Origin of the sequence: Ruegeria sp. HKCCD6119 (genome assembly GCF_013110585.1) — a bacterium.
Taxonomy (GTDB): Bacteria; Pseudomonadota; Alphaproteobacteria; order Rhodobacterales; family Rhodobacteraceae; genus Ruegeria.
Genome location: NZ_WVQV01000001.1, coordinates 339817 through 397487, shown reverse-complemented (window position 1 = coordinate 397487; position 57671 = coordinate 339817). Strand labels below are relative to the sequence as shown.

General features: G+C 58.7%; 55 protein-coding genes (2 of these 55 only partly in view). 24 read left to right on the top strand and 31 right to left on the bottom strand.

Annotated elements, in window-relative coordinates; translation table 11 throughout:
• From GS611_RS01990 to GS611_RS01980, 3 genes are all read left to right on the top strand, one after another.
• Positions 1-366 carry the 3' portion of a tetratricopeptide repeat protein gene (locus GS611_RS01990; protein ID WP_171631438.1) on the top strand. The gene continues 177 nt to the left of window position 1, outside the view, so the window shows 366 of its 543 coding nt (coding positions 178-543); its start codon lies off the left edge, out of view; it ends in the stop codon at positions 364-366.
• A gap of 96 nt (positions 367-462) precedes the next feature.
• Entirely contained in the window at positions 463-1536 is a 1074-nt protein-coding gene (locus tag GS611_RS01985) for a flagellar motor switch protein FliG (protein ID WP_253284963.1), read from the top strand.
• Between the two features lie 138 nt (positions 1537-1674).
• Positions 1675-2598, top strand: coding sequence for a lysophospholipid acyltransferase family protein (locus GS611_RS01980; protein ID WP_171631433.1), 924 nt, complete (start codon positions 1675-1677; stop codon positions 2596-2598).
• Here GS611_RS01980 and GS611_RS01975 read toward each other — a convergent pair whose 3' ends face one another.
• Entirely contained in the window at positions 2599-3300 is a 702-nt protein-coding gene (locus GS611_RS01975) for a thioredoxin family protein (RefSeq protein WP_171631431.1), read from the bottom strand.
• Positions 3301-3524: 224 nt separating this feature from the next.
• On the opposite strand from GS611_RS01975, the gene acnA reads away from it, so the two are divergent.
• From acnA to GS611_RS01960, 3 genes are all read left to right on the top strand, one after another.
• Positions 3525-6215, top strand: coding sequence for an aconitate hydratase AcnA (acnA, locus tag GS611_RS01970; RefSeq protein WP_171631429.1), 2691 nt, complete (start codon positions 3525-3527; stop codon positions 6213-6215).
• A 120-nt stretch (positions 6216-6335) separates the two neighbouring features.
• Positions 6336-7838 carry a BCCT family transporter gene (locus tag GS611_RS01965; protein ID WP_171631427.1) on the top strand — a complete coding sequence of 501 codons (1503 nt, stop codon included), beginning with the start codon at positions 6336-6338 and terminating at the stop codon, positions 7836-7838.
• A gap of 139 nt (positions 7839-7977) precedes the next feature.
• On the top strand, positions 7978-8679 hold the full coding sequence (locus GS611_RS01960; RefSeq protein WP_171631424.1) for an SDR family NAD(P)-dependent oxidoreductase: 702 nt from the start codon (positions 7978-7980) through the stop codon (positions 8677-8679).
• Between the two features lie 29 nt (positions 8680-8708).
• On the opposite strand, the gene GS611_RS01955 is transcribed toward GS611_RS01960, so the two are convergent.
• The 10 genes from GS611_RS01955 to yajC form a co-directional block, all read right to left on the bottom strand.
• Positions 8709-9248, bottom strand: coding sequence for a DsbE family thiol:disulfide interchange protein (locus tag GS611_RS01955; RefSeq protein WP_171631422.1), 540 nt, complete (start codon positions 9246-9248; stop codon positions 8709-8711).
• Positions 9241-9399: a heme exporter protein CcmD gene (gene ccmD / locus GS611_RS01950; protein ID WP_171631420.1), complete on the bottom strand. Its 159-nt coding sequence runs from the start codon at positions 9397-9399 to the stop codon at positions 9241-9243. Before ccmD ends, GS611_RS01955 begins: the two co-directional genes overlap by 8 nt.
• Positions 9396-10169, bottom strand: a complete 774-nt coding sequence (locus GS611_RS01945; protein ID WP_152458361.1) for a heme ABC transporter permease — start codon at positions 10167-10169, stop codon at positions 9396-9398. The genes ccmD and GS611_RS01945 overlap by 4 nt, the downstream gene beginning before the upstream one ends.
• A gap of 61 nt (positions 10170-10230) precedes the next feature.
• Complete coding sequence (ccmB, locus tag GS611_RS01940; RefSeq protein WP_171631417.1) at positions 10231-10887, bottom strand: heme exporter protein CcmB; 657 nt, start codon at positions 10885-10887, stop codon at positions 10231-10233.
• Positions 10884-11498, bottom strand: coding sequence for a heme ABC exporter ATP-binding protein CcmA (gene ccmA, locus GS611_RS01935; RefSeq protein WP_171631399.1), 615 nt, complete (start codon positions 11496-11498; stop codon positions 10884-10886). The genes ccmB and ccmA overlap by 4 nt, the downstream gene beginning before the upstream one ends.
• A gap of 144 nt (positions 11499-11642) precedes the next feature.
• On the bottom strand, positions 11643-11996 hold the full coding sequence (locus GS611_RS01930) for an Mth938-like domain-containing protein (RefSeq protein ID WP_171631397.1): 354 nt from the start codon (positions 11994-11996) through the stop codon (positions 11643-11645).
• 12 nt (positions 11997-12008) lie between these two features.
• A complete protein-coding gene (locus tag GS611_RS01925) occupies positions 12009-12773 on the bottom strand; it encodes a sulfite exporter TauE/SafE family protein (RefSeq protein ID WP_371732213.1) in 765 nt (254 codons plus the stop codon).
• Entirely contained in the window at positions 12754-13722 is a 969-nt protein-coding gene (secF, locus tag GS611_RS01920) for a protein translocase subunit SecF (RefSeq protein ID WP_171115306.1), read from the bottom strand. Before secF ends, GS611_RS01925 begins: the two co-directional genes overlap by 20 nt.
• 1 nt (position 13723) lies before the next feature.
• On the bottom strand, positions 13724-15385 hold the full coding sequence (gene secD, locus GS611_RS01915; protein WP_171631395.1) for a protein translocase subunit SecD: 1662 nt from the start codon (positions 15383-15385) through the stop codon (positions 13724-13726).
• Positions 15386-15418: 33 nt separating this feature from the next.
• Entirely contained in the window at positions 15419-15706 is a 288-nt protein-coding gene (gene yajC / locus GS611_RS01910) for a preprotein translocase subunit YajC (protein WP_117868574.1), read from the bottom strand.
• 201 nt (positions 15707-15907) lie between these two features.
• Between yajC and GS611_RS01905 the strand changes: the two genes are divergently transcribed.
• Together GS611_RS01905 and serS are read left to right on the top strand one after the other, a co-directional pair.
• Complete coding sequence (locus tag GS611_RS01905; RefSeq protein WP_171631392.1) at positions 15908-17572, top strand: mechanosensitive ion channel family protein; 1665 nt, start codon at positions 15908-15910, stop codon at positions 17570-17572.
• 72 nt (positions 17573-17644) lie between these two features.
• Positions 17645-18937, top strand: coding sequence for a serine--tRNA ligase (gene serS / locus GS611_RS01900; RefSeq protein WP_171631389.1), 1293 nt, complete (start codon positions 17645-17647; stop codon positions 18935-18937).
• A gap of 57 nt (positions 18938-18994) precedes the next feature.
• On the opposite strand, the gene GS611_RS01895 is transcribed toward serS, so the two are convergent.
• The gene (locus GS611_RS01895) at positions 18995-19636 is read right to left on the bottom strand and encodes a helix-hairpin-helix domain-containing protein (protein ID WP_171631387.1); all 642 of its coding nucleotides are present in this window, start codon (positions 19634-19636) and stop codon (positions 18995-18997) included.
• A gap of 93 nt (positions 19637-19729) precedes the next feature.
• Positions 19730-20713 (bottom strand): fatty acid desaturase, encoded by a 984-nt coding sequence (locus GS611_RS01890; protein WP_171631384.1) that lies wholly within the window; start codon positions 20711-20713, stop codon positions 19730-19732.
• A 502-nt stretch (positions 20714-21215) separates the two neighbouring features.
• Here GS611_RS01890 and GS611_RS01885 point away from each other — a divergent pair.
• Genes GS611_RS01885 through GS611_RS01875 form a run of 3 tightly spaced genes read left to right on the top strand, consistent with a single transcriptional unit; the run spans position 21216 to position 22460 of the window.
• Complete coding sequence (locus GS611_RS01885) at positions 21216-21551, top strand: hypothetical protein (protein WP_171631382.1); 336 nt, start codon at positions 21216-21218, stop codon at positions 21549-21551.
• Positions 21548-22012 (top strand): hypothetical protein, encoded by a 465-nt coding sequence (locus GS611_RS01880; protein ID WP_171631379.1) that lies wholly within the window; start codon positions 21548-21550, stop codon positions 22010-22012. The genes GS611_RS01885 and GS611_RS01880 overlap by 4 nt, the downstream gene beginning before the upstream one ends.
• The gene (locus tag GS611_RS01875; protein WP_171631377.1) at positions 22005-22460 is read left to right on the top strand and encodes a hypothetical protein; all 456 of its coding nucleotides are present in this window, start codon (positions 22005-22007) and stop codon (positions 22458-22460) included. Before GS611_RS01880 ends, GS611_RS01875 begins: the two co-directional genes overlap by 8 nt.
• Before the next feature lie 44 nt (positions 22461-22504).
• Here GS611_RS01875 and der read toward each other — a convergent pair whose 3' ends face one another.
• The 3 genes from der to GS611_RS01860 are packed head-to-tail and all read right to left on the bottom strand — an operon-like array spanning position 22505 to position 26056.
• Positions 22505-23968: a ribosome biogenesis GTPase Der gene (der, locus tag GS611_RS01870; RefSeq protein ID WP_171631375.1), complete on the bottom strand. Its 1464-nt coding sequence runs from the start codon at positions 23966-23968 to the stop codon at positions 22505-22507.
• A 49-nt stretch (positions 23969-24017) separates the two neighbouring features.
• Entirely contained in the window at positions 24018-25340 is a 1323-nt protein-coding gene (locus GS611_RS01865; RefSeq protein ID WP_171631372.1) for a PQQ-like beta-propeller repeat protein, read from the bottom strand.
• 44 nt (positions 25341-25384) lie between these two features.
• Positions 25385-26056 (bottom strand): hypothetical protein, encoded by a 672-nt coding sequence (locus tag GS611_RS01860; RefSeq protein ID WP_171631369.1) that lies wholly within the window; start codon positions 26054-26056, stop codon positions 25385-25387.
• A 226-nt stretch (positions 26057-26282) separates the two neighbouring features.
• Here GS611_RS01860 and GS611_RS01855 point away from each other — a divergent pair, with 226 nt between their 5' ends.
• A complete protein-coding gene (locus GS611_RS01855; RefSeq protein WP_171631366.1) occupies positions 26283-27509 on the top strand; it encodes an efflux RND transporter periplasmic adaptor subunit in 1227 nt (408 codons plus the stop codon).
• Positions 27506-31294, top strand: a complete 3789-nt coding sequence (locus GS611_RS01850; protein WP_171631363.1) for an efflux RND transporter permease subunit — start codon at positions 27506-27508, stop codon at positions 31292-31294. Before GS611_RS01855 ends, GS611_RS01850 begins: the two co-directional genes overlap by 4 nt.
• A 44-nt stretch (positions 31295-31338) precedes the next feature.
• Here the strand turns inward: GS611_RS01850 and GS611_RS01845 are convergent, their stop codons facing one another.
• Genes GS611_RS01845 through GS611_RS01835 form a run of 3 tightly spaced genes read right to left on the bottom strand, consistent with a single transcriptional unit; the run spans position 31339 to position 35050 of the window.
• Positions 31339-31737 carry a DUF2147 domain-containing protein gene (locus tag GS611_RS01845; protein ID WP_171631361.1) on the bottom strand — a complete coding sequence of 133 codons (399 nt, stop codon included), beginning with the start codon at positions 31735-31737 and terminating at the stop codon, positions 31339-31341.
• A gap of 57 nt (positions 31738-31794) precedes the next feature.
• Positions 31795-33618 carry an ABC transporter ATP-binding protein/permease gene (locus GS611_RS01840; RefSeq protein WP_171631358.1) on the bottom strand — a complete coding sequence of 608 codons (1824 nt, stop codon included), beginning with the start codon at positions 33616-33618 and terminating at the stop codon, positions 31795-31797.
• 58 nt (positions 33619-33676) lie between these two features.
• Positions 33677-35050: a LysM peptidoglycan-binding domain-containing protein gene (locus GS611_RS01835; protein WP_171631356.1), complete on the bottom strand. Its 1374-nt coding sequence runs from the start codon at positions 35048-35050 to the stop codon at positions 33677-33679.
• Positions 35051-35177: 127 nt separating this feature from the next.
• On the opposite strand from GS611_RS01835, the gene GS611_RS01830 reads away from it, so the two are divergent.
• The gene (locus GS611_RS01830) at positions 35178-35729 is read left to right on the top strand and encodes a TIGR00730 family Rossman fold protein (protein ID WP_171167536.1); all 552 of its coding nucleotides are present in this window, start codon (positions 35178-35180) and stop codon (positions 35727-35729) included.
• Between the two features lie 43 nt (positions 35730-35772).
• On the opposite strand, the gene GS611_RS01825 is transcribed toward GS611_RS01830, so the two are convergent.
• From GS611_RS01825 to GS611_RS01815, 3 genes are all read right to left on the bottom strand, one after another.
• The gene (locus GS611_RS01825; RefSeq protein WP_171631353.1) at positions 35773-36234 is read right to left on the bottom strand and encodes a host attachment protein; all 462 of its coding nucleotides are present in this window, start codon (positions 36232-36234) and stop codon (positions 35773-35775) included.
• A gap of 218 nt (positions 36235-36452) precedes the next feature.
• Complete coding sequence (locus tag GS611_RS01820) at positions 36453-37331, bottom strand: metallophosphoesterase (RefSeq protein ID WP_171631349.1); 879 nt, start codon at positions 37329-37331, stop codon at positions 36453-36455.
• 4 nt (positions 37332-37335) lie between these two features.
• Positions 37336-37935 (bottom strand): superoxide dismutase, encoded by a 600-nt coding sequence (locus GS611_RS01815; protein ID WP_171631347.1) that lies wholly within the window; start codon positions 37933-37935, stop codon positions 37336-37338.
• 100 nt (positions 37936-38035) lie between these two features.
• Here GS611_RS01815 and GS611_RS01810 point away from each other — a divergent pair, with 100 nt between their 5' ends.
• Both GS611_RS01810 and GS611_RS01805 read left to right on the top strand, forming a co-directional pair.
• Positions 38036-38797: an FkbM family methyltransferase gene (locus GS611_RS01810; RefSeq protein ID WP_171631344.1), complete on the top strand. Its 762-nt coding sequence runs from the start codon at positions 38036-38038 to the stop codon at positions 38795-38797.
• 63 nt (positions 38798-38860) lie between these two features.
• Complete coding sequence (locus GS611_RS01805; RefSeq protein WP_171631340.1) at positions 38861-39292, top strand: hypothetical protein; 432 nt, start codon at positions 38861-38863, stop codon at positions 39290-39292.
• 34 nt (positions 39293-39326) lie between these two features.
• On the opposite strand, the gene GS611_RS01800 is transcribed toward GS611_RS01805, so the two are convergent.
• The 4 genes from GS611_RS01800 to GS611_RS01785 form a co-directional block, all read right to left on the bottom strand.
• Complete coding sequence (locus tag GS611_RS01800) at positions 39327-39893, bottom strand: sarcosine oxidase subunit gamma (protein ID WP_171631338.1); 567 nt, start codon at positions 39891-39893, stop codon at positions 39327-39329.
• Positions 39886-42900 carry a sarcosine oxidase subunit alpha family protein gene (locus GS611_RS01795; protein ID WP_171631335.1) on the bottom strand — a complete coding sequence of 1005 codons (3015 nt, stop codon included), beginning with the start codon at positions 42898-42900 and terminating at the stop codon, positions 39886-39888. Before GS611_RS01795 ends, GS611_RS01800 begins: the two co-directional genes overlap by 8 nt.
• A gap of 67 nt (positions 42901-42967) precedes the next feature.
• Positions 42968-43297 (bottom strand): sarcosine oxidase subunit delta, encoded by a 330-nt coding sequence (locus GS611_RS01790; protein ID WP_171631333.1) that lies wholly within the window; start codon positions 43295-43297, stop codon positions 42968-42970.
• 75 nt (positions 43298-43372) lie between these two features.
• Positions 43373-44617, bottom strand: a complete 1245-nt coding sequence (locus GS611_RS01785; protein WP_171205004.1) for a sarcosine oxidase subunit beta family protein — start codon at positions 44615-44617, stop codon at positions 43373-43375.
• A gap of 176 nt (positions 44618-44793) precedes the next feature.
• On the opposite strand from GS611_RS01785, the gene ccmI reads away from it, so the two are divergent.
• Genes ccmI through GS611_RS01770 form a run of 3 tightly spaced genes read left to right on the top strand, consistent with a single transcriptional unit; the run spans position 44794 to position 46726 of the window.
• A complete protein-coding gene (gene ccmI / locus GS611_RS01780; protein WP_171631330.1) occupies positions 44794-46014 on the top strand; it encodes a c-type cytochrome biogenesis protein CcmI in 1221 nt (406 codons plus the stop codon).
• Entirely contained in the window at positions 46011-46475 is a 465-nt protein-coding gene (ruvX, locus tag GS611_RS01775) for a Holliday junction resolvase RuvX (RefSeq protein ID WP_171631328.1), read from the top strand. Before ccmI ends, ruvX begins: the two co-directional genes overlap by 4 nt.
• A 17-nt stretch (positions 46476-46492) precedes the next feature.
• Positions 46493-46726 (top strand): DUF1289 domain-containing protein, encoded by a 234-nt coding sequence (locus tag GS611_RS01770; RefSeq protein WP_171631325.1) that lies wholly within the window; start codon positions 46493-46495, stop codon positions 46724-46726.
• Positions 46727-47379: 653 nt separating this feature from the next.
• On the opposite strand, the gene GS611_RS01765 is transcribed toward GS611_RS01770, so the two are convergent.
• The 5 genes from GS611_RS01765 to GS611_RS01745 form a co-directional block, all read right to left on the bottom strand.
• Positions 47380-48108: an STAS/SEC14 domain-containing protein gene (locus tag GS611_RS01765; protein ID WP_171631323.1), complete on the bottom strand. Its 729-nt coding sequence runs from the start codon at positions 48106-48108 to the stop codon at positions 47380-47382.
• Between the two features lie 36 nt (positions 48109-48144).
• Positions 48145-48900 carry a hypothetical protein gene (locus tag GS611_RS01760; RefSeq protein ID WP_371732212.1) on the bottom strand — a complete coding sequence of 252 codons (756 nt, stop codon included), beginning with the start codon at positions 48898-48900 and terminating at the stop codon, positions 48145-48147.
• A gap of 23 nt (positions 48901-48923) precedes the next feature.
• Positions 48924-49748, bottom strand: a complete 825-nt coding sequence (locus tag GS611_RS01755; RefSeq protein ID WP_171631319.1) for a sulfite exporter TauE/SafE family protein — start codon at positions 49746-49748, stop codon at positions 48924-48926.
• 15 nt (positions 49749-49763) lie between these two features.
• On the bottom strand, positions 49764-50759 hold the full coding sequence (gene dusA / locus GS611_RS01750) for a tRNA dihydrouridine(20/20a) synthase DusA (RefSeq protein ID WP_371732211.1): 996 nt from the start codon (positions 50757-50759) through the stop codon (positions 49764-49766).
• A 138-nt stretch (positions 50760-50897) separates the two neighbouring features.
• A complete protein-coding gene (locus tag GS611_RS01745) occupies positions 50898-51500 on the bottom strand; it encodes a TetR/AcrR family transcriptional regulator (protein WP_171631314.1) in 603 nt (200 codons plus the stop codon).
• A gap of 141 nt (positions 51501-51641) precedes the next feature.
• Here GS611_RS01745 and GS611_RS01740 point away from each other — a divergent pair, with 141 nt between their 5' ends.
• The 5 genes from GS611_RS01740 to GS611_RS01720 all read left to right on the top strand — a co-directional run.
• Positions 51642-52106 (top strand): (2Fe-2S)-binding protein, encoded by a 465-nt coding sequence (locus tag GS611_RS01740; protein ID WP_171631310.1) that lies wholly within the window; start codon positions 51642-51644, stop codon positions 52104-52106.
• Between the two features lie 3 nt (positions 52107-52109).
• Positions 52110-54296 carry a xanthine dehydrogenase family protein molybdopterin-binding subunit gene (locus tag GS611_RS01735; protein ID WP_171631308.1) on the top strand — a complete coding sequence of 729 codons (2187 nt, stop codon included), beginning with the start codon at positions 52110-52112 and terminating at the stop codon, positions 54294-54296.
• 133 nt (positions 54297-54429) lie between these two features.
• Positions 54430-55749 carry a glutamine synthetase family protein gene (locus GS611_RS01730; RefSeq protein ID WP_171631306.1) on the top strand — a complete coding sequence of 440 codons (1320 nt, stop codon included), beginning with the start codon at positions 54430-54432 and terminating at the stop codon, positions 55747-55749.
• A gap of 58 nt (positions 55750-55807) precedes the next feature.
• On the top strand, positions 55808-56488 hold the full coding sequence (locus GS611_RS01725) for a type 1 glutamine amidotransferase (protein WP_171631303.1): 681 nt from the start codon (positions 55808-55810) through the stop codon (positions 56486-56488).
• On the top strand, positions 56488-57671 hold the 5' portion of the coding sequence (locus tag GS611_RS01720; protein ID WP_171631301.1) for a glutamine synthetase family protein. It continues 175 nt past the right edge of the window; 1184 of the gene's 1359 nt are visible here — the first part of the coding sequence; the start codon lies at positions 56488-56490; the stop codon falls past the right edge of the window. The genes GS611_RS01725 and GS611_RS01720 overlap by 1 nt, the downstream gene beginning before the upstream one ends.

The window sequence follows — 57671 nt, the reverse complement described above, 5'->3', positions numbered from 1 at the left end:
AACCTGTCGGAAGATCAGCTTTACGACGCCGTCCGCGAACTGGCCTTTGACGGGCAATACGGGCACGCGCAGGATATCCTGCGGATCATGGATCAGGACGACGACCGTGTGCTGACCTATTGGGGCTTTACCTACCGCAAGATGGGCGAGCTGGAGCTGGCGAACGTCTTTTACCAGAATGCCATCAATGCCAATCCCGACAATCTTCTGGCGCGCAGCTACATGGCGCAAGGCTTTGTAACCGAAGGAAAAACCGATCTGGCGATCGAGCAATGGCGTGAGATCAAAGCCCGCGGCGGCGAAGGGACCTGGGCCGAGACGTCTCTGCGCGAGGCTATCCGGACAGGGTTTACCTACAGCTACTGAGCTTCAGGGTTATTTAACCCGACTCCCGTTAATCTGCCCGTGGTTCGGAAAATTTGGCACTACGGGCAGATGCAGGACACAAACGCTTTGATACAAATGGCAAATGGGGGGTCTGCCCCACTTGCCGCGGGGGATGAACACGCGCCGCAAGTTGTTCCGCGCACATTGACCGGTCAGCAAAAAGCGGCCGTTGTCGTGCGCCTTCTGTTGAACGAGGGCGCCGATATTCCACTTGAGGAACTGCCTGACGACCTGCAAGAGAAATTGACCCATCAACTTGGGCAAATGGGCCTTGTGGATCGTGTAACCCTGGGCGCAGTGGCCCAGGAATTCAGCGACGCTCTGGACAATGTCGGGCTGGCTTTTCCACATGGGCTTGCAGGTGCATTGGATGCGGTGAACGGAAAGATCGCACCATCGACGGCCGCGCGCCTGCGCAAGCTTGCCGGGGTGCGCCAGATCGGCGATCCTTGGCAACGCCTGCGTGACATACCCGTTGAGGATCTTGCCAAAATGGCCCAAGCGGAAAGCACCGAGGTGGCGGCCGTCATGCTTTCAAAGATGGATACCGCACAGGCGGCGCAGATGCTGGCCCATATGCCGGGCCCGGTTGCGCGGCGCATTACCTATGCCATCTCGAAAACAACAATTGTCACCCCCGAAGCGGTTGAACGTATTGGCTGGTCGCTGGCCGCGCAACTGGATCAGCGGCCTGCTCAGGCTTTCGACAATGGTCCGGGCGCACGCGTGGGCGCGATCCTGAACCAGTCGGCGGCCGCGACACGCGACGACTTGTTGAACGCATTGGACGAGGACGACGCCGAATTTGCGGATCTGGTACGCCAGTCGATCTTTACCTTTGCCCATATCCCAAGCCGTATCACGGCCCGCGATGTTCCCGCCATCCTGCGTGAAGTGGAACAGCCGGTTCTTGTCACCGCACTGGCAGGTGCCGCCGCGGATGATGACAAGGCATCCGTTGAATTCATTCTGTCAAACATTTCGTCCCGCATGGCCGACAATCTGCGCGAGGAAATGGCCGAACGTGGGCGCGTCAAACAATCGGAAGCCGAAGATGCCATGACACAGGTGGTGGCCGCCATTCGCATTCTGGTCGATGCCGGTTCCATTGTTCTGATCGAAAACGATGACGAGGAAGATGCAGCTTGACCCCGCGAACCCGCGGGTATTGCGCGATCCGGCCACCTGCTGCGGGTTCAGGTTTTCCGCCCGTCTGAGCGCTTGAGCTTGCAGGCATCGGGCTGTATGTCTTTCTCAGCAATTCGCAACACGCGGTGAGACACCTCCATGCCCGTTGAAAAGTCGGAGCTCAGCCGGTTTGAGCTTGGGAAATACTATGTCGCCAACCTGTTTCTTCAGGGGGTCATCCGCGTTATGCGCATGCTTCCCTATGAGCGGCGTATTGCAACGATGGGGGCTATCGTGCGGTTTCTGGCACCTGTTGTCGGGTTTCGCAAACGTGTCCGTCGGAATCTGAAGCTGACTTGCCCGGACTTGCCTGAAGCCGAAGTCAGGCAGATCTGCCGCGATGTGCCGGACAATGCCGGTCGTGCGATCATGGAACATTTTTCTCCGGAAGACTTTATCGAACGGCAGAGCAAGGCCAAGATTTCTGGGCCAGGTATCGCTGCATTTGACGCGGCTGTTGCCGAGGGGCGCCCGGTCATGATGATTACGGCGCATTTCGGTCACTACCTTGCAGCGCGCATCGCCTTGCAGACATACAGCGGTCAGCCCATCGGCTGCCTGTATCGGCGGATGGCCAACCCGTATTTCAACGACGCTTATGTCGAAGCTTTCTACAAGACAGGCGCCCCGATGTTCGAACAGGGGCGGCGCGGTATGGTCGAGATGGTGCGCTCGTTGAAAAAGGGTGGGATCATTGCCATCGTTTCAGATCTTCACGCAATGGGCGGTGAAGAATTGATGTTTTTCGGTAAACCCGCAGTGACATCCGTGCTGAACGCCGAGTTGGCCATCAAGTACAATGCCGAGCTGATTCCGTGTTACGCAGTACGTCAGCCCAACGGTCTTGATTTTGAGATCGTTCTGCACGAACCGGTTCCGCACACCGACCCAAAAACCATGACCCAGTTCACCAATGACGATCTGGAAAAGATGGTGCGGCAGCATATGGGGCAATGGTTCTGGATTCACCGCCGCTGGAAACACTGGAACGGGTTGGGCATCAAACCGGAAGAGATGCCCTGATCACCTGACCCGGGTGGCGGCAACAATCGGCCCTTCCCCGGCCCTTTGAACCAGAACGACAGCAGGCAGGTCCAAACCAAGCTGAACCGCGAAAGTTTGCTGCGCAGTTCCATCCCACTGCCCTGCAATCTGCCAGGCCTCAACAACATTGGCATAGTCCAGCTCGTGCCCGGCCAGTTCTCCACGACGGATCGAAGCGTGCCGCATGGGCGAATACTGAACCACATGCACGTCATAGGTGTCGCCTTTCGGCAACTCGACGGGCGTCACATCCACTGTCACCTCATCGGCTGAGCGCACGGCCGTCACAAGCGCTTCGGGTGCTGCCTTCAGATGTGCTTCGATCAATCGATCAAGCTCCCGGGCTTGCGCTCCGACGATGTCGTGCTGCCCGTTGATCACCATCTGCGGGGTGTAGATCATGGAACGCCCCCCCTCGCGGGCATAAGCTCGCTGCCGAAGCGTATGATCGGGGTCTGCGTATTCGTCCTTCCACCCGATATAGTCCCAGTAGTCGACATGCAAAGCCAGCCCTATGACATCGTCGCGCTTGGCCAGATCATGCATGATCCGATCTGCCGGCGGGCAGGATGAACACCCCTGAGACGTGAACAGCTCGACCACAACCGGGTCTTCCTCGGCCGCAGCCTGTGCCGCCACAAGGCAGGAAAACACGGTGGTCAAGGCAATGGATCTGAACATGAGAACTCTCGGGTTGGGCGGTTGGATCTCAGGGATAGCTGCTTTGTCACTCAACGGCCAATCAAGGTTTCTTGAGGCTTTGACGCATTCCCTCCGCGAAAAAGTGTACAATAGTATACAAATTTCCCTTCCGGCGCGTGTTCAACCTTGAACACGGGGCCTTGGTGATGCAGATAACACTCAGCAAATCCCAATATCCAAGTCATTTGAGAGGGAGGCCACAGATGCCCATCAAAGTCGGACAGGATACCGCCAATACGCGCCGCAGTCTGAGCGTGAATGGTAAATCCATTTCCTATTATTCGATCCCCGCCGCGCAAGAGGCCGGTCTGGGCGATTTCTCGAAACTGCCTGCCGCACTCAAGGTGGTGCTGGAAAACATGTTGCGGTTCGAGGATGACGGGTTCTCGGTCTCGGTCGATGACATCAAGGCTTTTGCCGAATGGGGTGCCAACGGTGGCAAAAACCCTCGTGAAATCGCCTATCGCCCTGCCCGGGTACTGATGCAGGATTTCACCGGTGTTCCCGCCGTGGTGGATCTGGCCGCGATGCGGGACGGCATCAAGGCGTTGGGCGGCGACGCGCAAAAGATCAACCCGCTGAACCCTGTCGATCTGGTCATCGACCATTCGGTGATGATCGACGAATTCGGCAACCCGCGCGCGTTCCAGATGAATGTGGACCGTGAATACGAACGCAACATGGAACGGTACCAGTTCCTGAAATGGGGTCAGGGTGCATTCAACAACTTCCGCGTTGTCCCCCCCGGCACCGGCATCTGCCACCAGGTGAACCTTGAATATTTGGCCCAGACCGTCTGGACCGACACCGACCAGAACGGTGAAGAAGTCGCCTATCCCGACACGCTGGTCGGCACCGACAGTCACACCACCATGGTCAACGGCATGGCCGTGCTGGGCTGGGGTGTCGGCGGGATCGAGGCCGAGGCCGCGATGCTGGGTCAACCGATCTCGATGCTGATCCCCGAGGTCGTGGGCTTTGAGCTGACCGGTGATCTGGTCGAAGGCACCACCGGCACCGACCTGGTTCTGAAGGTCGTGGAAATGCTGCGCGAAAAAGGCGTTGTCGGCAAGTTCGTCGAATTCTACGGCGAAGGCCTGGATCGTCTGCCGCTGGCCGACCGTGCGACCATCGCCAACATGGCCCCGGAATACGGCGCGACATGCGGCTTTTTCCCGATTGACGGCGAAACGCTGCGCTACATGCGCAACACCGGCCGCGACGAGGATCGCATCGCGCTGGTTGAAGCCTACGCCAAGGAAAACGGTTTCTGGCGCGATGAAAACTATGCGCCGATCTACACCGACACCCTGACCCTGGATATGGGCACGATTGTTCCGGCAATCTCGGGGCCCAAACGCCCGCAGGATTATGTTGCGCTGACTGACGCCAAGGCCGCATTCGCCAAGGAAATGGCCGAGACCTTCAATCGCCCGATGGGCAAACAGGTCGAGGTCAAAGGCGAAAACTATGGCATGGAATCGGGCAAGGTCGTGATCGCCTCGATCACGTCCTGCACCAACACGTCGAACCCTTACGTGATGATCGGAGCGGGCCTCGTGGCGCGTAAGGCAGCCGCGCTGGGGCTGGATCGCAAGCCTTGGGTCAAAACCTCACTGGCACCGGGGTCGCAGGTTGTGTCCGCTTACCTCGAGGCCGCGGGCCTTCAGGAGGATCTGGACAAGATCGGCTTCAACCTCGTCGGATACGGCTGCACCACATGTATCGGCAACTCGGGGCCGATTCAGAAAGAAATCTCGGAGGCCATTGCGGAAGGCGATCTGGTCGCCACTTCGGTCTTGTCCGGCAACCGCAACTTCGAAGGCCGCATCTCGCCCGACGTGCGCGCAAACTATCTGGCTTCGCCGCCTCTGGTCGTCGTGTACGCCCTGGCAGGCACCATGGACATCGACCTGACGTCCGAACCGATCGGTCAGGACAAGGACGGCAACGACGTCTATATGAAAGACCTCTGGCCAACGCAGCAGGAGGTCGCGGAACTGGTCGAACAGACTGTCACGCGCGAAGCGTTCCAGTCGAAATACGCCGACGTCTTCAAAGGGGACGAGAAATGGCAGTCGGTCGAAACCACCGATGCGGAAACCTATGACTGGCCGCCGACATCGACCTATATCCAGAACCCGCCCTATTTCCAGGGCATGGGCCCCGAACCGGGCACGATTTCCAACATCGAAGGCGCCAAGGTTCTGGCCATTCTGGGTGACATGGTCACGACCGACCACATCTCACCTGCTGGGTCATTCGCAACGACCTCGCCCGCAGGCCAGTACCTGATCGAACGTCAGGTTCAGCCGCGTGAATTCAATTCATATGGTTCACGCCGCGGCAACCACGAGGTGATGATGCGCGGAACTTTCGCCAACATCCGCATCAAGAACGAGATGCTGGACGGCGTCGAAGGCGGTTACACCAAAGGCCCGGACGGTGAACAGACGTCAATTTATGACGCCTCGATGGCCTATCAGGCGAACAGCACCCCGCTGGTGGTATTCGGTGGCGAGCAATATGGCGCGGGCTCAAGCCGCGACTGGGCGGCCAAGGGCACGGCGCTGCTGGGCGTCAAGGCCGTTATCGCCGAGAGCTTTGAGCGTATCCACCGTTCGAACCTTGTTGGCATGGGGGTCATTCCGTTCGAGTTTACAGGTGGCGACACCCGCAAAACCCTGGGGCTGAAAGGGGATGAAACCGTTTCGATTCACGGGCTGGATACGATCGAGCCGCTACAGGAAGTCCCGTGCACCATCGTTTATGGCGATGGAACCGAAAAGACCATCACCCTGAAATGCCGCATCGATACCGCGCCCGAGATTGAATACATCGAAAACGGAGGCGTGTTGCATTACGTCCTGCGCAATCTTGCGAAGGCATCATAACCGATACCAAAGCGTGCAATTCAAACCCCCGGCCACCCGCCGGGGGTTTTTTTGTATTCTGGTCATTTATTCGAAAACCTGAAACTGTTGGGCAAGGTCATCAACGGAAAACCATTCGCCATGAAGAAACCCAACGCCCTGCTGGTATGTTCGCTCAGCGTAATTGCCGTGGTCGGGATATGGGGTGTCGTGGACATTCAAAGCCTGGTGACCTGGGCAAGCGGCATCGTCCAGCAGACCTTCCACAGCCGCGGCTGGTTCGTGATGCTCGCCGCTTCGGGCATGTTGATCGGATGCCTGTTTCTGGCATTTTCACCCTATGGAAACATTCGCCTCGGCCGGGATGACGAGGAGCCAGAGTTTTCCACCGCCACATGGATTTCAATGTTGTTCTCCGCCGGTATGGGCGTCGGCCTGCTGTTTTGGGCTGTGGCGGAACCGCTGACCCATTTCAACTTCATCTCCGGCATGGCGCCGGATTTCATCGCGGCGCAGCAGGCGATGCTGGCGACAAATTTCCATTGGGGGCTGCATGCCTGGGCGATTTATGGCTCCACCGCGCTGACAATTGCCTATTTCAGCTTCCGGCGCGGTACCGGGATGATGGTCAGTGCGCCGATCAAAAACCTGTTTCCCGGCAAACGCTGGGCTGAACGTGTCGGGTGGCTTTCGGACTTCATGGCGATCATCGCCATTGCCATTGGTGTCGGTGGCTCCATGGCCATGGGCGTGTTTCAGGTGGCAGACGGCATCGCAGTGCTGGGCAGTCGGGAAACGGTCGGCGCCCTTTTGATTGGTGTCGTGTTTCTGGCAATGGTTGCTGCGTATATCCCGGCACTCATGATCGATCTGGGCCAAGGCATGGCGCGCCTGTCCAATGCCGCCATGCTTATCGCAATCGGCCTTGTTGCCTACACGGTGGTCCTTGGCCCCACCGAATACCTTCTGAATACCGTCGTTCAGGGGTTCGGCGACTATGTCACCAATGTCATCCCCAGGGGATTTCAGACCTTCACGTTCTTCGGCGATGACGTCACCAGATGGTTCAGCGACTGGACCCTTACCTACATGGTCTGGTGGATTGCCTGGGGCCCGTTCGTGGGCGTCTTTGTCGCGCGTATCTCTCGCGGTCGCACGATACGGGAATTCGTGATCGGCGTCCTGTTCGCCCCCACGCTGTTTTCAATCCTCTGGTTCGGTACCTTTGGTGGCATTGGCCTGTTCGAGGCACTTAATGGTGCGGGCGAACTGCTGGCCTATACGCAAACAAATATCGAACGCGTGACCTTCGCCCTGCTCGACCGACTTCCACTTTCCGTGATCACCACGCTTGCAACGGTACTGGCCGCCTTTCTGTTCATCGTGACCAGCGTCGTAAGCGCAGCCTTTGTTCTGGGCACCTTCTCGACGGGCGGGGACGAGAACCCACCGCCGCGTGTGCGTCTGATCTGGGGGGGATTGCTGGGACTGCTGAGCGTTGCAATGATCCTTTCGGGATCCGTGGACTCGGTGAAGATCCTCATCTCGCTTGGCGCATTGCCCTTTGTCTTCATTTCGGTCCTGCTGATGGTGTGCCTGTTCCGCGGGCTCAGAGAGGAGGGCCAACGCAATGCTGATCGGTGATCTCACAGACACATTGATGAACCTTGTCACCTTCGCGTTCATCGCGGCAATGCTCTGGATATTGCTGCGCAAGTGACCGCATTCCGGCAGCGCAAAAATCAACGTTGAATCCTGGGCGCTTTGCCGGTCATCTGAGTTCATGGAAAAAGTAGCACTGATAACCGGTGGTGCCCGTGGAATTGGGCGGGCAATAGTCGAAGACCTGCGCGGTGATCACCGTGTCGCCTTCACCTGGTTGGCCAGCCACCCCGATTCAGAATTGCTGAAAGGCGACGTTCTGACGATTCAGTCTGACCTTACAAAAGACAACCAACCCACCCGGGTGGTCGAAAAGGTCATTGATCACTTCGGGCGACTGGACGTGATCGTAAACAATGCCGGTCTTGTTCGCTCCACTCCGAAACAACAGTTTCAGGCCGCGGACCATCGCGCCATTCTTGACCTCAACGTGCTGGCCCCCGCCGCGTTGCTTGCTGCGGCATTGCCGCATCTGAAACGCGGCGCTTCGATCGTCAGCATCTCATCGATGAACGCAACATTGCCACCGCGGGACGCCGCGACCTACGGGGCAAGCAAAGCCGCGCTGAACCTCTGGACGCGCGCCATGGCAAAAGAGCTTGGCCCGGACGGAATCCGCGTCAACGCGGTTGCACCGGGTGCCATCAACATCCCCGAAGCCCCCCGCCCTGACGATCTGACATCGCTCTTCGTCAGGGAAACGGCGCTGGGCCGGATCGGAACTCCGGAAGACATCGCCAGGGTCGTTCGGTTTCTGACCTCGGACGCGGCGGGATTCGTAACCGGAGAGGTCCTGGGCGTGACCGGAGGCTATCGCTTGTAAGGCGGCTTAAACCTCGTTTTCCAAATTGCTCAACCGCCCGCAGCCTTTTCCAACGCCGGACGCAGAGTGTTTTCAATCACCCGCTGCGTAATCGGGCCGGCAAAGCGCAAAATGATCGTGCCGTCGCCATCAACCACATAGGTTTCGGGAACGCCGTAAAGGCCCCAATCCAATGCCATGCGACCTTTCTCATCACGTCCAATCGCGGCGTAGGGATCGCCAAGCTCGGTCAAAAAGGCTTGGGCGTTGTCCAACTGGTCTTTGTAGTTGACGCCATAGACCGGGATGCCTTCGGCGGCCAGAGCCTCCAGATTGGGATGCTCGGCACGGCATGGCGCGCACCAGCTGGCCCAGTAGTTTACCAGCTTGACCTCTCCATCCCGCAGCGTGGCATCATCAAACAGCTTCTTTTCCGGGAACTCGCTCAGAACCACGGGCGGAGCCGGTTGGCCTTCGCGGGCAGAGGGCAACGCGTTGGGGTCTTCACGGAACATACCGATCCCGGCCAACACGGCGAAAGCGCCAAAAATCAAAGGCGGCGCGATCATCAGGGGCGATATCTTAGCCATTTCGCGAAATCCTTTGTTCGATCTTTTCCATTTCAGTGCGTACCCTTCGCCCTCGCATTACGCTGAACACGATCAATGCCACCAGCAGTATGATGGACACGGCATAAGACGACAAAACCGCGTCAGCATATTTTCCAAGATCGGGGATCATCCGCCCACCCTTTCCCGCGCCTGCAACGCCTTGATGCGCCGCGCGCGGATTTCAGTTCCGGTGCGGTACAGCACCAAAGCGATGAACAGCAGTACAAATCCGATGATGCACAGCAACAGCGGATAGAAGTAGATATTGCTGACTTTCTCTTCCGTATCGGCCCCGGTCACGGCTGCCGCGCGCATGACCGATGCGCCCTGATGCAAGCCCTGGTTCCAGAAGTTGACCGCATATCGGCTGAGCAGCGCGAACACGGATCCGACCAGACACAGAACCGAGGTCAGGTCCGCCGCAGTGTCCGGATCCTCGATGGCTTCCCACAATGCGACATAGCCAAGATAGAACAGGAACAGGATCAGAAACGACGTCAGACGCGGATCCCACGCCCACCAGGTGCCCCACATGGGCTGTCCCCAGATCGCCCCGGTCAGCAACGCAATCAAGGTCATCACGATCCCGATCGGCGCAGCCGCCCGTGCCGCCAGCGCGCTGACATGATGACGTCGAACCAGCCAGACCAGAGAAGTTGCCAACATCATCAGCCAGCAATTGATCGCCATCAGTGCCGCCGGGACGTGCAGATAGATGATCTTGACCGTCGACCCTTGTTTATAGTCGTCCGGCGTGAAGAAGAACCCCCAGACCAGCCCGACGACGATGCAGAAGATCGAGACGATCCAGAAAAACGGCAGGACACGTTCACTGGTCGCAAGAAACTTGCGCGGGTTGGCGTATTCCCAGAGGGCATTGGCTTTGGCTGCTATCGACATGGGCCCTATCTAGTCCGAGTTGGGGGTATTCTCAATTGACATCAGTCAAAGTTGGGGCGGTTCACCGCAGATTGATACGTAACACAGCCGCGCTGGCAAAGGGCAACAACGCGATGGTGGCCGCCGTGATCCCCGCCAGCATCAACAAAGACGTCTGCACGTCCATCCCCGTTGCCCCACGCCGGGCGACCTCGGCCCCGAAAATCAGGGTGGGGACGTAAAGCGGCAGCACCAAGAGCGACAACAGCAACCCGCCGCGCTTGAGACCGACGGTCAGGGCAGCACCGAATGTTCCGATCACGCTCATGGCCGGGGTGCCGATCAGCAGCGAGATGACAAGCCAGAAGAACCCCTGCGCAGGCAGGTTCAGCAGGACCCCCAGAAAAGGTGCGGCCAGAACCAAAGGCAGGCCTGTGGTCAGCCAGTGGGCCAGCGCCTTAATGGTCACGACTGATTCCAGCGGCAGCGGCGCCGTGGCCAGCAGGTCCAGCGATCCGTCCTCCCAGTCCAGCGCCAGAAGACGGTCAAGAGACAGCAGGCAGGCCAGCAACGCCCCCAGCCAGAGCACACCCGGCGCGATGGTGGTCAGCAGTGACGATTGTGGCCCCACTGCAAACGGCACCATCACAGTCACGATCAGGAAAAAGGCCAATCCCAAACCAAACCCGCCACCCGCTCGGAAGGCCAGTTTCAGGTCGCGCAGCAGAAGGGCGATCACAGGAAACCTCCGTCGAAATCGTCAATGGGTTTGGGTTTGGCCTTGTTCGGGCCGACGTCCAGAACCTCGCCATCCAGACCAAGGTCGATATGGGTCGCGATCAGGGCTGACCCACCCTGCCCCAGATGCGCGCGGACTGCATCGGCGAACATTTGCACCGCATTTCTGTCCAGCGAAACGGTCGGCTCGTCCAGCATCCAGATCGGCCGCCCGGTGACCAGCATGCGTGCCAGCCCCAGCCGCCGTTTCTGACCGGCCGACAGGTACCCCGCATGGCGATCCGACAGCTCGTTCAACTGGAACGCGTCCAGCGCCGTCTGGATGCCGTTGGTGCCAAAGACAGAAGCCCAGAACGTCAGGTTCTCGGATACAGTCAGCGTCGGTTTCAGCCCGTCCGAATGGGACGCATATGCAATCTGGTCTTCCGCGCTCTGGATCTGACCCTTCAGCGGCGGCTGCAACCCGGCCAATGTGCGCAGAAGGGTCGTTTTGCCGATCCCGTTCGGCCCACGCAGAATCAGCGCTTTGCCCGGAGGCAGCTGAAAGCTGAGATGCTCCAGGACGGGAATGCCACCACGGGTGATCGACAGGTCGGTTACAATCAGAGTCATGAGACCCGCTTATCGGAATGTCATCAAAGGCAAAAGGTGGGATTTGCCGCAGTTCGGTTGTGGGAGCTTTGAGCAGAGAGGTCCGAGTGAGGGGCCAGCCCCTCACACACCCCGGGATATTTTCGGCCAGATGAAGGGATCCCGTCAGACCGGGATCAGAGCAAGCGCTATTCGGCGACCTTCAGAGAGCAAGACATTGTAGGTGCGGCACGCAGCCGGAGAATTCATGATTTCGACGCCGACACCGGCACTCTCCAACCGGGTGCGCAAAGACTGGGGAATGTGGGCCATGTCTTTGCCAGTGCCGACAAGCAGAACGTCAATTTCATCAGCCAGTTCCAGAAGTGGTTGCGCATCTTCATAACCGCCCCAGATGGCAGGTCCTGCGGGGCCGGTCAGAACTGCGCCTTCGAACACATCACCGCCAATGCGGAAAAAACCGGGGCCGTAGCCATCAACCGGCTTGGCATCCGAAAACGTAACTTGGTTGAGGCGCATTCCTTCCCTCCTTCAATCCAGGATCGGCAAACCGGACACGACTGCTATCAGAATGACCGAATAAGCCGCAGTGCGATAGATCCGTTCGAGCTTTGGATCGAACAGAGCCTTGCCGATCAGTGTCGTGGTCAGATAGGGCAAGCCCAGCAGCAGGACAATCCAAAGGATCGACAGATCCGCAGCGCCTCCGATCAGGATGCTGAAGACGATGGCCACGTCCAGCAAAGCCAGAAAGATGATCGTGTTGGCACGAATCTTGCGCACATCTGAAGAGCTGGCCAGATAGAATACGATAACGACCGGGCCGGTCAGTCCGGTCATGCCACCGATCACGCCTGCGCTGCCTCCGATGGCCATCCGTCCGGGCACACCCAGCCGTCCCTGCCAGCGCCAGCCAGTGACGATCGCCAACAGGGTCACGCCGGTGATACCGCAGGCAATCCAGCGCAGAACGACCGTGTCGGCCTGTGCCATGACCCAAAGGCCAAGCGGCACGGTCAATGCCGCTGCAACGCCCAAAGTGCTGATTTCGGTCTTGTCGCATTCACGCCATGCCTGCGGCGCCAGCGCAAAAGTCGATACGATCCCGGTGGCTGCCATCAGAAAGACGACATCGGCAATCGGCAGAAATTGAGTGGCCACCGGAACAAAGATCATCGCGGTGCCAAAACCAGTGAAGCCGCGGACAAGTCCCGCGGCTCCTATGGTAAGAACCAACCAACCCAGCCCCGGCAGGGACAAGGCCTGTTGCAACGCCTCAGGCATCAATATTGGCAAACTGGTTGCCCGCCGTGTTCGACGGCTTGGACCAGTCGCGCTTGACCCCCAGCCACAACAGGATGGTCGAAGCGACGAAGACCGATGAATAAGTGCCCACGATCACGCCCCAGATCATCGCGAACACGAAGCCGCGGATCACATCGCCGCCCAGAACATAAAGTGAGATCAACGCCAGCAACGTCGTGACCGAGGTCATCACCGTCCGGCTGAGCGTCTCGTTGATCGAAATGTTCAGCACCTCTTTGAGGTCTTTCTTTTTGTACTTCCGCAGATTCTCTCGCACCCGGTCGAAAACGACCACGGTGTCGTTCAGCGAATAACCGACGATGGTCAGAAGGGCCGCGATAATGGCCAGATCAAACCGGATTTGCAGTTCCGAGAAGATGCCGATGGTCAGGATTACATCGTGAACCAGTGCCGCCACGGCCCCCAGCGCAAACTGCCATTCGAACCGTAGCCAGATATAGACAAGCACCGCGCCAATCGCCAAAGCCACCGCGATGACGGCGGTCTGGATCAACTCGCCCGAGACCTTGGGGCCGACGGATTCTACGGAGACGAACTGAATATCAGGTATTACCTGCTGCAACGCGTCCTCTACGGCGGTGATGGTCGCTGCTTCGACAGCCTCGGCATCTTCCTGCGCCTGGATGCGGATCATCGCAACGTTTTCGTCATCCGCAAAGGTTGGATCGAAAATCTCGGTGATGGTCACATCGCCCAGTTCCAGCGGGGCGATGGCATCTCGGTATGTGCCCACATCGATCTCTACCGCGCTTTGCGTCCGGATCGTCGTGCCACCCCGGAAATCAATACCGAAATTCAGCCCTTGCAGCATGAACGAGGTGAAGGCAATCACCATCATCAGGCCGGAAATGCCCAACCAGACCTTCCAGCGGTTGAAGAAATCGAACGAGGTGTTCTGGGGTACGAGTTTCAGTCTCATGTCAAACCTCGATCGTTTTCGGACGGCGGCGTTCGAACCACATCACGACCATCAGGCGCGTCACGAAGATCGCGGTGAAAACCGAGGTCAGAATGCCGAGGCCCAGAGTGATTGCAAAGCCGCGCACCGGGCCACTGCCCATGGCAAACAGGATCACGGCGGTGATGAATGTGGTCACGTTCGCATCCAGAATGGCAGACAGCGCCTTTTCATAGCCCAGTTCGATTGCGCGCGCCGGACCTTTGGCGGATTTCAATTCCTCGCGGATACGTTCAAAAATCAGCACGTTGGCGTCCACCGCCATACCGACTGTCAATACGATCCCCGCGATACCCGGCAGGGTCAAGGTTGCTCCGATCATGGATAGCAGACCGAACAACAGGCCCACATTGATGATCAGCGCGATGTTGGCGAAGATCCCGAACAGACCATAGCTGAGCGCCATGAAAACCAGTACTGCCACAAAGGCCACGATTGTGGCGACTTTGCCCGCGTCGATACTGTCCTGCCCCAACTCGGGTCCGATGGTACGTTCTTCGAGGAACTCCAGGCCGGCAGGCAGTGCGCCCGCTCGCAGCAGGACGGCCAGATTGGTGCTTTCCTCAACCGTAAAGTTGCCGGTGATGATGCCTGAACCGCCCGGAATATGACTTTGGATCACGGGGGCCGAAATTACCTCGTCGTCCAGAACGATGGCAAAGGGGGCTCCGATATTGTCGCGGGTATAATCCCCGAATTTGCGCGCACCAGACGTGTTGAACCGGAAATTGACCGCAGGGCGACCGTTTTGGTCGAATGCGGGCTGCGCATCGACCAGTTCCTCTCCGGTAACGACCGGAGCGGATTCAATTGTGTAGTAAACACCGCTTTCGTCAATCGACGGCACAATTTCTTCGCCGATGCCTGCAACGGCATCCGGATTGGTGCCGCGTCCGGCGACCGGGTTAAAGGTCAGTTGCGCCGTCGTGCCGATGATCTCTTTCAACTCACCCGCGCTGCCGATGCCAGGCACCTGAATCAGGATACGATCGGCACCCTGACGCTGAATGGTCGGCTCTCGGGTGCCCACTTCGTCGATCCGGCGACGGATGATTTCCAACGATTGACGCACTGTGCGGTCGTCTGAGGCCAGTTTTTCTGCCTCGGACAACTGAACGACAATCGTGTCGCCTTCGGCACGTGCCTCGATATCCGTTGCCCCGACACCGGTCAGGGTCTGCACTTGACGGGCAAGACCGCGCACGACCTCCAGTGCCCGCGCCATGCCCTCAGGCTGGCTGATGCGCACGCGAATCTCATCTGGGGCCGATTCCTGACGGCGGACCGTCCCGACGGTCGAGCGCTCATCGCGCAGGGCGTCACGGATATCTGGCCACATCGCCTCCATCCGGGATTCGTAGACGTCCTGCACCTGAACTTCGGCCAACAGATGTGCACCGCCGCGCAGGTCAAGGCCCAGATTGACCAGCGACGAGGGCAGCCAGTTCGGCCATTGCCCCGCCTCGACCTGCAACTCGGGCGTATCCACGCCCAGCTCGATCGCGGCTTTGGCGTCGTTTGATTGCTCGACCCGTGTGTAAAACGCATTTGGCAGGGCCATGATCAGGCCAGTCACGCAGACCAGCCAGATCAGAACCCGCTTCCAGGTATCAATGTGCAGCATTACCCTGCCTTTTCAAGGATTTGTAAGGTGGTGTTATTTCGCGGGTTCGGTTTTGTTCAGAACCTGGGCGATGGTCGATTTGACCACACGCACTTTGACACCTTCGGCGATCTCGACTTCGATCTCGTTATCGCCTTCCTTGACCTTCGACACTTTGCCGATCAGCCCGCCCTGGGTGACAACCTGATCCCCCCGACGCACGGCATCGACCATGGCCTGATGTTCCTTCATTTTCTTCTGCTGCGGACGGATCAGCAGGAAATACATGATCGCAAAGATCAGGATCAGCGGGAGAAACTGGGCGATTGCGCCACCTTCCATGGGATATTCCTTTGTTCAGATCTTGCGGCACCGTTCCGCAAATTTTGCCGGAACCTATGCTTTGAAATGCGTGTTTGCAAGCAAAGGTGGTCATGTGATCGGCCGCAACCTGAGAAAGGTGCCACACGAACCGGTAAATCGTTGCAGATATGTTCTATGCAGGTATTTCAAATTGGCTATAGTCGAACATCAGGGGGGGCAATGAGAGCTAGATACAAACCATTCCAATCGTTGACGCTTTTGCTGTCCTTGCTGAGCTTGATCCTGTGTCTGGCCGCGCCGGTGAAGGCCCAGGAATTGCCTGCCGAAGCCACCGAACCCGAGGCGGAAGAAACCGAAAGTTTCAAGGCGCCCGTCATCGTGGACGGCGACATGTTGTTCTTCCTGCGCGGCTCCAGCGCTCTGCCCGCGCCGGAACGTGCCGAAAGCGTGCAGAACAAGATTATTGAGGTGGCCGAAGCCTCTGAAAGCCCCACCGTCGACATCACCTTTGAAGAAACCGACCTAGGCATACGCATTCGCGCCGACGGTGAAATCGTATCGATCGTGACGCTTGCAGACGCCGAACTGGATCAGATGGAGCTGGACGTCCTCGGCTTACTGCATGGTCAGGCCATCGAAGAGGCCATCCTTGCCTACCGCTCCAACCGTACAGATCAAGCCCGGGTATCCGGAGCGATTGAGGCCGCTGGATGGACCTTAGGCTTTGTCGTCTTCGTGCTGGTTATCCTTTGGCTTCACCGGCGGATCAGGCGGCGCACTCTGAAACTGGTAAAGCGTTATTTGAAGGATGTCGAAACGGCGACGGCCAAAAGCGTTCAGGCCGAAGCAATCGCCGCCCTGATCCGATACGGGCTGAATTTTGCCCTGTTGGTCATCTTCTTTCTCGGCTTCTACTACTACCTGTCCTTCGTTCTACTGGCCTTTGCGGAAACACGCTATTTCGCGCAACTGCTGCTGACCTATCTGACAGAACCGGTACTGCTGATATTCAAGGGAATACTCAGCTATATCCCAAACCTGATTATGCTCAGCCTAATCGCATGGGTCACGTTGTACATAATCAAGGGCATGCGCGTGTTCTTCGACGCGGTCGAAGCCGGTTCGTTCGAAATGGGCGATTTTGAAAAACACTGGGTCAATCCGACGTTCAACATCGCTCGGGTTATCGTGATTCTGATCGCGCTCGTCTTTGCCGTTCCCTACATTCCCGGTTCGGATTCGGCCGCCTTCCAGGGTCTGACCATTCTGGTCGGCGCCATGCTGTCGCTGGGTGCCAACTCGGTCGTGTCCAACATGCTGGCGGGGCTTTTCGTGATCTATCGCCGCTCCACGTCAATTGGCGACCGCATTCAGATCGGGGACCATATCGGCGACGTGGTTCAGATCAAACTGATGGAGACGCATCTGAAATCCATCAAGAACGAGCTGATTTCGATCCCGAACGCTCAATTGATGAATTCGGATGTTGTGAATTTCTCGAAGAAAACCGATGGCAGTGGGTTGCTGCTGCACACGACGGTTGGCATCGGATATGAAGAACCGCCCGAAAAGGTCGAAGCAATGCTGATCGAGGCGGCCAACCGCACCAAGGGCATCAAGGCCAAACCTGAACCTTTCGTACTGTGGACGGCGCTGGCCGACTACGCCATCAATTATCAGATCAACGGTTACACCACCCGCGGCAGCATCATTCCCAAAATCCGCTCGGACCTGCATCGCAACATTGTCGCCGTTTTCAACGAGAACAAAGTGCAGATCATGACGCCATCTTACATGGCTGATCCGCCAGAACCAAAAATCCCGGCGGATGAATGGGATGGACATCTGGCACATGAATCGCACGAGGAAGCGGATAAGTCGTAACCGGCGCTACACCCTGCCCCACAGATGGTGCATAAGCGGTTTCAGTGATTCACGCATTCAAGGATCTGAGACATGCACGACATCCGCGCCATTCGCGAAAACCCTGCCGCTTTCGACGCCGCTTTAGCGCGCCGTGGGGACGCGCCGGTGTCGTCAGATGTGCTCAGGCTGGACGAAAGCCGCCGCGCCAAGATTCTGGCGGCCGAAACAGCGCAAGCCGAACAGAACAAGGCGTCCAAGGAAGTCGGGGCTGCCAAAGCTCGAGGCGACGAAGCCGAATTCGAACGCCTGCGCGCGCTGGTTGCCGAGAAAAAAGCCGAAATCGCGCGGATGCAGACCGAGGCCAAGGATCTGGATGCCCTGCTGACGGATCAGTTGATCCGGATCGCAAATCTGCCCGCCGAGGATGTGCCGGATGGCGTGGATGAAAACGACAATGTCGAGATCAGCCGCTGGGGCACACCGCTTGAGCTGGGTTTTGCGCCCAAGGAACACTTCGAGATCGAAGCCGTTCAGCAAGGCATGGATTTCGAAACCGCAGCCAAACTCTCGGGTTCGCGATTTGTGCTGCTGTCCGGTGGCGTCGCCCGTATTCATCGCGCTTTGGCGCAGTTCATGCTGGATACGCATATCACCGAAAACGGGCTGACCGAGGTGAATGGCCCGGTTCTGGTTCTGTCCGAGATGATGCAGGGCACCGGCCAATTGCCGAAATTTGGCGAAGACAGCTATCAGACCCGCGAAGGCTGGTGGCTTATCCCGACCTCCGAAGTGTCGCTGACCAATATCGTAAACGACAGCTTGATCGAGGAAAGCTATCTGCCCCGACGCTACACCGCGCATTCCCTGTGCTTCCGGTCCGAGGCCGGATCCGCGGGCAAAGACACCCGCGGGATGTTGCGGCAGCACCAGTTCGAAAAGGTCGAGATGGTTTCGATCACGCATCCGGACAAATCGGATGAAGAACAAAATCGCATGCTGCGCTGCGCCGAGGGCATTCTGGAAAAGCTGGGCATTCCTTACCGCACTGTCATCCTGTGTACCGGTGACATGGGCTTTGGCGCCCGCCGCACCTATGATATCGAGGCCTGGTTACCCGGTCAGGACACCTATCGCGAGATCAGCTCGGTTTCGACATGCGGTGATTTCCAGGCCCGCCGCATGAACGCTAGGTTCCGCCCCGAAGGTGGCGGCAAGCCGGAATACGTCCATACGCTGAACGGTTCAGGTTTGGCTGTTGGGCGTTGCCTGATTGCCGTGCTGGAAAATGGCCAGAACGCGGACGGCACCGTGACCCTGCCCGAAGTCCTAAGCCCCTATCTGGGCGGCAAACTGACCCTGCAACTGGACGGCACACTAGCCTGAAAAACGAAACCGGCACCATGAGGCGCCGGTTCACAATGCAAGACGGGGCGAAGGAATTTATTTCTTCGCCTTTTTCTTGTCCTTCTTGCTATCTTTCTTCTTGTCACTTTTTTTCTTGCCTTTCTCGGCGTCTTTTTTGCCCTTCTTGGCGTCTTTTTTCTTTTCGTCCTTTTTCGATTTTTTGTCCTTCTTGGACTTTGCTTTCACCTTATCCTTGGCCTTGGAAAACGCGGCTTCCATTTCTTTGCGTTTCTTGGCGGCTTTTTCAGCTTTCGCCTTGGCCTTGGCCTTTTTCTTGGCTGCGGCTTCGGCTTTTTCGGCCGCCGCTTGTTCTTCTGCCGCTTTGCGTGCAGCTTCTTCCGCCCGTTTTTCTGCCGCTACAGCGGCCACGGTCTTGCGCGGGGCGGCTTTTCGTGTCGCCGGCTTTCGGGCGGCTGGTTTTGCGGTTGCTGGTTTCCGTGCCGCTGGCTTTCGTGCCGGCGCCTTGCGCGCGCCAGACTTACCGGCGGCAAGCGTTGCGGCTATTGCCGCTTTTGCGGCTTCGATCAATAGGGCGGCGCGGCTCTCACCGACCCGAGGAACCTTGACCAGATCTGCGGGTGACGCCTTCGCTATCGCTTCTGCGGTCTTAAAGCCATTGGCTGCAAGGGCTTTTTTCAGCGCCTCTCCCACACCTTTTACGTCGGTCACTACAGTCATCCAAAGGTCCTTTCTCCATCGCCCTGCCTCATCGCATATACACTGGATATGCATATCCGCAAGTTCAGCACTTGCCTTCTCGGAACCAATGGATCAGCTATGCGCCAACCCAGCGGTTCGGTCATTTTTCGGGAATGGCACGAGGCGTTTCGCATCCTCATCCCAAAGCTTGAGGTTCAAAGCCGCTACAGCCTCGGGGAACTTGATCCGACGAGGCGTGAATTCAGGCGGCAGATTATAGTGGCAGGCCCGCAACCGGTACGATGGGATACGCGCGTTGTAATGGTGGATGTCATGTAACGTGATACAGGCGACGGCGGTATCGAACCACCATCCGAAATCCAGTGCGGAAGATCCATGCAACGCTGCGGTCTGCGGGTTCAGGTCAGGACGGCGATCCCAATAGGTATCTTCAAAATTGTGTTGCAGATACACGAGAAACACACCCAGCATTCCGCCCAGAAACGAAAACACCAGCCAGACCAGAATACCGGTCAAGCCCGCCACCAGGTACAACAGGCCCAAAAATACGATGATCGATGCATTGTGCAGCAAGACGCCTGCGACACCGAAACGAACAGTGTTCTTGGGCCAGCGATAGCGAATGAAATATGTGAACAGCGCACCGACCGGCACCAGGATGAAAGGGTTTCGATACAACCTGTAAAACAAACGGGTTTTCCAGTCCGCGTCCTGCCATTCCCGCAATGTCATCGTGTGAATTTCACCGGTCTCACGATGCTCGAGGTTTCCGATCCCCGCGTGGTGCAGATTGTGGTTCTGTTTCATCACCTCGAACGGTGCAAAGGTGAATGGCGAAAGACCATGCCCTGCCCATTCGTTCTGCATTCGCGTTTCAAACAGCGAATGGTGCCCGCAATCATGTTGCAGCACATAAAGGCGTACCGCCGAAAAGGCGAAGACGATCCCGGCCGGGATCATGATGTACCAGCGGTCCACGAACACGATCGCTAGAGACAGCGATGCGAAATACACCGCGAACGTGCCAAAATAGCTCAGTGCAGCCAATCTGTTGTCCTGAACTGCGTAGTGTCTTGTGTATTCCCTCAGATCCATCCAGTCCGCTCCCCACGATGGCCCTGTTTTAATCTGTTAAAAATCCAGGCGCGGCTTGACCGCGTGCAGGCAATGCATGTGCTGACAGATGCACACACGTGAATGCTAGCGCGCAGAACAGGGGCTGTCACGCCCTCAGAGCGAAAACGCTGAAAATTGGCGCAGTTACGCGCTTGCGTGACGATCACCAGCGCCGAATAACGCGCCCTGGCAAGTGGGAAGCGCCCGGGAAAACAGCCCCGCAATATCGCGAAACACTTCAGCAGTATTCGAAAACCTCCCTTTGAGTTGACGCTTGGGAAACTTCCAGTCAGAGTAAGAAGCAGTGTTTTAAGGCATGTTGATTGACTTATTCGAGAAATATATTGCCATTGGCGCCATTGTTCTGCGCCTCGCTTGCTGGGTGCTCTTATAACGGTTCGGCACCTCATCTTCAGCCGCCATCGTGACTGGCAATGCAATTGTGCACTAGCTGCGCGGTCGCGGGCTGCATGTTGCTACGATGCGCGGCACGGCAATCTTCAGCTTGGGCATCTATCACGAGGTTCTGGTTTTTGCCGGAAATTGCGAAGATGGCCCGGCAAGGCTGACAGACCGTCAGGCACTGATCAAAAACCAAACTCTTGCAGCATCGGTTACAGACACGACAGGGCTGGAGATCGCCCTTGGCCGCAGATGGAGCGGCCTGACCCTTGGCCGCCATCAGGCCGCTGTTCTGGTGGATGTGCCACAGGGCGCCGAAATCTCCCGCAGCCTGCATCTGGATCTGACTGACCTGTCGGCAACCAGCGTTGATCAACAGGATGACACTCTGTGCATGAAGGAGACGGGGACGTGAAAAAATTATTTATTTTGTGTGGGTTAAGCAGTGTTTGGGGATGCGGCGATACGCTTTATGTCGCGCATGATACAGTTGTCGGTATCAATGCCGCCGTCAGCGCCAATCGGCAGCAAGGCCAGGTTGTGATCGGTTATGACAGAGATTTCGCTGCCGTGGTTCCCGTGATTGAACCAGGCAAGGTCGGTCCCGACGGCACATCGCGCACAGATCGCGAGGCTATGGCCGTATTCGGCTGCACACGGATGGAAACCAAGAGCATTTTCTTGACCCGATACTCAGACGTCATTTCCACCGGAGACGCCGCAAACAAACTTGCAAAGACGCTTGGAACAAAAAACCGAACCGATGGTGCCGCGAGACTGGTCACCTGCGGTGAAGACAAAGAGGGAAAAGACAAGGACACCGGCAATGAACAGGGCAATGACAACCAATCGACCGGAGGAAATGGCAATGGCTGACAACCCAAGACTTTCTTGGATCATCCTCCTGGCAATCGGGGGCTTTGGCCTTGTCGGCTGCACCTCGATTCAGGATCGCAGTTTGGTCTATGGGGAACGCAGCGGCGTGAACATCGCCTTGCGCTCTGATCCCGCCAAGGCGCTGCCCGTCGAGGTCAATGCAGGTGTACAGCGCCGCGTGACAACGCTGGTTCCGCCCATATCGCGCGATCAAAACAAACGACCCAATGATGAGGCGGTCAGTTTGGTTTCGACATTTGACCTGACCTATGACAATGCCGACGCTTCCAAAGGTCTTTTCGGAGGTCGGACGCGAATTGCATCGATCTTTACGACAGGTTCAGCCGCGACCGAACTGGCGACGGCCATTGAACAGGGCAATGGGACGTCAGAGGGTATCGCCAATGCCGCAGAAGCGAACCGCGCATTCGTACTTGGGCACGATTGAGTCAGTCCGCCTGTGTCATCAAAGCCCTGATTCTGGTGCGTAGTTTACCCGCGCCCCTTCAGATGCTTGGCCAATGCGCCCGCGTTTTTCTTGCGCCGACCCTTGTAGGGGTTCTTGTCCCCCTGCCCGCGCAGCGTCAGGCGGATCGGTGTTCCGGGCATGTCGAAATCCTGCCGTAAACCGTTCACCAAGTAACGGGTATAGCTTTCAGGCATTTTGTCGGGATGCGAACACATCACCACAAACCCCGGAGGTCGGGTCTTGGCCTGCGTCATGTAGCGCAGTTTGATCCGGCGTCCCTGTGGGGCTGGCGGCGGGTGTTGTTCCAGCATGGCCGTCAGCCAGCGGTTCAGAGCGGCAGTCGGCACCCGGCGGTTCCAGACGTCATGGGCGCGCAGGATCGCGTCGCGCAAACGCTCCAAACCCCGGCCCGTCTTGGCGGAAACCGTGATCAGCGGCGCGCCGCGAAGTTGCGGCAGCAGCCGGTCAAACGACTCTTTCAACTCGCGCAGCTTTTCCTGCTTGTTGTCTTCGATGTCCCACTTGTTGACGGCGACGACAACGGCCCTGCCTTCACGCTCGGCCAAATCGGCAATCCGCAGATCTTGCTGTTCAAACGGGATCGCGGCGTCCAGCAACACAACGACGACCTCGGCAAATTTTACCGCGCGCAGGCCGTCGGACACGGAAAGCTTTTCCAGCTTTTCCTGTACTTTTGCTTTCTTGCGCATCCCTGCGGTGTCAAAGATCCGCATCGGCGTGCTTTGGCCGTCCGGGTCAGCCCAGTCGATTCGCAAGCTGATTGCGTCACGCGTGATCCCGGCCTCTGGCCCGGTCAACAGACGGTCTTCGCCGATGATCTTGTTGATCAAGGTGGATTTGCCCGCATTTGGACGCCCCACCACCGCAACCTGCAAGGGCTTGGCTGCGGTGATCAGCGGCGTCTCGCCCTCACCGTCTTCGTCCAGTTCAATGTCCGTTTGCGGGGCTTCCTCGACTTGTTTTTCCTCTGCCGCGTCTGCCAGAGGCATCAGCTGCGCATAAAGGTCCGTCATCCCTTCACCATGTTCGCCCGACAAGCGGACCGGTTCACCCAGACCAAGGTTGTAAGCTTCCAGAACACCCGCATCCGCAGCATTGCCTTCGGCCTTGTTGGCCGCAAGTATCACGTGCTTGGACCGTTTGCGCAGGATCTCTGCGAACATTTCATCCGTTGGTGTCACACCCACGCGCGCGTCGATCATGAACAGGCAGACATCAGCCATGTCCACGGCACGTTCCGTCAGACGGCGCATCCGCCCCTGAAGGCTGTCATCCGTCGCGTCCTCAAGACCCGCCGTATCAATCACGGTAAAGCGCAGATCGCCCAGACGCCCTTCGCCTTCGCGCAGGTCGCGCGTCACGCCGGGCTGGTCGTCGACAAGGGCCAGACGTTTGCCCACAAGGCGGTTGAACAGGGTGGATTTGCCCACATTCGGGCGCCCCACGATGGCGAGGGTCAGCGACATGATACTCAACTTTCAAGACTCAAGAAGCGCCCTTTAGCGCATCTTGCCGTCAACGGAAAGCGTGTAGATCCCCCTTGGAGGAAACGACATACAGCGTTTGCCCGGCAACAACCGGAGCCGTAGTTGCACCTCCGGGAACTTCGACCTGGTGAACCAGTGCCCCGTTAACCGGATTGAAGAAGCGCAGATAACCATCATTGGACGCAATCACAATACGGCCTCCGGCCAGGATCGGACCGTAATGTGCAAAGATCGGACCGCGGCGGCCTCGCTTGTCCTTGACAAAGCTTGGCAGATCCTGCGCCCAGATGACCGAGCCATCGGCCGCATTCAAGCGCACCAGCTGACTGCGGTCACTGATCAGGAAGATGCTGTTGCCTGCAGGCCAGACAGTATCAACCGCACCTTCATCGGCGGTCCAGCGGCGTTCACCGGTGGCGGCGTCAAAGGCAACGGTCCGGCCAGAATGGTTGCCGATATAGATTGTGTTTCCGACAACCATCGGACTGCCGGTCACGTCAACGATCTGCGCGGCGGCCCGTCCCCGCCGCCCGCCTGCGACCGACGCATTCCAGCGACGGATGCCCCCACGGCGGAAGGTGGCCGCAACATCGCCGGACCCGAATGCAAACACTGCCAGGTCCGAGGCAATCACCGGTGCCGGTGCGCCCAGAACGTTACCGACGCTGGGCGTGCCTTCGATTTGCCAGGCGATACGCCCGTCCTTGGTGTTGATGGTCCACCCGGTTTCGTCCCCCGCGACAAGGTACAACAACCCGTCATTGACCATCGGAGAGCCGCTTCCGGTTGCGTCCAATCGCTTCTGCCACCGCACGGCGCCCGTTTTTGCATCCAATGCGGTCAGTCGCCCGAACCCGGACGACACGTAGAGAACGCCGTTCGAATAGGCCAAGCCGCCACCGGTAGCGTCTGCATCACCGTCACTTGACGGAACCAGATCGGTATCCCAAGCCAACTGGCCCTGCGGCGTGACCGCTGACACCGTCGCCCCCGCATCCAGTGTATAAATCAACCCGCCCGCAACCACCGGTTCGGCGGTGATACGTTGCTTGCGCGAGTCGCCCTGCCCGATCGACACAGACCAGACCCGCTGTGGCGAGCCACGCAGTGCCGCGTTCGTGGTTCGGAAAGCAGCCGTCCCCGGGCTTTGCGGCCAGCTGGCATTCGCTTTTTGAGCTGGCAGGCTGATGGGCTGAGAGCCGCTCTTTTCCACTGTTTCCAGATCAGACGCCGGACGGATGTCTTCACGTTCTCCGGGCAAGATCGCTTCAGGGGGTTCACAGGCGGTCAATGCGGTCAAAGCCAGTGCCGCAACCGGCAATCCCGCGCGGGAAATTAGTCTTGTTACCATGATGTTCCGAACTCGCCTGTCATTAAGTCTTTTGTCCCGCCTGGTCAGCCCTGCTGTGCCACCAATGGCTCGGGTTCGCCGCCCAATGCAACTATCAGTTGGGCCGCACGTTGTTGCAGATCAATACCGACCTCGGCGTCCTGACGCAGCGCCTGCAAGCGGTCCAGTGCCGCATCGACATTGCCCTCGGACACGTCGATCAGGGCCAGTTGTTCTTCGGCCAGCAGTCGAAGGGGCGCACCCGGCGCTGCCAGCGCTTCGAACTGCTGTCGACGGTCAGCGGCGGGCAAGGTGTCGCTTTGCAACAACAGCGCCTTGAAGCTTGCGATCGCACGATAGATCTCGGGCAAATCCCCCTGCACGGCAACCGCGTTCAGACTGTTGACCGCCTCTTCGCGCGATCCCGCTTCAAGCTGGGACGCAGACAGCAGCATGTTCAGAACAGCATTCCCGCCCGGCGACTGCGCCTCGGTTTCCCGCAAACCGGCCGCCCGTGCATCAGAATCGTTTTCCGACAGAGCCGCCAGAATCGAGTCACCCAGATCCTGCGCCTGCGCCGTATCGCGGGATTTGCGGTATTCATTGAACGCCGCCCCGCCGACAATCAGCGCGACCGCCGCCACACCAACCCAGCCCCAGCGGCGCAGCAGCAGATACATCCGATCACGGCGTACCTCTTCCGTGACCTCATCAATGAAACTGTCGGTGTCGCTCATTCCTGCCCCCTGGGCTGTGTGTCTTGCATAAGTGCGCCATGTCATACCCCGGCACCAACGCCAAGCCAAGGGTCCGATTTTGCCCATTTTCACCGCTTGGCTTCTCACTTGCGAAAAAAACTAAACCGAACTATTCAGTTTAGTGTAGAAATTACACAGCCGACGCCCCATTTCATACCAAGACGGCCCCGCTTTTGTTGGCACCGAATTCTAGGAGAAACACTGAATGCGTTTGATTTCTTTCATCAACGCCCTTCTGGTTATTGTTGCGTTGTATTTTCTTGTTTTTGAGCGCGACTCTTTGTTTGCTTTCGCCGGACGTGGCGAAGCAGAAGAAGCGGTACAGACCGAAGCCGTCGAATCCAACGAGACCGATATTGATGCCGTTGGCGTGGTCGCCCTGCGTTCGCAGGCGCGCGAAATTGACAGTGCGGTTCTGCTGCGAGGACAAACCAAGGCGAACCGGCAGGTCGAGGTTTTGTCTGAAACCACATCCACGGTGATCTCGGAACCCATGCGCAAAGGTGCCTTTGTCGAGGCCGGGGATGTTCTGTGTGAACTCGACCCCGGCACGCGCCCGGCGCAACTGGCCGAGGCGCTGGCCGGAAAACTCGAAGCCGAAAGCCGCATTCCCGAGGCTGAAGCCCGCTTGCAAGAGGCGCATGCCCGTGTGGCCGAGGCCGAAATCAATCTGACGGCTTCGCGCAAACTGGCGGAAACCGGGTTTGCTTCGGAAACCCGCCGAATTTCCAGCGAGGCTGCGATGAGCGCTGCCAAAGCAGGTGTAAAGTCCGCCGAAGCCGAGCTGGAGGCGACCCGGGCCGGAATCGAAGCAGCCGCAGCCGCAGTTGAAGCCGCGCAGCGAGAGGTCGGACGCCTGACCATCAAAGCCCCGTTCAAGGGCCTGCTGGAAAGCGACACCGCAGAATTGGGCAGCCTGATGCAGCCCGGATCGCTGTGCGCAACCGTGATTCAGCTTGATCCGATCAAACTGGTCGGGTTCGTGCCGGAAACCGAAGTCAACCGTGTTCAGGTGGGGTCCGAGGCATCGGCAACGCTGGTCACCGGTCGGCAGCTTGGCGGCCGCGTCACGTTCCTCAGCCGGTCGGCTGATGAAACAACGCGCACGTTCGAAGTTGAAATCACGGTTCCGAACCCGGATCTGACCATTCGCGACGGTCAGACCGCGACCATCAGCATCGCAGCCGAAGGCACAAAGGCACATCTGCTGCCGCAATCCGCCCTGACCCTAAGCAACGAGGGTCAATTGGGTGTCCGTACTGTCGGCACCGGCAATGTGGTGGATTTCCTGCCTGTCCGCATTCTGCGTGACACGGCCGAGGGTGTCTGGGTCGACGGTCTCCCCGAAACGGCCGACATAATCATTGTCGGACAAGAGTTCGTGACACGCGGTGTGACCGTAGCGCCGACTTATCGGGAAGCGTCACAATGACCGGTGTTGTCGCATGGGCCGCTGATCGAGCCCGCATGGTGTTGGCATTTATCGCGATTTCGCTGGTTATCGGCGGATTTGCCTATGTCTCGCTTCCGAAAGAAGGCGAGCCGGATATCGAAATCCCTGCCCTGTTTGTATCCGTGCAGTTTCCCGGGATTTCCGCAGAGGATTCCGAAAACCTGCTGATCAAGCCGATGGAGACCGAACTGGCGGATCTCGACGGGCTCAAGGAAATGACATCGACCGCTGCCGAAAACTATGCGGGGGTCGCGCTGGAATTTGACTTCGGTTGGGACAAGACCGCGATCATGGCCGATGTGCGTGACGCGATGAACACAGCTCAGGCGGACTTTCCCGAAGGCGCAGAACAATATTCCCTGACCGAGATCAACTTTTCCGAATTCCCGATCGTCATCGTGAACCTGACCGGTCCCGTTCCCGAACGCACGATGGCCCGTGTCGCCAAGGATCTACAGGACGATCTTGAGGCTCTGGATTCCGTTCTCGAAGCCGGTATCGCAGGCAATCGCGACGAGATGCTCGAGGTCGTGATCGACCCGCTGCGGCTTGAAGCCTACAACGTGACGGCGGACGAGCTGATCAACGTGGTACGGAACAACAACCAGTTGATTGCAGCCGGTGAAGTTGAAACCGCGCAGGGCACCTTCTCGGTCAAGATACCGTCGTCGTTCAAAACCGCACAGGATGTTTACGGCCTGCCCATCAAGGTCAACGGTGATCGGGTCGTCACCTTGGGGGAACTGGCACAGATCAACTACACTTTCGAAGACCGCGAAGGGACGGCCCGTTTCAACGGTGAACCGACCGTCGCATTGCAGGTGGTCAAGCGCAAGGGCTATAACCTGATCGACACCGTCGCGCAGGTGAAGGAAACCATTGCGCATGCAAAGACCAAGTGGCCGCCCGAACTTCAGGCGGCGGTTGATCTGGGTACATCGAACGACCAGAGCCGCATCGTCGGCTCGATGGTCAGCCAGCTTGAAGGCTCGGTTCTGACCGCGATTGCGCTGGTGATGATCGTGGTTCTTGCCTCGCTGGGTACGCGGGCCGCCCTGCTGGTCGGTTTTGCGATCCCGACCTCGTTCCTGCTGTGTTTTGCGTTTCTGGCAGTCATGGGTGTCAGCATCTCGAACATCGTGATGTTCGGCCTCATCCTGGCGGTGGGGATGCTGGTGGATGGCGCCATCGTCGTGGTGGAATACGCCGACAAACGCATCAAGGAAGGCGTGGGCCCGATGCACGCCTATGTCGAGGCCGCCCAGCGCATGTTCTGGCCCATCGTGTCCTCGACCGCAACGACACTCTGCGCGTTCCTGCCCATGCTGTTCTGGCCCGGTATTCCCGGCGAGTTCATGGGAATGCTGCCGGTCACGCTGATCTTCGTTCTGTCGGCGTCGCTGATAGTTGCGCTGATCTATCTGCCGGTCATGGGCGGTGTGTCCGGCCGCCTGAGCCGCCTCTTCGATCGGTCTTCGACCTGGTTGCGGGCGCGCACGCCATGGTGGGTCCGGGTGCTGATGGTGCCGCCGTCGCTGTACATGATCTTTCTGGGTGCGATGCAGGTTCTGAACCCCAACTACCTGCTGCCCGGTGGCTCGATCGCCGGGGCGCTGCTGTTCCTGTTCGGGGCGTTTGCCGGGTCCGTAACCCTGAGCGCGGCCAAAATGGAACGCGCCGAAGAGGACCACGTTCATACAGCGGACGAACACACTTTTTTTGGCCATGTCGTTCGGTTCCTTGTCGGCAATCCGATCATGCCGATCGTTTCCCTGCTGACGGTTTTCACGGCGGTGTATTTCGTGGCCTTCGTCTGGTTTCCTCAGGAATCCCGTGGGGTTGAATTCTTCGTGGAAAGCGAACCTGAACAGGCCACCGCATATGTGCGTGCCCGCGGGAACCTTTCCCTGGCGGAAAAAGACGCGATGGTTCTTGCCGCCGAAGAAATCATTGGAACCCACCCTGCGGTCATCAACGTCTTTGCCTTTGCGGGCGAAGGTGGCCTGAACCAGAACAACGGTGGCGCTCAGGCGCCGGCCGATACAGTGGGCCGGGTTCAGTTCGAGATCATCCCCTGGGAAGACCGCCCCAACGTTTCGGAATCGGCCCTGTGGGGCCTGTTCGAACGGCACTTCGTGGCGCCCGAATATGATGGCGACTTCGTGATTGATGAGCTGAATGCCCAACTTGCAACGATCCCCGGCATCATCGTCGAGATTTTGCCGTTGGAGCAAGGCCCTGCTTCGGCCAAGCCTGTGCATCTGCGCATCAAGGGTGACGGGTGGGAAGACCTGACCTCGGCAGCGATCACCGCCCGCGAGGTTTTCGACACCACGCCGGGCCTGATCAAGACCGAAGATACCCTGCCCCTGCCCGGCATCGACTGGCAGATTGACGTGGATGTCGCCAAGGCCGGTCGGTTCGGAGCCGACGTGGCAACCGTCGGCGCCATGGTCCAGTTGGTCACCCGCGGTATATTGCTGGGCGAGATGCGCCCGGACAGCAATGACGAAGAGATCGAAATTCGCGTTCGCCTGCCCGAAGAAGACCGCGTTTTGTCGACACTGGATACACTCAAGGTCCGTACCCCGGACGGTTTGGTGCCCTTGTCGAACTTCGTAACGCGCAAACCCGTGGCCAAGCTGGCCGAGATCAACCGCGTCGACCAGCAGCGATACTACGACGTCAAAGCGGATGTCGAACCGGGGCTGAGCAAGGTTGTGACCGAAGGCCCCGATGGAAAACAGGTGCGGCTGGCCGTCATGCGTGAAGTGACGGAAGGCTACACACCGACCGGCACCGTTCTGAATGGTACGGGTGGAAAGTCGTATGAACTGGTTCAACTGACCGGCGCAGAAAGTGTCGACCAGCTGCGCAGCGCAATCGAAGACGGGGATGCTCAGTTTGCGCTGATCAACCCGAACGAGCGTATTGCGGTGCTGACGGAATGGCTGGAAACCGGCCCGTTCGCCAACGCGATCAGCTGGGAATGGACTGGTGATCAGGAAGAGCAGGAAGAATCCGGCGCCTTCCTGGTGAACGCGTTCATGGGCGCCCTGGGGCTTATGTTCGTGATCCTGCTGGCGCAGTTCAACTCGTTCTACAATTCAGTTCTCGTGCTGCTGGCGGTGGTTCTGTCCACCACCGGGGTTCTGATCGGCATGATCGTGATGGAACAGCCCTTCTCGATCATCATGACCGGGACCGGCATCGTGGCCCTGGCCGGTATCGTGGTGAACAACAATATCGTTCTGATCGACACCTATCAGGAATACAGCAGCTATATGCCGAGAATCGAGGCGATCATCCGCACCGCGGAATCCCGTATCCGCCCGGTTCTGCTGACCACGCTGACAACGATGGCCGGTCTGACGCCGATGATGTTCGGCCTGTCGCTGGACTTCATCAATGGCGGCTATTCCATCGACAGCCCCACCGCACTGTGGTGGAAACAGCTGGCCACAGCGGTGGTCTTTGGCCTGGGCATTGCAACTGTTCTGACGCTGATCGTCACCCCATCGCTTCTGGCCTTGCGGGTCTGGGTGACAACCTATGCGATCTGGCTCAGCCGAGTTCTGGCCCGTGTAACGGCAGGCCGGTCCAGCCAGATCGCGCAGGACATGGCGATAGGGCGCTCTGCCCGGCAGATGCAGGCCACTGAAATTGTGTGGGAGGACGACTCGCGTTTTGAAGGATCAGAACAGGACAGTCGATCAGATCAGTCTGGTCGCCCCTCTGGCCCGCCGCTGAAAGCTGCTGAATAAACGAAAAGGACCGGAACTCCCGGTCCTTTTTCATTTGGCCATCATCACAACCGGGACCACGTCTGATGCGCGCAAATCGCATGTTCGCATCCTTTGACCAGCAGCTTGTCCCCCTGCAACGTCATCTGAGGCACCGCATCCACGTTGATCAACGGGACCCAGAATTCGCCGCCGCCGTATTTTCCTGCGCCTTCACTGGCCACGTCCCAGAACAGTTTCTTACCGATATTCGGTGTTTGGACTTCCTTGCCTGAAGCGTCAAAGGCCGAAAGGATCCGACCGCAGAACTTATCCCCACAAGCCGTGATTTTGATGTGCGAAATCAGGTTCATGCGATCAGGTTCAGTCTTCCAGACACCCACGATGGGATCTGCCGCCACAATGACCGGCAGACAAATCGCGATCGCAATAGACGATAGTCGTGATTTCAGTCGCTTCATCATGACAGGCACCCTTCTGGTTTTTTGTATTCTACCCTGTTTCGCTCCATGTTTGGATCTTCAGGCCGCTTCCCCGTCCGATTGCTGCCGGTTCCACAATTGGGCATACCGCCCCGACCGCGCCAGCAACTCGTCATGCGTGCCCTGTTCAATGACCTCGCCCGCTTCCAGAACCACGATCCGGTCCGCTTCGGCAATGGTGCTGAGGCGATGGGCAATGGTGATAACCGTACGACCCTCTCCTGCGCGCGCCAGCGCATCCTTGATGTCCTGCTCGGTATCTGTGTCCAAGGCCGAGGTCGCCTCGTCCAACAACAGGATCGGCGGGTTCTTGAGCAAAGTCCGCGCGATGCCGACTCTTTGTTTTTCACCACCTGACAGTTTGAGCCCGCGTTCACCGACCATAGTGTCATAGCCTTCGGGCAGCGAGGTGATGAAATCGTGAATTTGCGCAGCTCGGGCTGCGGCCTCGACCTCCTCCGGGGTGGCGTCGTCACGGCCATAGGCAATGTTGTACCGGATGCTGTCGTTGAACAATACCGTGTCCTGCGGCACAACGCCGATGGCCGCGTGCAGACTGGACTGCGTCACATCCCGCACATCCTGTCCATCGATCTTCAAGGATCCTTTGGTCACATCGTAGAACCGGAACAGCAGCCGCCCGATGGTTGATTTGCCAGACCCGGTTGCCCCCACGATGGCCACGGTCTGCCCGGCAGGAACGGTCAACGAAACACCCTTGAGGATCTCCCTTTCAGGGTCATAGCCGAAATGCACATCGTCCAGCGCGACTTCGCCGCCATTCACCTTGAGGTTGGGCGCACAGGGTTTGTCGGTGACTTCGGCGGGCTGTTCAAGCAGATCGAACATCTGGCCCATATCGACCAACGATTGCCGGATTTCCCGGTAGACCGTCCCCAGAAAGTTCAGCGGTACGGTGATCTGGATCATGTAAGCGTTGACCATGACGAAATCGCCCACTGTAAGGTTTCCGCTCTGAACCCCGATGGCAGCCAGAACCATCACACCGATCAAACCACAAGTGATCAGGAATGACTGGCCAAAATTCAGAAATGCCAGCGAATATGCCGTTTTCAGCGCCGCCCCGGCATAGGCTTTCATCGACACATCATATCGCTCAGCTTCGCGCGCTTCGGCATTGAAATACTTGACAGTTTCAAAATTCAGCAGGCTGTCGATGGCGCGCTGATTGGCTTCGGTGTCCTGATCGTTCATCTCGCGCCGAAGCTTCACCCGCCATTCGGTCACGGCAAATGTGAACCAGATATACAGACCGATTGTGACGGCGACGACCACCAGATACCAGACATCGAACAGCCACATCAGGATGATCGCCACCAGCAGCAGTTCCAGGATCAGCGGCCCGATCGAGAACAGCAGAAAGCGCAACAGGAACTCGACGCCCTTGACACCCCGTTCGATGATGCGGCTCAGCCCTCCGGTACGGCGGGACACGTGATAACGCATCGAGAGGTTGTGAATGTGCCGAAAGGTCTCAAGCGCCAACGCCCGCAGAGCCCTTTGGCCTACGGGCGCAAAGGCCGCGTCCCGCAGTTGTTGGAAACCCACGGTCAGCATCCGCGCCACGCCATAGGCAACCGTCAGCCCGACCGCGCCCAGCGCCACCGGCGGCACGCCCTCACCTGCCAGCGCGTCAACGGCACCTTTGTAAAGAATCGGCGTATAGACCGCGATCAGCTTGGCCAGAACCAGCATGACCATGGCAATCACCACGCGGCGCTTTACCCATGGTTCATCCTGTGGCCAAAGATAGGGTGCCACTTTGCGGATCGTGCGCCAGCCCGAGCTTCGCTCGTCACGCGGCACCGTATCGTCCGGGGTCGTAGTAGGTGTTCGTCTCATCACGTACCTTAACTGCGGTCAGAGATTGACCCCGGCCCGCTTGGGCCAAAGGCGATGCTTATTCAGGTATGGTGAAGACCTGCCCCGGATAGATCAGATCCGGATCGCGGATCAGGTCGCGATTGGCCTCGAACAGCCGTACATACAGGACCCCGTCGCCAAACCGGTCGCGCGAGATGGCCCACAGCGTGTCGCCCCGTTGAACCGTAACCGAACGGATGGCAGCTGCTTCGCCCTGCGCGTTGGCCTGACTGGCCGCGACTGCGGCATCCAGAACTTCAACCGGCTCTCGCTTGAACGGGGTTTCGACCCGGCTGAGCACCGTCCCGTCCGTATTCACCGCGTCCACGCGCAGCGTGTAGACACCCGGATCAATCCCCTCCAGATCGCTGCGCCAGGATCCATCCTCTTTCGGGTCGAGATCGGCGATCAGGCGATTGTTCAGGTACAGTCGAACGGCTGCACCGTCCTGCACACGCCCCGTCAGCTGGACATTGCCGGTATCAGAGTACCCGATGGTATCCAGTGCGATCTGATCAGGGGGCGTATCCCGCACCACAGGCGGCTGCACCAGTTCAACCCCTTCTTCGCCGGACCGCAGCACCGCAATCTGCTGATCCGGTTCGGGTGACTGTGTCGACAAGTCGGCGGTTTGCGTTTCCTCGGCCTCCGGCACGGTGGTTTCGGTTCCGGTCACATCAGTTTCTGGCGCTGGAACTTCGGTCGCCGTTTCGGGCTCAACGTCTGCATCGGCTGTCGCGATCGTGGCGTCTTCGGCGTCTGCCGTCGTGTCCGGATCGGATGCTGGCGATTCTTCAGTTACAGGCGCTTCTTCGACCGGCTTTGGCAATGCCGCAATCAGATAGTCGTCGGACTGTGTGATCCGTTCGCCATCCTTGCTTTGCAGGACCAACCCCTGAGCCGCGTCGCTGAACGGGATCGAAACAAATTCGGCAAACTGGCCGCTGCCGTCCACGGTAAAGCTGTGCAGGGTTTCGCCGTTCAGCAGCACCTCGATCCGGCTGCCGGGCTCGGCATCGCCGGACAACAGCGCCGTGCCATCTGGCTCAACAAAAATCTGATCCAGGGCCGGAGGGGCCGCTGGCTGGGGCGCGATATCTTCCGTCTTGGCAACGGCGGTGTCCGCGTCAGAGGCGTCAGCCGTTTCACTAGTGTCCTCGGCAGGCTCGGTCGTGGGCACTTCATCCGCAGGAGCCGCCTGTTCAGCCACTTCCGGTTCCGAAACCTGCGCATCCTGCCCTACAGGTTCCGGGGCTACGGCAGTGGCGGTTTCCTGCGGGGCGCTCGGCTCGGGCGTTTTGGTGAAGACGCCGGACAGATACAATCCACCCGCGCCCAATATCGCAACAAGACCCGCAATCACCCCCCAGATGAAATTGCCCGAGCTTCCGTTTCCCGATTTGGCGTCCATTATTTTCCTTTCACTCCGCCGGGTAAAAGCTATGCGTTGAAAAGCTTTCCGACGGACAGTTGAGCCAATCTATCAATCCCGCTATCACGGGTCAAAACCCCTGACACAACCCCGGAGCCCCTCTTTGATGTCTCAGAAATCAGTCTGTGTGTACTGCGGGTCACGCAATGGAGCCGAGAAGGCTTATTCTGAAACTGCACGGCAGTTTGGCAGCCTGCTGGCGCAGGAAGGCTGGCGGCTGGTCTACGGAGCCGGAGATGTCGGTTTGATGGGTGAAGTGGCCCGCGCCGCGCAGAATGCCGGTGGTGAAACCTTCGGCGTCATTCCGGTGCATCTGGTCAAGCGCGAGGTCGGGAAGACGGATCTGACCCACTTCGTGATCACCGAGACAATGCACGAGCGCAAGAAGGTCATGATCATGAACGCCGACGCCGTCGTGGTTCTGCCGGGCGGTCCGGGGTCGCTGGACGAGCTGTTCGAAGCGCTGACATGGCGCCAGCTTGGCCTGCATGACAAGCCAATCGTCGTGGTCAATGTGAACGGCTATTGGGACGCGTTGCACACATTGTTGGATCAGGTGATCGGGCAAGGCTTTGCCGACACGTCTTTGGCGGATTTCATCACCTGGGTCGAAGACGCCGATACAGCCATGATCGCCCTGCGGGACAAGCTGACCTGAGGATGGGAAACCGTGCGGGCGGTTGAACCGACCGCCGTATTCATCAGGCAAGTCTGGCTTTGGGTTGCAGACTGAGGCGCACCACCTGCTCGACCTTGTGCAAAGGATGATTGGTCAGGGTCTTGTTGACCTCGGCCACGACCTTTCCCAGCACTTCGCTGTGTAACCGACGCCGCAACAGACCCAGAACATGGGGGCTGGCCACCAGAACCAGCCGATCATAGGCGCCTTTCAGCCCCTTGCGGTTCAACAGGTTCGCCAGATCCTGCACGAACAGAGATTTTGCGTGCGCCTTCCACGTGGGTTCTTCAATTGCCGATTTCTGTTTTGGTCCGCCGTCGTTGCGACGACCTGCGCGGTCCGTCGGTTTTCCGGTCGGGCCGTCTTGTTCTTCGACAGCGACGACGACAAAATTGGGATCGTCGGCATCGGTGATATTCTCCATCACCAGCGCTTTCTCTCCATCTGCAACAATAACCCAAGTTCCCTGTGTAAGTGCGACCATTGCGATCTCCTGATTAGGTTGTGTTCTGGGTATCCCTCGACCTGCTGGACATGCGGGTTCGTTGACGCACGAACAGTGCGCAGCCCGATCATTGTTTGAATTGATATGCAGTTTCTCCCTCTACCCTACAGAGATGTGTACTGGAAAACAGCAAACAAGATACCGTCACGCAGAAAGGGCACGTATCGGCGGGTTTTCACCGGCTGGTCATCAACCCTTTAGGCGGACATCTCGACAACGGTGATTTCGGGCGTCACGCCCAGACGAACCGGCAGGATCGAACAGCCGATACCGCCCGAAACGACCAGATCGCGCCCATTTTCGCGTACATGGCCATAGGCATAGCGATTGCCGAATTTCGATGGCACCACGGGCGACCAGCCGAACAGGCGCACTTGGCCACCATGTGTGTGCCCTGAAAGGGTCAAGGCCACCCGCCCGGGCACAGTGGGAAACACATCGGGCTCATGCGCCATCATCACAACCGGAGCGTCATCGGTGATCTGCGCCAGAGTACCTTCCAGATCGTCCAATCCTTGCGGCTTGCCGTTGCGCCAGATCGCCAGCTGATCTTCGAGACCGGCCAGCCAGATGCCCTGAGTTTCGAGTTTGATCGCGGCATTGGACAACACCGAAATTCCGTTCTGTTCCAGAATTTTGGCATAGCGATTGGGCCCGGACCCGCGCCGCTGTGCCGACCTGTCATCCCACCAGTCGTGATTGCCCAGAACGGCAAAGACACCATTCTTCGCCTCAAGCCCGGCAAGCACAGGGGCCAGGTCCTGCATCTTGACCGTGTCCGAGACACCTTTGTGGCTTGCAAAGAAATCACCCAACAGCAGGATCACGTCCGGAGCCAGCGCATTGGTTCGGCGGACCACCTGCCTTACGCGGTTCAGGCCGACATAGGGCTCGCCCACATGCATATCGGACAGTACGGCGATTCTGAGCGGCGGCGCTGTCCAGTCGTCCCGCTGAATGCGCCATTTGCGCACGCGCAGCCGAACCGCGGGTTCAATGATGAACCCGTAGGCGGCCGTGACAAGGCCTGCCAGCGTCGCCGCCAGCAGGCCCTTTATGAACCGACGTCGGTTCAATACGTTACATCCGCGATGCGACGTTTTCCCAGTTCACCAGATTGTCGAGGAAGTTCGACAGGTAGGCCGGGCGCTTGTTGCGGAAATCGATGTAGTAGGAGTGCTCCCAAACATCGCAACCCAGCAGCGCGGTTTGACCAAAGCACAGTGGGTTCACGCCATTCTCGGTCTTTGTGACGGCCAGCGAGCCATCGGCGTTCTTGACCAGCCACGCCCAGCCCGAACCGAACTGACCCGCACCGGCGGCACTGAATTGCGACTTGAATTCATCCACCGAACCGAAGCTTTCGGTCAGCGCCTTTTCCAGCTCGCCCGGCATCTTGTACTCGCCCGGTCCCATCATTTCCCAGAACTGGTTGTGGTTCCACAACTGGCTGATGTTGTTGAAGATACCGTTTTGTGCCACGGCGTTTGCGTCGTATGTACCAACGATGATCTCTTCCAGCGACTTGCCGTCCCATTCGGTGCCGGCGATCAGCTTGTTGCCGTTGTCGACATAGGCCTTGTGGTGCAGGTCGTGGTGATATTCCAACGTTTCCGCGGACATACCCTTGGCTGCCAGCGCGTCATGTGCATAAGGAAGATCAGGAAGTTCAAAAGCCATGTCGGCCCCCTGTTAAAATGTAAGTTGCGGTTCCCAAGGTTAAATGCTTTGGCAACCGCCGCAGGTCAAGGGGCGTAGCAAGAAAACCCGGAGGCAGGCGATGCTGACACAGGCGCGCAAGATGTTCTATCGCGCCCGCGGATATTATGCGGGCAATCTGAACGGCAAGCCGTTTCGTCTGGACCCGTACCATTCGAAATTCTGGCGCAAGGCCACTGCGGGCGCTTGGGAGCCTGAAACATTTGCAGTTCTTGACCGGTTCCTGTCCCCTCAAAGCGACTATCTGGACATCGGCGCGTGGATTGGCCCGACGGTGCTGTACGGTGCGCGAAGGGCACGGCATGTCTGGTGTTTTGAGCCTGACCCGACCGCGTTTCGGCATCTGGCATGGAATCTTGATCTGAACGGCATTCAGAACGTTTCGGCATTCGGGGTCGCCCTGTCAGATCGATTTGGCGTGGCACGCATGGCCTCTGTGCGCGGTGAACCCGGGGATTCCACCAGTTCGCTTCTGCACGACGGGGCGCATGGGTCTGATGCGCTGACGATCGCCTGGGACCAATTTGAGAAAACAAACGACCTGTCAAGGGTTTCGCTGGTCAAAATGGACATCGAGGGCGCGGAATTCATTGTTGCCCCCACTTTGTCCGCGTGGCTGAAGGAACGCCGCCCCGCCCTTCTTCTGTCTCTTCACGCACCTCTGCTTCCGGAAGACCAGAGGCACGAACGTGTCAGCGCATTGATGGATGAACTGGGTTATTACGCAAACCTGTCGGATGACAAGTCACAGCCTGTAGAGATTTCGGACTTGCTGACCGAAGATGGCCTGAGCCGTTTTCACACCGTTCTCTTGCATGGGTAGAACGTCTGGCATTTTTTTCTTCGTTCACGCGAGGTCCCGCTTGCGGCATTGAGGTGTGTCAGTTTGATTGCAGACACCAAGAATCATGCCCAAGTGGATAAAATGAAAAGACTTTTACCGATTGCAGTCGCCGCATTTCTTGCACATACCGCTGCGGCAGAAACGGTTACCTATCATTGCAAGATGACCAAACAGGACGCCCATGGCTGGATTGCGCCAGAGTATGCGTTCCGGATCGACCCCGCCGCATCTTCGGCGATGGCCGCCACTTCGTACCAGGATTGGGCCAAGGCAAAATTCAAAGACCGCGGCGCCAAGGGATATCGTATTATCTGGAATCTCGATCAGAAAATGGTTGCCGGCGGCAATGTCCGCGTTCGATATCAGGCGAACCTGAAAACAACCGACAATACGGTCGCCGTCCGCATGGCATTCGTTCAGGGAAATTTCGCGAACAAACCTTTCGGAGTCGGGACCTGTTCGACAGTCAAGTAAGAAAAAGCCCCGGATGAACCGGGGCTTTTTTTGTTCAGTAGATCCCAACCTCACTGCCGGGCTGTGCTGCCACCTTGAGCAGTTTGAACACGTAATCCGCAGCGGAACGGAAGCAGACCACGCGGAAGGTCTGTTCATCATCCATCCAAAAAGCACCAGCCACCTGCGCCAGACGCGTGCGGCGAATCTGGCCGGGCTGGAATGCATCCGCCGACAGATCGACGGGCGCGACCTTGCCCAGCACCTCTCTTGCGCTGGCACCAGAGACGCTGAAGACAGCACGGGCATCCGAGACATTGACCGCCAAAGCATGGGTGCCGCTCAGGGCACCGACCATGTTGGCCAGTTTGGCTTCGACCTCGGCATAAGGCACCAGAACCAGCAACTCGTCGGTCGACATCCAAGCCACGCCGGTATCGCCGGTCACAAGCACCTCGCGCTGACCCGGCACTTTCTGACCGGTTGCATCCTTGACGGCCTTGGCCAGCACCTTGTCGGACAGGTTGCCGCGCAGGGTAATCATGCCTTGCAGGCCGCATTCCTGGACCTTGGCGATGCCGTCATAGCTGGCGTGGTTCAATGCGCTGATGGGTTCAGACATTCTGCTTCTCCCCGTCCTTGTCATAAAAGATCGGGTCCACGATCTTGGCTTTGTAGGTTTTGCCGTCCGTGCCCGGGAACTCGACGATCTCGCCCATGCGGTCGGGGCCGTGTTTGATCAGCCCCATGGCGATCCCTTTGCCCAGATTGGCCGAGTAATATGTCGACGTCACACGGCCGATCATGTTGCGCTGACCGTTGGCATTGACGCCATCGCCCACCGCGTAAGCACCATCCGGCAGAACCGATCCGTCCACAGTCTCGAGACCGACCAGTTTCCAGCGCTCGGGATCCGCCATGTGGGTCCGCGAATGGGCGCGTTTGCCCAGATAATCCTCTTTCTTCTTGGACAGTGCCCAGTGCAGCCCCAGATCCTGCGGGATCACGGTGCCGTCGGTCTCGTCCCCGATCATGATAAAGCCCTTCTCGGCCCGCAGGATGTGCAGACATTCGGTTCCGTAAGGCATCACGCCGAACTCTTTTCCTGCTTCCATCAAGGCATCCCAGAACGCCTGCCCCTGGCTGGCCGGAACGGCGATTTCATAAGACAGCTCGCCTGAGAACGAAATGCGGTAGGCCCGGCAATCGAAGCCTCCGATCTTGCCATCGCGCCATTCCATGAAGGGCAGCGCCTCTTTGCTGACATCCATGCCGCCCAGCTTTTCAAGCACCTTGCGGGCATTGGGGCCGACCACGGCGACCTGCGCGTATTGCTCGGTCACGTTGGCGACATAGACTTTCCAGTCCCACCATTCGGTCTGAAGCCATTCTTCCATGTGACCATGGATACGCTCGGCCCCGCCGGTGGTGGTGTGGCACAGCCAGGTGTCTTCATCGATGCGGGCGACAACGCCGTCGTCGATCAGAAAGCCGTTTTCCGAACACATCAGGCCATAGCGGCATTTGCCGACCTTCAGCGTGGACATCATGTTGGTGTACAACATGTCCAGAAACTTGCCGGCATCCGGGCCTTTGACGATCAACTTGCCCAGCGTCGATGCATCCAGCAGGCCGAGGTTCTCGCGGGTGTTTTTCACCTCGCGATTCACCGCGTCATGCACGGATTCGCCGGGGCGGACATAGGCATAGGTCCGGCGCCAGTGGCCGACCGGCTCCCAATCGGCGCCGTTCCTGTCGTGCCAGTTGTGCATCGGTGTCCGACGGATCGGCTGAAAGACCTCACCCCGTGCCTCACCACCGATCGCACCCATCGAGATGGGCGTATAGGGCGGGCGGAAAGTGGTTGTCCCAACCTTGGGAATTTCGGATTCCAGAGCATCAGCAAGGATCGCCAATCCGTTGATGTTGCTCAACTTACCCTGATCGGTCGCCATGCCCAGCGTGGTATAGCGCTTGGTGTGTTCGACGCTTTCATACCCTTCGCGCGCGGCCAGTTGGACGTCTGAAACCTTGACGTCGTTCTGGAAATCCAGCCAGGATTTCATACGCAATTGAACTTCTGCATTTGCCGGCATCAGCCAGACCGCTTCCATCGGCGCTTCGGCGGTTGTGTCCCCTGCGGGCGCCTTGGTGTTCTTGGGCTTGAAGCCAGCCGCCTTGGCGGCCGCCTTACCGGCCGCATGGGCGTCTGTCAGAACATCCTGCAACGCCAGAGGGCCGTTGGACGCGCCAGCAGCAACAACGAACCCTTTGCCGTCTACCCCCAGCGGTGAACGCTCGGGATCCGGCCGGAAATGCGCGTTTGCCTCATCCCAGATCAGCTTGCCCCCGCAATGGGACCACATGTGCACGACCGGAGACCAGCCGCCGGACATGGCGACTGCATCCGCCTCAACTTCTTCACGCGCGCCGCCGACGCCTTCCTGATTGCAGATGGCTACCTTTTTGACGCGCTTGCCGCCTTTGACCTTGGCAATGGCTTTGCCCGGATCGACGCGGATACCCAACTGGCGGGCTTCTTCCGCCATAGGTCCGGCCGTTGCCCGGGCGTCAACAATGCGCAAAACATCCACACCTGCCTGTTTCAGGATAATCGCGGTACGATAGGCGTCGTCATTGTTGGTGGCGACGATGACACGTTCGCCCGGGGTAACCCCCCAGTTCACGACATAGTCGCGCATGGCCGATGCCAGCATCACACCCGGAACATCGTTGCCAGCAAAGGACAATGGTCTTTCAATTGCACCCGTTGCCGTTACAATTTGCTTGGCGCGAATGCGCCACAAACGATGGCGCGGGCCCTGCACGCCCGGCGTGTGGTCCGTCAGACGTTCGTATCCCAGCACATAACCATGGTCATAAACACCCGCTCCCATGCAGCGCGTGCGCATGATGACGTTGTCCATTGTTTCGAGTTCGGAAACCAATTGTTCCACGAACTTATCCACAGGCTCACCATCCACGGTGCCGCCGTCAACCGGCGCGCGACCTCCCCAATGCGCGGTCTGCTCGATCAGCAGGACCTTGGCACCGGATTGTGCCGCCGCCTTGGCTGCCTGCAAACCAGCCACACCGCCGCCGATCACCAGAACATCGGTAAAGGCGTAGAAATGTTCATAAGTGTCGGCATCCCGGTTGTCTTTGTCGGGCGCCTTGCCCAATCCCGCCGACTGCCGGATGAACGGTTCGTAGACGTGTTTCCAGAAGGGTTTGGGGTGGATGAACGTCTTGTAGTAGAAGCCGGCCGGCAGAAACCGGGCAAAGGCCGTGTTCACCGCACCGATATCATATTCAAGGCTTGGCCAATGGTTCTGTGAAATCGCGGTCAAGCCGTTGAACACCTCGGTCGTCGTGGCGCGCTGGTTCGGCTCGAACCGGTTGCCCTGCCCCAGGCCGACAAGCGCGTTCGGCTCTTCCGCGCCGCTGGCGACAACGCCGCGGGGACGGTGGTATTTGAACGACCGGCCAACCATCATCTGGTCATTGGCCAACAGGGCCGAGGCAAGCGTATCCCCCTCATAGCCCTGCATCGAGGTTCCGTTGAAGGTGAATGTGACCTTTTTCGACCGGTCAATCAGCCGGCCTTGTTTTGCGAGACGGGTGCTCATTGTGCGGACCTTTCGCATGTGGAGGCGTCAAAGCCTCCGGCGGGAGTATTATTGAAAAAATGAAGCATCAGGAGAACTCTCTCCACGTCCAGCCGGGCCGTTTGGCAGTGATGGCATCCTTGATGTCTTGCGGCGGTTCGGAGGTCTGAGCCGTGTAGGTTCCGAACACTTCGAGTGTCTGCGTGCAGCGCGCGGCGTGGAACCACTTGCCGCAACCATTGGCGTGCCGCCAGCGCTCGAAATGAACACCTTTCGGGTTTTCACGCATGAACAGATAGTCGTGGAATTCGTCATCGGACGAGCCCGGGCCGAAACGCTTCAGATGCGCTTCGCCACCGGCGGCCAGTTCGGATTCTTCGGCGTCTACGCCGCAATAGGGGCAATTCAGGATTAGCATGTTGTCATCCTTTTGGCGGTCGGTCAGCGCGGGGGCCGACCTGAATTCTGTTTTCTGGCACCTTCGGGAATCTCCCTAGTGCGCCACCCCGGCGGCCACGCTTTCGTCTATGAAGCGGCCTTCTTTAAAGCGGTCCATCGAGAAGGCTTCGGTCAGCGGTGAATGGCCCGTCGCCATCAACTGCGCCATCCCCCAGCCCGAGCCCGGAATCGCCTTGAAACCACCGGTGCCCCAGCCGCCATTGATAAAGCAGCCCTGCAACGGTGTTTTCGACAGGATGGGCGAGCGGTCACCGGTCATGTCCACGATCCCGCCCCACTGGCGCAGCATTTTCAGGCGCGAAATCATCGGGAAGGTTTCGACCAGCGCCCGCACCGTTTCCTCGATATGATGGAAAGACCCGCGCTGCGTGAAGTTGTTGAACCCGTCGGTTCCCCCGCCGATCACCATTTCGCCCTTGTCGGATTGCGACATATAGCCGTGGACTGTGTTCGCCATCACGACCACATCCATGCAGGGTTTGATGGGCTCGGACACCAGCGCCTGCAACGCGACGGCTTCCAGCGGCAGGCGGAAGCCCGCCATCTCGGCCAACTGACCCGAATGGCCGGCGACGACAATGCCCAGCTTATCACAATCAATGGCACCCTTGGTGGTATCGACCCCGACAACGCGCCCGTTGTCCGAGCGCACACCGGTGACTTCGCATTGCTGGATGATATCCATCCCCATCGCCGAACAGGCACGCGCATAGCCCCACGCCACCGCATCATGGCGCGCAGTGCCCCCGCGTTCCTGCCAAAGGCCGCCCAGAACCGGATACCGGGGACCATCCAGATTGATGATTGGCACCAGTTGCTTGACGCGTTCGGGGCCGATCCATTCCGTCTTCACACCTTGCAGCGCGTTGGCATGGGCCGTGCGCTGATAGCCGCGGATCTCGTGCTGGGTCTGCGCCAGCATGATGACACCGCGCGGGCTGAACATGATGTTGTAGTTCAATTCCTGGCTCAGGTCCTCGTAGAGGCTGCGCGCTTTCTCGTAGATCGCCGCCGACGGGTCTTGCAGATAGTTCGAACGGATGATCGTCGTGTTGCGACCGGTATTGCCGCCGCCCAGCCAGCCTTTTTCGATAACCGCGACATTCTGGATGCCATAGTTCTTGCCAAGGTAATACGCGGTCGCCAGACCATGACCGCCAGCACCAACGATGATGACGTCATAGCGCTTCTTGGGTTCGGGTGAGCGCCAGGCGCGCTCCCATCCGGTGTGATAGCGCAGAGCTTCCCGCGCCACAGCAAAGGCTGAATAGTGTTTCATGTGCGAATCCATCCGGTTCGGTGATTGGGCGCAGATATGCCGTGTGACGGCATTTTAACCCTGCCGTGCAACGCCGCAATATCGCACTATTGCGACATGTCGCTCATTCGCGGCCATTTGTCCCTTTTGTCGGACGCCTCACAGGTCTAAGTCAGGGCAGCATCCTCGGAGGGACCATGACGTTCTGGGTTCTGATTTTTCTTGTCGCGCTGCTGATCGCAGCTTTTCTCAGCTTTACCCTGCTGCGCAAACGCCGTGGGGATGAACCCGCGGCGGCATACGATCTGCGGGTTTATCGCGAACAGTTGGCCGGTGTGGACCGGGATCTGGCGCGCGGGGTCATTGGCGAGGCCGACGCCGAACGGGTGCGCACGGAAATTTCCCGTCGCATTCTGGCCGCAGATGATCAAATGAAGAAAGAGGGTGCCGGCGCCGGGCCATCTCGTGCGGTTTCGGTGTTGTCGATCCTGGCAATCTCGTTGCTTCTGATCGGTGGAGCGTTGGCGATGTATCATCGCACCGGGGCCGTGGGTTTGCCTGACATGCCGCTGACCGCACGGCTTGAACTGGCCAAGGAAGTGCGCGCCAACCGGCCATCCCAAAGCGCCGCGGAAGAACTGGCGACCCCACCTCGACCTGCGCAGCTGGAAGAAAGCTATGCCAACCTGCTGAAGCAGTTGCGGGAAACCGTTGCGAGCCGGCCGGACGATTTGCAGGGTCAGATGTTGCTGGCGCAACACGAGACGAATGCGGGCAACTTCAAGGATGGGTACACCGCGCAGCAAAAGGTGATAGAGCTGTCCGAAGACAGCGCCACGGCTGATACCTATGCGGACCTGGCTGAAATGATGATTCTGGCCGCAGGTGGGTATGTCTCACCCGAAGCGGAACAGGCGCTGATCGAAGCGTTGAACCGTGACCCCCGTCACGGCCCGGCGCGCTATTATTGGGGGCAGATGCTGGCTCAGATCGGGCGGCCGGACCTTGCCTATCGCATGTGGGTCGAAACGTTGCAGGATTCCCCCGCAGGTGCGCCCTGGGCCGAAGCAATTCGGGCTCAGATCGATGAACTGGCCTTTAGGGCCGGCGTTTTCAATGCACCGGATCTGAGCACCGCACCCGGCCCCAGCCAGGAAGACATGGCCGCCGCCGCAGAGCTGAGCCCCGAAGAGCGGCAGCAGATGATTCAGGGCATGGTGGACCAGCTGTCTGATCGGCTGGCGGCAGAGGGCGGATCCCCCGAGGAATGGGCCCGCCTGATCGCCGCCTTGGGCGTTCTTGGCCAGGGTCAGCGCGCCATCGATATTCGCGATGAGGCCATGGAAGTCTTTGCCGGCGATTCAGAGGCGTTGCAGATCATCGATGCGGCGGCCCTTCAAGCCGGGATCGCTCAATGATCCATGACGCTATCGAAGAATTTGCAGCAGCCTTGCAACCGATGAGTGCCCTGATGGGGCTGGACCTTGGGGAAAAGACAATCGGCGTCGCCGTGTCCGACCGGATGCGCGGTGTCGCCAGCCCGCTGGAAACGGTACGGCGCAAGAAATTCACGCTCGATTCCGCGCGCCTGATCGAAATTGTCACCGATCGCGAGATCGGGGGCATCTTGCTGGGCCTGCCCAAGAACATGGATGGCAGCGAAGGGCCAAGATGCCAGTCAACGCGGGCATTTGCGCGCAATTTGTCCCGCCTGACCGATCTGCCCATCGGGTTTTGGGACGAACGGCTTAGTACCGTTGCGGCAGAAAAAGCACTACTTGAGGCGGATACGACACGAAAACGTCGCGGACAGGTTATTGATCACGTTGCGGCCAGCTATATCTTGCAAGGCGCGCTGGACAGGCTGCGCTTTTTGTAACGGGTCGGAGACCAGTGATGACAAGTATGGTTTGGAAAAGGAATGAGGTTGAAAGCCCTTGTGTCCAGATCTGTGTCGTTCACCCGACTGAACGTATCTGTACCGGCTGCTATCGAACGATTGACGAAATCACCCGTTGGTCCAAGATGGACAGCAGCGAACGCGCCGAAATCATGGAAGATCTGCCAACCAGAAAGCCGCGCCTCAGCAAACGTCGTGGCGGGCGTGCAGCGCGCATAAAAGGTTCCTGAAGTCAGCCAGCCTGCTTTGGGGACGTATCCCTGTGGTCATTGGATTCGTCGCGGGCCGACCTGTTTGTGTCTTGCCCGCGCAGCTCTGACTCGAACAGAGCTGCGATTTCGGATCTGCTTGTTTTTGCAGTCCCGTATTTTTTCGCTGCACGTCGGACACGCTTCGTGCCGGTCTTGTCCGCCTTGAATACTGGCGTCTTGCGTGCCGCAAATCTTTCCATCAATAACCTAAGTGTCATCGCAAACTTCCCGCTTCCAATAACTGTGCCGCCGCGGGCCGAGTTCGAGCTCCTAAAAGGGGCCAGCTCATGAACGCATCTGTTCAACGTGAGTGGAGGCCCGCAGCGACACGGCGTAGGTAAGGGCATTTCCGGTCAAATTTAGGGGGAAAACACGCGGTTTTTGGTCCGTGTTGACCTTAAGGTCAGAAATTCCACGGAAAAACCCACCAGTTCCCTTACGTCACAATTCTTGACCGGCACGGTATCAAGACCGGTTTCAAGACATGTGATGCGTGTCGTTCCGCGAAATAAGCCAATCAGATTTGGTCAATTCGCGCTCAAGGGTGCTTTGTTCTGACCAGAGAACAAAGCACGCAAGCCGCCTGTTGGCAGCAAGATCACAAGATGCAGGTTGGCACGCAGAGCAGATCCTTACCCGGCAGCCAGCCAAGTTTTGGCGTTTTCGATTTCCTCGGACGGAAAGAACTGAGTCCGTGTGCCCAATACATGACTGGCGACACGTTGTGCCATGTGCTGCCAGCTTTTGTCCCCGACGATGGCCGCGCGATCCAGTTGTCCGATGTGGCGGCTGGCCAGACGGAAATGTGCTGCAAGAGCGGACAACCCCTGCCAGCCGTCGAATTCCCGCAGGTCGATCAGCAACCGAAATCCGGATCGATCATGCAACAAAGCGTCCAGGTCGCGTTCGGCTTGCTTGTACTCCTCGGGGTCCAGTTTTCCCAAAAGGCTGATCTGCACACATGGGCCCTCAAGATCGGTCACGTGAATGGATCCCAGCGACTCGCGCATCCAGCGCCGGGCGGCCTCAAGCTCGGCCAGTTCAAAGACCTGAACGGGGCATGGCAGGATCGGGGCGGCCAATCGGATGCTGGTTTGCACCCAGCCCTGATCGGCAACAACCGCGATCCGGTCAAACCCCCGCCAGTGGCTGAGCCCCAGCTTGGTGTCGGACCAGGCCGCGCCCAAATCATACCCCTTGAACTCGGGCTGCACGATGGCCAAAAGCCGAACGGAATCATGTTCGGTCAGCGCTGCTTCGATTGCAGGAACCAGGACATCGGCATAGTCGGCGCTGGTGACTTGCCCCGACAACTCCACTTCTATCAACGCACCATCAGAATTCGTATGGACCGTAATCATCGGTCAAAACCTCCAAAGCCAAACAATGACAGGAGGTTAAGTGGATTCGATCCATTCCGCCACACCCCCGGCGCATTCCGGGCGGAAATAGGCGATCATCCGTCCATCCGGCCCTGCGCTTGCCGTTTCCGCCCAGGGGGCAACCCCGTGCAGGCAGTGGCGGTGCAGCACGTAAGCCTCGCCCGGTTTTGCAGGCAATTCGATTCGCGGGCAGGTTTCGAAAACCTCGCGACGGACGGATTGGTAGATATCCGTAACATCGACTTCATGCAGGCGCTCTTGTGGCGTCCCCGCAAGGGCGCGCCTGAAAGCCGCACCTAGGATATGATGGCTGCCTTCCCACAACACCATGGGCGACGCATCCGGGCTGGCCTCGGTCAGCGGTATGCCCAAAACCCACGCATGCGGTTCATCCACCCGGCGGCGACGATCCGGCCCCACCGGGCGCAATCCGTCCACATGGGCCGCATCCCGATTTCTGCGATACCGCGCGGCGGCTTCGTTCTCCCCCCGACGCGGGCGTGGATACCCAGGATGCGTGACCGAGACTTGGCCTTTGTGAAGCGGCAACTGCCCGTAACGCCCTGCAATGAATGACATGGCGGTTCCGGCCAAAGGCCCCGATTGGCCAACCCTGCCCTGCGCGTCATTGGGCAACGCGTCAACACCGATGAACCACGTCCCGTCACAATCCAGCCAGTCAGCATGGGCCGGGTCCGATACCGCGGCCCGTGCGGCAGGCAGCGCATGTCCCACCCAGGCCGCAAGCACTGGATCATACGGGAATTTCACCCACCCCCTGGCGCCAAAATCCTTCACAAACCCACCGCCTTGCGCAGCATATTGAGCGCCACCAGCGTAAGGAACACTGCGAATACGCGCTTCAAGGGTTTCGGATCCATCGCATGGGCCAGCTTCACCCCCCAGGGCGCGGTGATCATCGTCATTGCCACGACGATACCGAAGGCCACCAGATTGACCGCCCCAATGGTCAGCGGAGGCCGGTGTTCCGGTGCGATATCCAGAAACAAAAACCCGATGACCGAGGGCACGGCGATAATCACACCAAACCCTGCGGCGGTTGCGACGGCACGATGGATCGGCGTGTTGTAGAGGCTCATCAGCGGCACACCAAAACTGCCGCCGCCGATTCCCATCAGAACCGAAAGAAACCCGACCGCAGGAGACAGGATGGCCCGCTTTTTTCCACCGGGCATGACATCACCCAGCCGCCATTCCGAACGACCCAGCCCCAGATAGGCCCCGATCACCATTCCCAATATGCCGAACAGCGCCTGCAAGGCTTCGGTCCGCAGGGCCGAGGCAACCAGAACTCCGATGATCGCACCGACGACGATCCCCGGCCCCCAACCGCGCAGGATATCCCAAGCCACCGCACCCTTTTTGTTGTGCGCAAGAACGGATCGGACCGATGTCACGATGATCGTGGCCAGCGACGTGGCCAGACACAGCTGCATCAACTGCGGGCCGCCATAGCCAAGAGTTTGAAACGCATAGAAAAAGGCAGGCACCAAGACGATTCCACCGCCGACCCCCAGCAATCCGGCAAGCACGCCGGCCAGCGCTCCGATCGCAAGCAAAAGGCCCAGCATCTGGGCCAGCAACATCGTCTCGGGCATAGTTCCCCCTGCCGCTTAAACTTCTGCCATGGGCGCCACATGATCCAGCGCCCGCAGCATCACCTCGGGTCCGGCCCCATCCTGCACAGCCCCTTCCGACAAGGCGCGCCGCCATGCGCGGGCTCCGGGACGACCTGCGAAAAGGCCCAACATATGACGCGTGATCTGGTGCAGACGCCCGCCATTGGCAAGGTGCCGTTCCACATAAGGTACCATATGTTGAACGATCGCGAACGGATCACGCGTCGTTCCGGTACCAAAGATGCGTCGGTCAGCATCCGACAGGACATCGCCCGGCTGATGATACGCGGCCCGGCCGATCATCACCCCATCCAGACCGGCTTCCAGATGTGCGGCTGCCTCGTCCAGCGTGTTGATGCCGCCATTGATCGATATGTGAAGATCCGAAAACTCATCCTTCATCCGATGCACAAGGTCATAGTTCAAAGGTGGGATATCCCGGTTTTCCTTGGGGCTCAGCCCTTGCAGCCACGCCTTGCGGGCATGGATTGTCACCCTTTGGCAACCTGCCGCGCTGATGTGCTCAAGAAACGCGGGCAATACATCTTCGGGCTCCTGATCATCGACTCCGATGCGGCATTTAACGGTGACATCCACATTCACCGCTTCGCGCATGGCAGTCACGCAGTCGGCAACGCGGGCCGGGTCTTTCATCAAGACCGCGCCAAAAGTGCCGTATTGCACCCGATCCGACGGACAGCCGCAGTTCAGATTGATCTCATCATACCCGGCCTCAGCCCCCAGTCTCGCGGCCTGCGCCAGTTCTTCCGGGTCAGAGCCGCCGAGTTGCAAAGCAACCGGGTGTTCCTCGGGAGAGTAGTCCAACAGATGCAACGCCCCGCCCCGCACGAGCGCCGGCGCCGTCACCATCTCGGTATACAGCAACGTTTCCGCGCTGAGGAGCCGATGAAAATAGCGGCAGTGGCGGTCTGTCCAATCCATCATGGGTGCCACGCTTAAACGCGCAGCCTGTGTTGCCTTGCATGTCACAGCAACGCCTCCGTCCTGCTATGCTTCGAAATCCGATGGACTGTCAGTGGCTTTGCCCACCCGAATCAAGTCGAAAAGCCCTAACACATTCCTCTGACGACGTCCCGACTGCGACCATCATCAGTGAGTTGCTATCGATTAGACACCATATCGGCTCATCACCATCTGGACACTGCTTTCGATCGTTTCCGTCATCTCGGCTTCGCTGAGCGCCCCACCCGTAAACAGCAGTGGCCAGAAGGCGCGCGCCTTGATCAGGCCGATGAATTCGCGCCCGGCCCGTTCCGGATCATCGATCCGAAGCTGCCCATCCTCTGCCGCATCTTTGAGCATGGCAATGAATGTCGCTGTCTTGTCCAGCTTGCCCTGCGCTTCCGCCGCAAGCGTCGGGTTGCGCAAGGTTTCGCTGATCACCATCCGGGCCATCGCGATAACATCGGGCCGCATCAGAATGCGCCCTTCGGCCCAGGCCAGTTCAGTCAGTTGCGTACGAGTATCGCGACCTTTTTCATACCGAATTTCCAGCACTTCAGCAAAGCGGCTGGACAATTCGACCACGATGGAGCGGAACAGGTTTTCTTTACTTTCAAAGTACTTGTACAGCGTACGCTTGGACACTTCGGCCCTTGCTGAAATGCGATCCATACTGGCCGCGGCAAAGCCCTTTTCCTGGAACTCGGCCACGGCAGCTTCGATGATCTGTGCGCGCTTGGACGCATTCTGTGCGCTGCATTCGTTCATGTCAGAGCTATAGACCTATTGACGTGCCCTGGTCAAACACTAGGTAAACGCAGAAGTTTACAGAGGCAAAACCATATGCCATAAGTAAACCTGCGAGTTTACCAGTTACGGAAACCAGCACCAACAGGAGACCCCCTCATCATGGCTCTTAAATTGAACCTGAACGGCACGACCCTCGAGGTTGATGCCGAACCCGGAACGCCTCTTCTCTGGGTGATCCGAGACGAACTGAAACTGACCGGCACAAAATTCGGCTGCGGCGTGGCATCCTGCGGGGCCTGCACCGTGCACGTGAATGGTGAGCCCGTCCGTTCCTGTCAGACATTCATTGAAGACGTCGAAGACGCCGAAGTCACGACTATCGAAGCTGTCGGTGACGACAAGATCGGTGCTGCCGTACAACAGGCCTGGGTCGAACTGGATGTCGTCCAGTGCGGCTATTGCCAGTCGGGTCAGGTGATGTCGGCTGTCGGGCTGTTGTCCGAGAACCCGAAGCCGTCGGTCCAGGAGATTGACGAGTACATGTCCGGCAATGCCTGCCGCTGCGCCACCTATCAACGCATCCGCGCCGGCATCCAACGCGCGTCTGAAATTCTGGAGGCCTGATCCATGACCATCAACACCTCTCGCCGTTGGTTTCTGAAAGGCGCCGCCGCTGCCGGTGCCGTCCTGCTGGTTGGCGCCCGCCCTGATGGTGTGCTGGCCGCGGCCTCGTCCGAGACCGCGCAGTTCAATCCATTTGTGAAGATCGATGCCGATGGCACCGTGACCGCCATCGTCAAACATTTTGAAAAAGGTCAGGGCCCGGCGACCGGACTGCCGACGCTGATTGCCGAAGAAATCGGCCTGACCATGGATCAGATCGAGTACGAGTTCGCCCCCTCGGATCCGAATGTCTACAACAACCTGCTGTTCGGCCCGTTCCAGGGCACCGGCGGTTCGACCGCGATGGCGAATTCGTGGCTGCAATACCGTCAGGCCGGTGCTGCCGCGCGCGAAATGCTGATCAACGCCGCCGCGCAAAGCTGGGGCGTGGATTCATCTGGCATCACCATCGAAGACGGCATCGTGAAGGCAGGCGACAAGTCGGCTCCGATCGCTGAATTTGTGTCTGCTGCGTCGCAACTGGACGCTCCGGCAGAGCCACGCCTGAAGGACCCGTCCGAATTCCGTCTGATCGGAAATGAAACGGTGCGCCGCAAGGATACGGCAATCAAAAGCAACGGCCAGGCGATGTTTGCCATGGACGTTCACCTGCCCAACCAGATGATCGCCATGATCAAACGCCCCGAAGCGAAGGGCGGCATCGCGCTGGGCTTTGATGACAGCGCATCGAAAGAGGTCAAAGGCTATATCAGCGCCGCTGTTCTGCCCAATCAGGCGGGCGTCGCGGTGTACGCCGAGAACACCTGGGCCGCGATTCAGGCACGCGATGCGCTTGAGGTCGAATGGGACATGTCCGGCGCGGAAACCCGCAACTCGGACCAGATCAAGGCCGAGATCATGGACGCGCTGGAGGCTGAGCCCACGTATAATGTCAACAAGGCGGATTTTGCCGCTGTGGCAGCCGCCATCGACGGAGCGGACAAGGTCGTCGAAAAAACGTTCTACTTCCCACTGCTGGCCCATGCCCCTATGGAACCGCTGAACTGCACCATCGAGCAGACCGCAGACGGAGACATCGTTCTGCATGACGGGGCACAGATGCCGACGGGTCCTCATATGGCCTACCAGCAAATCTTTGGCCTGCCCGCCGAGAAGATCCACATCAAAACCATGCTGGCAGGCGGGTCTTTCGGGCGCCGCGCCACCCCGGATGCGGATTATCAGGTCGAGGCCGCCCTGGCCTTTGTCGTCACTGACCGCTCTCGCCCCGTGAAACTGGTCTGGACGCGCGAAGACGACATTCGCAGCGGGTATTACCGACCGGCCTTTGGCCACAAGGTTCGTGTGGGTCTGGACGCCGAAGGCAACATCGTCGGGTGGCAGCACCAGATTGCCGGCCAATCCGTGATCAAGGGCACCCCGTTCGAGGCTGTTCTGGTTCATGACGGCATCGACCACAGCTCGGTCGAAGGCGTTTCGGACAGCCCCTACAGCATCCCCGGCATGGCGGTGGGTCTGACAGACACGCCAAAGGCGACGACGGTTCTGTGGTGGCGCTCGGTCGGGCACACCCACACCGCCTATACGATGGAAACCATGATGGATCTGGTGGCCGAGGCCGCCGGTCGTGATCCGGTGGAATTCCGTCTGGCCCATCTTTCCGACAGCAGCAACCTGGACCAGCAGCGCAAAGCAGCTGTTTTGAAGCTGGCGGCCGAAAAGGCAAACTGGGGCAATGCGCCAGAGGGCCGGTCGCAGGGGATTGCCGTTCACAAGTCCTTTGGCTCTTACGCGGCTGAAGTGGTCGAAATCTCGGGCGATCCGGAAAATGGCATCAGGATTGAAAAGGTCACTTGTGCCGTGGATTGCGGTATCGCCGTGAACCCCGATATCGTGCGGGCCCAGATGGAAGGCGGCATCGGCTATGGCATTGGCCATGTGATGCGTGACCAGATCACCCTGACAAGTGGGGCGGTGGATCAATACAACTTCCCGGATTACGAACCGCTGCGCATCGGGGATATTGCCGCAATCGACGTGCATATCGTGCCATCGGCCGAAGCACCGACCGGCGTCGGAGAACCCGGCACGCCACCGTCAGCACCGGCTTTGGCCAATGCGATCAAAGCCCTGTCAGGTTTGCATGTGGCGCAATTGCCCATGGAAGAACATGGCGTAAGCTTTGCCTGAAAACAGCTCTCCGCGCCGGTCTATACCGGCGCGGGGCGTTCCTTGAAAACCCAAGCCAAAATTTGATCAAATTTGGTGACAAAGCACATCCATTGAAGTAAATCACTGGGGAGTTTCACCGACGGAGCCCCCAATGGATCTGAGAGCCCTGCACAATTTTCGCGTCGCCGCATGTGACCTAAACGGTCAAATGCGTGGCAAACGCGTGCCCCCTGGCTATGCCGACAAACTGGGAAAAGGCGCCGTGCGAATGCCGTTTTCGGCACTGAACGTAGACTTGTGGGGCGCTGATATCGAAGGAAGCCCGCTGGTCTTTGAAACCGGCGACGCAGATGGGGTACTGCGCCCGACCGAACGCGGCCCGGTCCCCGTGCCCTGGCTGGATACGGAAACAGCGCTGGTTCCGATGTGTCTGTATGATGATGACGGCGTGCCCTTCCCGGGCGACCCGCGGCATGCCCTGTCCGCCATACTCGACCGCTATGCGCAACGCGGCTGGTCCGTTGTTGCCGCGACAGAGTTGGAGTTCACACTCGTTGACGCTTCTGGCGCGCAGCCGCAACCACCGGTGAATCCGATCACAGGGCGGCGCCTTGCGGATGAGGCCGTTCTGTCGGTTGCCGAAATGGACGCGTTCGAGGCGTTCTTTACCGACCTGTACGATGGCTGCGCCGCAATGGGCATCCCCGCGCAGACGGCGATTTCCGAAAGCGGCATCGGCCAGTTCGAGATCAACCTGAACCATCAGGACGCCATGCGCTGTGCCGATGATACGTGGTTTTTCAAGGCATTGACGCGTGGGTTGGCGCGCAGGCACGGATTTGCGGCCACCTTCATGTCCAAACCTTATGCCGATGACGCAGGCAACGGAATGCATGTGCATTTCTCGGTGGTGGACCAGAACGGGCACAATGTGTTCGACAACAACGGGCCGGAAGGCACCGAGATATTGCGGTCTGCCGTAGCTGGCTGTGTCGCAGCCATGCCGGGCAGCTCGCTGATATTTGCACCCCACGGCAACTCCTACACACGGCTTATACCGGGTGCACATGCGCCCACGGGCGCCTGCTGGGCCTATGAAAACCGAACCGCTGCCATTCGCATCCCGGGCGGGGCCCCGGCCGCACGGCGCATCGAACACCGTGTCGCCGGCGGGGACATAAACCCGTATCTGATGTTGACCGCGGTTCTGGGCGCGGCACTTGTCGGCATCGAGGACGGCTTGATCCCCCCTGCCCCGATTACGGGGAACGCCTATGACATCGCGGACCTGCCTCAACTGATGCCGGATTGGTCGAGCGCGATTGACAGGTTCTCCACGGATCCTTTGGTGGCCCGGCTGTTCCCCGCTGACCTGATCCGCTATCTGACCATGACCAAACGACAAGAGATCACCCGATTTGCGAACATCCCGCCCGAGGATCACTGGTTGAGCTATCTCGAGACGGTTTGACCCCCTTGCCGCGTCAACCAGTCTCGGCTAGGATTAATTTGATCAAATTTGGTGACACATGAAAATCGGTATCCTACAAACCGGCCACACCCCCGAAGTGCTACAGGAAGAATTCGGGGATTATGACGAACTTTTCCCCGCGTTGCTGCGTGACAACGGGTTCGAGTTCGTGACCTTCGCCGTCGTGGACGGCACCTTCCCCGATGGTGCGGATGATGCGGATGGATGGATCATTACCGGATCGCGCCACGGGGTTTACGAGGACCTTCCCTGGATCGCCCCGCTGGAAGCGTTGGTGCGCGAGATCTGGGAAAGTGGAAAACCCCTGATCGGCGTTTGCTTTGGCCATCAGATCATTGCTCAGGCACTGGGTGGCAAGGTCGAGAAATTCTCGAAAGGATGGGCCGTAGGTCGTACGGAATACGAATATGACGGCAACAGACTATGGCTGAATGCCTGGCACCAGGATCAGGTTGTCGAATTGCCGAAAGAAGCGCGGGTTCTGGGCCGGAATGCCTTCTGCAAAAACGCGATGCTGGCTTATGGGGATACAATCTGGACAGTTCAGGCCCACCCGGAATTCAACAACGGATTCGTGGCAGGCCTGATGCGGACACGGGGCAAGGGCGTGGTACCCGAAGACCTGATGCGCGAAGCCGCAAATCGCGAGACGGCCCCGGACGACAACGCCAAAATTGCGCGCCACATGGCCGAGTTTCTAAAGAAAGAGAGAGCCTGATGGCTGATTGGACTGATAAACTGCCGGAAGCCGCAAAGGCATATTTCCATGGGCAACGACTGGACGAAGTTGAATGCATCATTTCGGACCTGCCGGGTATTGCGCGCGGCAAGGCGGTGCCTGCATCAAAATTCGCAAAGCAATCCTATTTCCACCTGCCCGACAGCATCTTCTACCAGACCATCACAGGGGGCTGGGGCGAAGCTGCCGGCGATGACGGGTTCATCGAAAAGGATATGATCCTGAAGCCCGATTTCTCGACCACTTCCGCTGCGCCGTGGACGGGGGATTGGACATTGCAGGTGATCCACGACGCCTACGACCGGGATGACAATCCGATCCCTTACAGCCCGCGCAACGTGCTCAAGCGTGTTGTGCAGCTTTATCATGACAAGGGATGGAAGCCGGTTGTTGCACCAGAGATGGAGTTCTTTCTGGTTGCCCCCAATGTGGACCCGGCGCAGGGCATCAAACCCATGATGGGGCGTTCCGGCCGTCCGGCCGCGGCGCGACAGGCCTATTCCATGACGGCCGTGGACGAGTTTGGCCCGGTGATCGACGACATCTATGATTTCGCCGAGCATCAGGGGTTCGAGATCGACGGCATCACCCAGGAAGGCGGCGCCGGGCAGTTGGAAATCAACCTGCGTCACGGCAATCCGGTGAAACTGGCCGATGAAGTCTTCTATTTCAAACGCCTGATCCGCGAGGCCGCGCTGCGCCACAATTGTTTTGCCACCTTCATGGCAAAACCGATCGAGGAAGAGCCGGGCTCGGCCATGCATATCCATCACTCGATCATCGACATGGAAACCGGCCAGAACATCTTCTCTGGTCCTCAAGGGGGTGAGACGGACGCGTTTTACCACTTTATCGCCGGTTTGCAGAACCACCTGCCCTCCGGTCTGGCGGTCATGGCGCCTTATGTGAATTCCTACCGGCGCTATGTGAAGGATCACGCGGCACCGATCAACCTGGAATGGGCCCGTGACAACCGCACCACCGGCATTCGCGTGCCCCTGTCCGGCCCGGAATCGCGGCGCGTCGAGAACCGCATCGCCGGGATGGATTGCAACCCGTATCTGGGCATCGCGTTGTCGCTGGCCTGCGGCTATCTTGGCCTGGTCGAGCAGGAACGCCCACGTCGTCAGTTCTATGGCGACGCTTATGAAGGCGAGGGCGA

Excerpts from the sequence above, each read along its gene's own strand:
- GS611_RS01985 (WP_253284963.1), top strand. The coding sequence starts at position 463 with ATGGCAAATGGGGGGTCTGCCCCACTTGCCGCGGGGGATGAACACGCG.
- GS611_RS01980 (WP_171631433.1), top strand. The coding sequence starts at position 1,675 with ATGCCCGTTGAAAAGTCGGAGCTCAGCCGGTTTGAGCTTGGGAAATAC.
- GS611_RS01975 (WP_171631431.1), bottom strand. The coding sequence starts at position 3,300 with ATGTTCAGATCCATTGCCTTGACCACCGTGTTTTCCTGCCTTGTGGCG.
- acnA (WP_171631429.1), top strand. The coding sequence starts at position 3,525 with ATGCCCATCAAAGTCGGACAGGATACCGCCAATACGCGCCGCAGTCTG.
- GS611_RS01965 (WP_171631427.1), top strand. The coding sequence starts at position 6,336 with ATGAAGAAACCCAACGCCCTGCTGGTATGTTCGCTCAGCGTAATTGCC.
- GS611_RS01960 (WP_171631424.1), top strand. The coding sequence starts at position 7,978 with ATGGAAAAAGTAGCACTGATAACCGGTGGTGCCCGTGGAATTGGGCGG.
- GS611_RS01955 (WP_171631422.1), bottom strand. The coding sequence starts at position 9,248 with ATGGCTAAGATATCGCCCCTGATGATCGCGCCGCCTTTGATTTTTGGC.
- ccmD (WP_171631420.1), bottom strand. The coding sequence starts at position 9,399 with ATGATCCCCGATCTTGGAAAATATGCTGACGCGGTTTTGTCGTCTTAT.
- GS611_RS01945 (WP_152458361.1), bottom strand. The coding sequence starts at position 10,169 with ATGTCGATAGCAGCCAAAGCCAATGCCCTCTGGGAATACGCCAACCCG.
- ccmA (WP_171631399.1), bottom strand. The coding sequence starts at position 11,498 with ATGACTCTGATTGTAACCGACCTGTCGATCACCCGTGGTGGCATTCCC.
- GS611_RS01930 (WP_171631397.1), bottom strand. The coding sequence starts at position 11,996 with ATGCGCCTCAACCAAGTTACGTTTTCGGATGCCAAGCCGGTTGATGGC.
- secF (WP_171115306.1), bottom strand. The coding sequence starts at position 13,722 with ATGAGACTGAAACTCGTACCCCAGAACACCTCGTTCGATTTCTTCAAC.
- secD (WP_171631395.1), bottom strand. The coding sequence starts at position 15,385 with ATGCTGCACATTGATACCTGGAAGCGGGTTCTGATCTGGCTGGTCTGC.
- yajC (WP_117868574.1), bottom strand. The coding sequence starts at position 15,706 with ATGGAAGGTGGCGCAATCGCCCAGTTTCTCCCGCTGATCCTGATCTTT.
- GS611_RS01905 (WP_171631392.1), top strand. The coding sequence starts at position 15,908 with ATGAGAGCTAGATACAAACCATTCCAATCGTTGACGCTTTTGCTGTCC.
- serS (WP_171631389.1), top strand. The coding sequence starts at position 17,645 with ATGCACGACATCCGCGCCATTCGCGAAAACCCTGCCGCTTTCGACGCC.
- GS611_RS01895 (WP_171631387.1), bottom strand. The coding sequence starts at position 19,636 with ATGACTGTAGTGACCGACGTAAAAGGTGTGGGAGAGGCGCTGAAAAAA.
- GS611_RS01890 (WP_171631384.1), bottom strand. The coding sequence starts at position 20,713 with ATGGATCTGAGGGAATACACAAGACACTACGCAGTTCAGGACAACAGA.
- GS611_RS01885 (WP_171631382.1), top strand. The coding sequence starts at position 21,216 with ATGCGCGGCACGGCAATCTTCAGCTTGGGCATCTATCACGAGGTTCTG.
- GS611_RS01875 (WP_171631377.1), top strand. The coding sequence starts at position 22,005 with ATGGCTGACAACCCAAGACTTTCTTGGATCATCCTCCTGGCAATCGGG.
- der (WP_171631375.1), bottom strand. The coding sequence starts at position 23,968 with ATGTCGCTGACCCTCGCCATCGTGGGGCGCCCGAATGTGGGCAAATCC.
- GS611_RS01865 (WP_171631372.1), bottom strand. The coding sequence starts at position 25,340 with ATGGTAACAAGACTAATTTCCCGCGCGGGATTGCCGGTTGCGGCACTG.
- GS611_RS01860 (WP_171631369.1), bottom strand. The coding sequence starts at position 26,056 with ATGAGCGACACCGACAGTTTCATTGATGAGGTCACGGAAGAGGTACGC.
- GS611_RS01855 (WP_171631366.1), top strand. The coding sequence starts at position 26,283 with ATGCGTTTGATTTCTTTCATCAACGCCCTTCTGGTTATTGTTGCGTTG.
- GS611_RS01850 (WP_171631363.1), top strand. The coding sequence starts at position 27,506 with ATGACCGGTGTTGTCGCATGGGCCGCTGATCGAGCCCGCATGGTGTTG.
- GS611_RS01845 (WP_171631361.1), bottom strand. The coding sequence starts at position 31,737 with ATGATGAAGCGACTGAAATCACGACTATCGTCTATTGCGATCGCGATT.
- GS611_RS01840 (WP_171631358.1), bottom strand. The coding sequence starts at position 33,618 with ATGAGACGAACACCTACTACGACCCCGGACGATACGGTGCCGCGTGAC.
- GS611_RS01835 (WP_171631356.1), bottom strand. The coding sequence starts at position 35,050 with ATGGACGCCAAATCGGGAAACGGAAGCTCGGGCAATTTCATCTGGGGG.
- GS611_RS01830 (WP_171167536.1), top strand. The coding sequence starts at position 35,178 with ATGTCTCAGAAATCAGTCTGTGTGTACTGCGGGTCACGCAATGGAGCC.
- GS611_RS01825 (WP_171631353.1), bottom strand. The coding sequence starts at position 36,234 with ATGGTCGCACTTACACAGGGAACTTGGGTTATTGTTGCAGATGGAGAG.
- GS611_RS01815 (WP_171631347.1), bottom strand. The coding sequence starts at position 37,935 with ATGGCTTTTGAACTTCCTGATCTTCCTTATGCACATGACGCGCTGGCA.
- GS611_RS01810 (WP_171631344.1), top strand. The coding sequence starts at position 38,036 with ATGCTGACACAGGCGCGCAAGATGTTCTATCGCGCCCGCGGATATTAT.
- GS611_RS01800 (WP_171631338.1), bottom strand. The coding sequence starts at position 39,893 with ATGTCTGAACCCATCAGCGCATTGAACCACGCCAGCTATGACGGCATC.
- GS611_RS01795 (WP_171631335.1), bottom strand. The coding sequence starts at position 42,900 with ATGAGCACCCGTCTCGCAAAACAAGGCCGGCTGATTGACCGGTCGAAA.
- GS611_RS01790 (WP_171631333.1), bottom strand. The coding sequence starts at position 43,297 with ATGCTAATCCTGAATTGCCCCTATTGCGGCGTAGACGCCGAAGAATCC.
- GS611_RS01785 (WP_171205004.1), bottom strand. The coding sequence starts at position 44,617 with ATGAAACACTATTCAGCCTTTGCTGTGGCGCGGGAAGCTCTGCGCTAT.
- ccmI (WP_171631330.1), top strand. The coding sequence starts at position 44,794 with ATGACGTTCTGGGTTCTGATTTTTCTTGTCGCGCTGCTGATCGCAGCT.
- ruvX (WP_171631328.1), top strand. The coding sequence starts at position 46,011 with ATGATCCATGACGCTATCGAAGAATTTGCAGCAGCCTTGCAACCGATG.
- GS611_RS01770 (WP_171631325.1), top strand. The coding sequence starts at position 46,493 with ATGACAAGTATGGTTTGGAAAAGGAATGAGGTTGAAAGCCCTTGTGTC.
- GS611_RS01765 (WP_171631323.1), bottom strand. The coding sequence starts at position 48,108 with ATGATTACGGTCCATACGAATTCTGATGGTGCGTTGATAGAAGTGGAG.
- GS611_RS01755 (WP_171631319.1), bottom strand. The coding sequence starts at position 49,748 with ATGCCCGAGACGATGTTGCTGGCCCAGATGCTGGGCCTTTTGCTTGCG.
- GS611_RS01745 (WP_171631314.1), bottom strand. The coding sequence starts at position 51,500 with ATGAACGAATGCAGCGCACAGAATGCGTCCAAGCGCGCACAGATCATC.
- GS611_RS01740 (WP_171631310.1), top strand. The coding sequence starts at position 51,642 with ATGGCTCTTAAATTGAACCTGAACGGCACGACCCTCGAGGTTGATGCC.
- GS611_RS01735 (WP_171631308.1), top strand. The coding sequence starts at position 52,110 with ATGACCATCAACACCTCTCGCCGTTGGTTTCTGAAAGGCGCCGCCGCT.
- GS611_RS01730 (WP_171631306.1), top strand. The coding sequence starts at position 54,430 with ATGGATCTGAGAGCCCTGCACAATTTTCGCGTCGCCGCATGTGACCTA.
- GS611_RS01725 (WP_171631303.1), top strand. The coding sequence starts at position 55,808 with ATGAAAATCGGTATCCTACAAACCGGCCACACCCCCGAAGTGCTACAG.